Annotated in this window: 49 protein-coding genes (2 of these 49 only partly in view); 20 read left to right on the top strand and 29 right to left on the bottom strand. The window is 43.8% G+C overall.

From position 1 onward, the window contains the following. The 5 genes from gmd to KYK27_RS16320 all read right to left on the bottom strand — a co-directional run. Nucleotides 1–240 carry the start of a GDP-mannose 4,6-dehydratase gene (gene gmd, locus KYK27_RS16340; protein ID WP_199111378.1) on the bottom strand. It extends 873 nt beyond the left edge of the window, so only the first 240 of its 1113 coding nucleotides appear in the window; it begins with the start codon at nt 238–240; the stop codon falls past the left edge of the window. A 77-nt stretch (nt 241–317) separates the two neighbouring features. Further along, complete coding sequence (locus KYK27_RS16335) at nt 318–1277, bottom strand: GDP-L-fucose synthase family protein (RefSeq protein WP_199111377.1); 960 nt, start codon at nt 1275–1277, stop codon at nt 318–320. A 113-nt stretch (nt 1278–1390) separates the two neighbouring features. Continuing rightward, entirely contained in the window at nt 1391–3769 is a 2379-nt protein-coding gene (locus KYK27_RS16330; protein WP_199111376.1) for a GumC family protein, read from the bottom strand. A 27-nt stretch (nt 3770–3796) separates the two neighbouring features. After that, the gene (locus tag KYK27_RS16325; RefSeq protein WP_199111375.1) at nt 3797–4576 is read right to left on the bottom strand and encodes a polysaccharide biosynthesis/export family protein; all 780 of its coding nucleotides are present in this window, start codon (nt 4574–4576) and stop codon (nt 3797–3799) included. Nucleotides 4577–4710: 134 nt separating this feature from the next. Continuing rightward, a complete protein-coding gene (locus KYK27_RS16320; RefSeq protein ID WP_199111374.1) occupies nt 4711–5601 on the bottom strand; it encodes a DUF481 domain-containing protein in 891 nt (296 codons plus the stop codon). 105 nt (nt 5602–5706) lie between these two features. Between KYK27_RS16320 and KYK27_RS16315 the strand changes: the two genes are divergently transcribed. Then, complete coding sequence (locus KYK27_RS16315; protein WP_233150489.1) at nt 5707–6381, top strand: HD domain-containing protein; 675 nt, start codon at nt 5707–5709, stop codon at nt 6379–6381. Nucleotides 6382–6459: 78 nt separating this feature from the next. Continuing rightward, nucleotides 6460–8454, top strand: a complete 1995-nt coding sequence (locus tag KYK27_RS16310) for a cation:proton antiporter (RefSeq protein ID WP_199111373.1) — start codon at nt 6460–6462, stop codon at nt 8452–8454. A gap of 24 nt (nt 8455–8478) precedes the next feature. Here KYK27_RS16310 and KYK27_RS16305 read toward each other — a convergent pair whose 3' ends face one another. Further along, nucleotides 8479–9063 (bottom strand): DUF4136 domain-containing protein, encoded by a 585-nt coding sequence (locus KYK27_RS16305; protein WP_199111372.1) that lies wholly within the window; start codon nt 9061–9063, stop codon nt 8479–8481. Between the two features lie 195 nt (nt 9064–9258). Between KYK27_RS16305 and KYK27_RS16300 the strand changes: the two genes are divergently transcribed. From KYK27_RS16300 to KYK27_RS16285, 4 genes are all read left to right on the top strand, one after another. Further along, nucleotides 9259–10548, top strand: coding sequence for an acetyl-CoA hydrolase/transferase family protein (locus KYK27_RS16300; protein WP_199111371.1), 1290 nt, complete (start codon nt 9259–9261; stop codon nt 10546–10548). A gap of 55 nt (nt 10549–10603) precedes the next feature. Continuing rightward, nucleotides 10604–11437 (top strand): DUF1206 domain-containing protein, encoded by an 834-nt coding sequence (locus KYK27_RS16295; protein ID WP_199111370.1) that lies wholly within the window; start codon nt 10604–10606, stop codon nt 11435–11437. A 221-nt stretch (nt 11438–11658) separates the two neighbouring features. After that, the gene (locus KYK27_RS16290) at nt 11659–13017 is read left to right on the top strand and encodes a sigma-54-dependent transcriptional regulator (RefSeq protein ID WP_199111369.1); all 1359 of its coding nucleotides are present in this window, start codon (nt 11659–11661) and stop codon (nt 13015–13017) included. A 259-nt stretch (nt 13018–13276) separates the two neighbouring features. Then, nucleotides 13277–17578 carry a PAS domain-containing hybrid sensor histidine kinase/response regulator gene (locus tag KYK27_RS16285; protein WP_199111368.1) on the top strand — a complete coding sequence of 1434 codons (4302 nt, stop codon included), beginning with the start codon at nt 13277–13279 and terminating at the stop codon, nt 17576–17578. 128 nt (nt 17579–17706) lie between these two features. Here KYK27_RS16285 and KYK27_RS16280 read toward each other — a convergent pair whose 3' ends face one another. From KYK27_RS16280 to KYK27_RS16220, 13 genes are all read right to left on the bottom strand, one after another. Continuing rightward, nucleotides 17707–18072, bottom strand: coding sequence for a Crp/Fnr family transcriptional regulator (locus KYK27_RS16280; RefSeq protein ID WP_199111367.1), 366 nt, complete (start codon nt 18070–18072; stop codon nt 17707–17709). A 335-nt stretch (nt 18073–18407) separates the two neighbouring features. Further along, on the bottom strand, nt 18408–19139 hold the full coding sequence (locus KYK27_RS16275) for a sulfite exporter TauE/SafE family protein (protein ID WP_199111366.1): 732 nt from the start codon (nt 19137–19139) through the stop codon (nt 18408–18410). A 2-nt stretch (nt 19140–19141) separates the two neighbouring features. Next, nucleotides 19142–19612 (bottom strand): FixH family protein, encoded by a 471-nt coding sequence (locus KYK27_RS16270; protein WP_199111365.1) that lies wholly within the window; start codon nt 19610–19612, stop codon nt 19142–19144. Nucleotides 19613–19632: 20 nt separating this feature from the next. Then, nucleotides 19633–21036 (bottom strand): cytochrome c oxidase accessory protein CcoG, encoded by a 1404-nt coding sequence (ccoG, locus tag KYK27_RS16265; RefSeq protein WP_199111364.1) that lies wholly within the window; start codon nt 21034–21036, stop codon nt 19633–19635. Nucleotides 21037–21301: 265 nt separating this feature from the next. Beyond that, nucleotides 21302–22507, bottom strand: coding sequence for a c-type cytochrome (locus tag KYK27_RS16260; RefSeq protein WP_199111363.1), 1206 nt, complete (start codon nt 22505–22507; stop codon nt 21302–21304). Beyond that, a complete protein-coding gene (locus KYK27_RS16255; RefSeq protein WP_199111362.1) occupies nt 22504–22698 on the bottom strand; it encodes a hypothetical protein in 195 nt (64 codons plus the stop codon). Before KYK27_RS16255 ends, KYK27_RS16260 begins: the two co-directional genes overlap by 4 nt. Nucleotides 22699–22788: 90 nt before the next feature. After that, complete coding sequence (ccoN, locus tag KYK27_RS16250; RefSeq protein ID WP_233150488.1) at nt 22789–24981, bottom strand: cytochrome-c oxidase, cbb3-type subunit I; 2193 nt, start codon at nt 24979–24981, stop codon at nt 22789–22791. 238 nt (nt 24982–25219) lie between these two features. Beyond that, nucleotides 25220–25423 carry a cbb3-type cytochrome oxidase assembly protein CcoS gene (gene ccoS, locus KYK27_RS16245; RefSeq protein WP_199111361.1) on the bottom strand — a complete coding sequence of 68 codons (204 nt, stop codon included), beginning with the start codon at nt 25421–25423 and terminating at the stop codon, nt 25220–25222. Between the two features lie 134 nt (nt 25424–25557). Further along, nucleotides 25558–27963 (bottom strand): heavy metal translocating P-type ATPase, encoded by a 2406-nt coding sequence (locus tag KYK27_RS16240; protein WP_199111360.1) that lies wholly within the window; start codon nt 27961–27963, stop codon nt 25558–25560. A gap of 359 nt (nt 27964–28322) precedes the next feature. After that, nucleotides 28323–29006 carry a Crp/Fnr family transcriptional regulator gene (locus KYK27_RS16235; RefSeq protein ID WP_199111413.1) on the bottom strand — a complete coding sequence of 228 codons (684 nt, stop codon included), beginning with the start codon at nt 29004–29006 and terminating at the stop codon, nt 28323–28325. A 183-nt stretch (nt 29007–29189) separates the two neighbouring features. Next, nucleotides 29190–29615 carry a helix-turn-helix domain-containing protein gene (locus KYK27_RS16230; protein WP_199111359.1) on the bottom strand — a complete coding sequence of 142 codons (426 nt, stop codon included), beginning with the start codon at nt 29613–29615 and terminating at the stop codon, nt 29190–29192. Between the two features lie 605 nt (nt 29616–30220). Continuing rightward, on the bottom strand, nt 30221–30751 hold the full coding sequence (locus KYK27_RS16225) for a plastocyanin/azurin family copper-binding protein (protein ID WP_199111358.1): 531 nt from the start codon (nt 30749–30751) through the stop codon (nt 30221–30223). A 24-nt stretch (nt 30752–30775) separates the two neighbouring features. Beyond that, complete coding sequence (locus KYK27_RS16220; RefSeq protein WP_233150486.1) at nt 30776–32470, bottom strand: murein L,D-transpeptidase; 1695 nt, start codon at nt 32468–32470, stop codon at nt 30776–30778. A 325-nt stretch (nt 32471–32795) separates the two neighbouring features. Here KYK27_RS16220 and KYK27_RS16215 point away from each other — a divergent pair, with 325 nt between their 5' ends. After that, entirely contained in the window at nt 32796–34694 is a 1899-nt protein-coding gene (locus tag KYK27_RS16215) for a M1 family metallopeptidase (protein ID WP_233150485.1), read from the top strand. Nucleotides 34695–34826: 132 nt separating this feature from the next. Here the strand turns inward: KYK27_RS16215 and KYK27_RS16210 are convergent, their stop codons facing one another. Continuing rightward, a complete protein-coding gene (locus KYK27_RS16210) occupies nt 34827–35318 on the bottom strand; it encodes a ferritin-like domain-containing protein (protein WP_199111356.1) in 492 nt (163 codons plus the stop codon). A gap of 336 nt (nt 35319–35654) precedes the next feature. Here KYK27_RS16210 and KYK27_RS16205 point away from each other — a divergent pair, with 336 nt between their 5' ends. After that, nucleotides 35655–36548, top strand: coding sequence for a cyanophycinase (locus KYK27_RS16205; RefSeq protein ID WP_199111355.1), 894 nt, complete (start codon nt 35655–35657; stop codon nt 36546–36548). A gap of 1 nt (nt 36549) precedes the next feature. On the opposite strand, the gene KYK27_RS16200 is transcribed toward KYK27_RS16205, so the two are convergent. Continuing rightward, on the bottom strand, nt 36550–37503 hold the full coding sequence (locus tag KYK27_RS16200; RefSeq protein WP_199111354.1) for an isoaspartyl peptidase/L-asparaginase family protein: 954 nt from the start codon (nt 37501–37503) through the stop codon (nt 36550–36552). A gap of 168 nt (nt 37504–37671) precedes the next feature. On the opposite strand from KYK27_RS16200, the gene KYK27_RS16195 reads away from it, so the two are divergent. Further along, entirely contained in the window at nt 37672–38052 is a 381-nt protein-coding gene (locus tag KYK27_RS16195) for a DUF3127 domain-containing protein (RefSeq protein ID WP_199111353.1), read from the top strand. Between the two features lie 124 nt (nt 38053–38176). Further along, nucleotides 38177–38821 (top strand): helix-turn-helix domain-containing protein, encoded by a 645-nt coding sequence (locus tag KYK27_RS16190; RefSeq protein WP_233150484.1) that lies wholly within the window; start codon nt 38177–38179, stop codon nt 38819–38821. A 3-nt stretch (nt 38822–38824) separates the two neighbouring features. Here KYK27_RS16190 and KYK27_RS16185 read toward each other — a convergent pair whose 3' ends face one another. Continuing rightward, a complete protein-coding gene (locus tag KYK27_RS16185; protein ID WP_199111352.1) occupies nt 38825–39292 on the bottom strand; it encodes a toxin-antitoxin system YwqK family antitoxin in 468 nt (155 codons plus the stop codon). 286 nt (nt 39293–39578) lie between these two features. On the opposite strand from KYK27_RS16185, the gene KYK27_RS16180 reads away from it, so the two are divergent. Further along, nucleotides 39579–41009, top strand: a complete 1431-nt coding sequence (locus tag KYK27_RS16180; RefSeq protein WP_199111351.1) for a PhoH family protein — start codon at nt 39579–39581, stop codon at nt 41007–41009. Between the two features lie 110 nt (nt 41010–41119). On the opposite strand, the gene KYK27_RS16175 is transcribed toward KYK27_RS16180, so the two are convergent. Together KYK27_RS16175 and KYK27_RS16170 are read right to left on the bottom strand one after the other, a co-directional pair. Beyond that, entirely contained in the window at nt 41120–41656 is a 537-nt protein-coding gene (locus KYK27_RS16175) for a DinB family protein (RefSeq protein WP_233150483.1), read from the bottom strand. A gap of 4 nt (nt 41657–41660) precedes the next feature. Next, on the bottom strand, nt 41661–42215 hold the full coding sequence (locus KYK27_RS16170) for an SRPBCC family protein (protein WP_199111350.1): 555 nt from the start codon (nt 42213–42215) through the stop codon (nt 41661–41663). Between the two features lie 201 nt (nt 42216–42416). On the opposite strand from KYK27_RS16170, the gene KYK27_RS16165 reads away from it, so the two are divergent. The 3 genes from KYK27_RS16165 (at nt 42417) to KYK27_RS16155 (ending at nt 46671) form a co-directional block, all read left to right on the top strand. Beyond that, nucleotides 42417–42866, top strand: a complete 450-nt coding sequence (locus KYK27_RS16165) for a YkvA family protein (RefSeq protein ID WP_199111349.1) — start codon at nt 42417–42419, stop codon at nt 42864–42866. Nucleotides 42867–43179: 313 nt separating this feature from the next. Further along, nucleotides 43180–45483 carry a S46 family peptidase gene (locus KYK27_RS16160; RefSeq protein ID WP_199111348.1) on the top strand — a complete coding sequence of 768 codons (2304 nt, stop codon included), beginning with the start codon at nt 43180–43182 and terminating at the stop codon, nt 45481–45483. A 426-nt stretch (nt 45484–45909) separates the two neighbouring features. Then, nucleotides 45910–46671, top strand: coding sequence for a DUF1835 domain-containing protein (locus KYK27_RS16155; RefSeq protein ID WP_199111347.1), 762 nt, complete (start codon nt 45910–45912; stop codon nt 46669–46671). A 143-nt stretch (nt 46672–46814) separates the two neighbouring features. Here KYK27_RS16155 and KYK27_RS16150 read toward each other — a convergent pair whose 3' ends face one another. Beyond that, on the bottom strand, nt 46815–47957 hold the full coding sequence (locus tag KYK27_RS16150) for a DEAD/DEAH box helicase (protein WP_199111346.1): 1143 nt from the start codon (nt 47955–47957) through the stop codon (nt 46815–46817). A 328-nt stretch (nt 47958–48285) separates the two neighbouring features. Here KYK27_RS16150 and KYK27_RS16145 point away from each other — a divergent pair, with 328 nt between their 5' ends. Continuing rightward, nucleotides 48286–49434 (top strand): acyltransferase family protein, encoded by a 1149-nt coding sequence (locus KYK27_RS16145; RefSeq protein ID WP_199111345.1) that lies wholly within the window; start codon nt 48286–48288, stop codon nt 49432–49434. Nucleotides 49435–49577: 143 nt separating this feature from the next. After that, complete coding sequence (locus tag KYK27_RS16140; protein WP_199111344.1) at nt 49578–50267, top strand: hypothetical protein; 690 nt, start codon at nt 49578–49580, stop codon at nt 50265–50267. Nucleotides 50268–50344: 77 nt separating this feature from the next. Here the strand turns inward: KYK27_RS16140 and KYK27_RS16135 are convergent, their stop codons facing one another. Then, on the bottom strand, nt 50345–51217 hold the full coding sequence (locus KYK27_RS16135) for an SDR family oxidoreductase (protein ID WP_199111343.1): 873 nt from the start codon (nt 51215–51217) through the stop codon (nt 50345–50347). Between the two features lie 128 nt (nt 51218–51345). Between KYK27_RS16135 and KYK27_RS16130 the strand changes: the two genes are divergently transcribed. Beyond that, nucleotides 51346–51750 (top strand): nuclease A inhibitor family protein, encoded by a 405-nt coding sequence (locus tag KYK27_RS16130; RefSeq protein WP_199111342.1) that lies wholly within the window; start codon nt 51346–51348, stop codon nt 51748–51750. 62 nt (nt 51751–51812) lie between these two features. Here the strand turns inward: KYK27_RS16130 and KYK27_RS16125 are convergent, their stop codons facing one another. Continuing rightward, nucleotides 51813–52700 carry a DNA/RNA non-specific endonuclease gene (locus tag KYK27_RS16125; RefSeq protein ID WP_199111341.1) on the bottom strand — a complete coding sequence of 296 codons (888 nt, stop codon included), beginning with the start codon at nt 52698–52700 and terminating at the stop codon, nt 51813–51815. Nucleotides 52701–52997: 297 nt separating this feature from the next. Continuing rightward, on the bottom strand, nt 52998–54461 hold the full coding sequence (locus KYK27_RS16120) for a phytoene desaturase family protein (protein ID WP_199111340.1): 1464 nt from the start codon (nt 54459–54461) through the stop codon (nt 52998–53000). A gap of 100 nt (nt 54462–54561) precedes the next feature. Between KYK27_RS16120 and KYK27_RS16115 the strand changes: the two genes are divergently transcribed. The 3 genes from KYK27_RS16115 to KYK27_RS16105 all read left to right on the top strand — a co-directional run bounded on the left by KYK27_RS16115 (nt 54562) and on the right by KYK27_RS16105 (nt 57244). Next, on the top strand, nt 54562–55389 hold the full coding sequence (locus KYK27_RS16115; protein ID WP_199111339.1) for an SDR family oxidoreductase: 828 nt from the start codon (nt 54562–54564) through the stop codon (nt 55387–55389). 90 nt (nt 55390–55479) lie between these two features. After that, a complete protein-coding gene (locus KYK27_RS16110; protein ID WP_199111338.1) occupies nt 55480–56721 on the top strand; it encodes an NAD(P)/FAD-dependent oxidoreductase in 1242 nt (413 codons plus the stop codon). Between the two features lie 67 nt (nt 56722–56788). After that, nucleotides 56789–57244 carry a ferritin-like domain-containing protein gene (locus KYK27_RS16105; protein ID WP_199111337.1) on the top strand — a complete coding sequence of 152 codons (456 nt, stop codon included), beginning with the start codon at nt 56789–56791 and terminating at the stop codon, nt 57242–57244. A 156-nt stretch (nt 57245–57400) separates the two neighbouring features. Here KYK27_RS16105 and KYK27_RS16100 read toward each other — a convergent pair whose 3' ends face one another. Beyond that, nucleotides 57401–57671 carry the 3' portion of a hypothetical protein gene (locus KYK27_RS16100; protein ID WP_199111336.1) on the bottom strand. 146 nt of this gene lie beyond the right edge of the window, so 271 of the gene's 417 nt are visible here — the last part of the coding sequence; its start codon lies beyond the right edge, outside the window; its stop codon occupies nt 57401–57403.

The following is a 57671-nucleotide window of genomic DNA, read 5'->3' as shown; positions in this document are numbered from 1 at the left end:
GTCGGGCTGCGTTTCCTGAATAATACGGATGATGTTTGTAGAGTCCGTCAGGTCGCCGTAATGCAACTTAAAGTTAATGTTCTTTTCATGCGGATCCTGGTACAGGTGATCGATACGGTCGGTATTAAAAAGGGAGCTACGACGCTTTAAACCATGTACTTTATATCCTTTGCTTAAAAGTAGTTCTGCTAAATACGCACCGTCTTGTCCGGTAACGCCGGTTATAAGGGCTGTCTTCATTATATTCGATTATGTAAAAGGGATAAGTATATTCCAGTTGCTCTATACTTATACTCCACGGAAAAGTTACTAATTATTTATACTTTCTGAGCTTCAGAAACATTTTCACTGACATGCTTTTTCTTAAAGTCTTCGTAAGCAAGGGCTATTCCTTCGCGCAACTCTACTTTATGTTTAAACCCTGTGTTATGTAACTTACTTACATCCATTAATTTACGAGGTGTTCCATCAGGTTTTGTGCTATCAAATACAAGACCTCCTTCAAATCCGATTACTTCTTTTACAAGTAATGCCAAGTCTTTTATAGAGATGTCTTCACCAGTTCCTATATTTACTAGTTCTCGCTCATTATAGTTCTCCATCAGGTATAGGCAGGCTTCAGCTAAGTCGTCAGCGAACAAGAATTCACGCATCGGACTGCCTGTACCCCAAACTATAACCTCAGAGAAACTATTTACTTTTGCTTCATGAAACTTACGAATCAGTGCTGGCAGAACATGTGAATTATTCAGATCATAGTTATCGTTGTAGCCATACAGGTTGGTAGGCATTACACTAATAAAATTACATCCGTATTGGTCACGATAAGCTTCACAAAGCTTAATTCCGGCAATTTTAGCTATAGCATACGGCTCATTTGTATGCTCTAATGGTCCTGTTAAAAGATACTCTTCTTTCAAAGGCTGTGTGGCCATTTTTGGATAGATGCAGGAGGAGCCTAAAAACATCAGTTTTGTGACTTTATTCAAGTAAGCTGCATGTATGATGTTTGATTCAATCATCAGGTTTTCATACAAAAAATCAGCCCGGTACGTATTGTTGGCCTGTATACCGCCCACTTTAGCAGCCGCCAGGAAAATATAATCCGGCTTTTCTTCAGCCATGAAATCAAAAACAGCTTGTTGGTTTCTTAGATCAAGCTCTGACGAAGTACGGGTAATAAGATTATGATAACCATTTTCTTTAAGCTTGCGACAAATAGCAGAGCCGACCATACCCCGGTGACCTGCTACATATATTTTGGCATTCTTTTCCATAGTAAGGGTGAAATGGACCTTTGAAAAGGCCTTATTTAAATCTAACAAAATTAAAACTCAGTTTGACCTCCCTTACGGGAAGCGGGGATTTTAGGTACAACTAATTTGAAACACTAAAACTTAAATTTCTTCCACCAAGGCTGATTTTCCAAATCATCAGAATAGTAACCGTAGCCATAACCATAACCATAGCCATAACCATAGTTTAACTTACGGTAATCCACATCGTTAAAGAGAATGGCGGTGTTTCTAATTTTACCACTTTCATACTGCTGTTGGATGTTATTCAGGAAAGATTTTAGCGTATAATCCTGGCGAACCATAAAGATATTCGCATCAGCAATTTGCATTAGTTCTAGCCCATCTGATAATATACCAACGGGTGGTGTGTCCAGAATAATATAATCGTAAGAGTTTCTTAGCAATTTAACCAACTCATCCATCCGCTTGTTCAATAACAATTCAGAAGGGTTTGGCGGGATATCTCCGGATGGTAGAATAAACAGACTCTCTTGTAAGGTCTGATGAATGACATCTTCCAAAGAAGCATAGCCTGCCAGGTAATTACTAAGTCCTAAGCTACTTACCACGCCAAAATCTGTATTGTTATTAGGCTTGCGCATATCTGCATTAATCAAGAGAGTACGTTCACCAGATATTGAAAATATGTATGCCAGATTCTTAGCAGAAAATGTTTTCCCCTCTCCACTTACAGAGGAGGTGACAACTATAAGCTTCCCTTCCTGCGTATCCTGATTCACCATGAATCGCAGATTGGACCTAACTGTTCTGAATGCTTCAGCCAGCGCAGATTTAGGATTTTGGTCTATTAGGCTGGCACTTTCCTTTTTATTATGACCAACCAAACCTAGAATAGGTAAAGTAGTATACTTTAATATGTCTTCCTGACTGGATACCCTGTTATTAAAGTAATCTTTTAAGAAGATTAGGCCAACAGGCAGGGCTAACCCAAGTAACAAGGCAGTGATATAATTTTTAGACGTATTAGGAGCAGTTTGAGCGGAAACATGAGCTTCGCTAAGGATTGTAACATCAGAAGTGTTGGCTGCTTTAGCTATACCTGCTTCTGTTCGTTTCTCCATCAGGAAAACGTAAAGATTTTCACTTAGACTATATAAGCGCTGGATATTGATCAGTTTCCGTTCAGCAGCCGGCAAGCGTTGAAGTTGAGCAGATGCTACGTTGATCCTTTTATTAAGCTCATTGATCGCAATGGAGTTTGCCGCTTCAATATTACGTAGGTTTTCAAGTATATTACTGCTCAATTCAGCGACCTGCTGTCGTTTGATTTTAAGCTCATTTGTAACAATCGGATTTGCGTTGATATCCTGCCGACTGATCGTTTCAACCTCACCTTGCAAAGTTACCAAGTTTCCGATTAAGCCATTCAGAACAGGATCCTGAATACCAAGGTTGGAAGGTATTACCAGTTGATCCAGTGCTTTCCCTTTTCTCAGGTAATCCTTTAAGTAATCATAATACTTTTGGTTTAGAAGCAGGGACGCCTTTTGTTCTTCCAGTGATTGTACCTGCTGGGCGAACTTATTTCCTTCACTACTGATATCAAGTCTTGAGTTTCCTCGTTTGAATTCCTCTAATCTGCTCTCTATAAAGTACAAAGAATCACTTATCTGCTGAAGCTGATCATCTATAAAACCTAAGGTATTTATCGCATTAGAGTTTTTAATGTCCAGGTTATTCTGCTTATATGTTTCCATATGAGCATTAAGGAATTCTTTTTCCTTTTCTGGTGTGTTCCCTCCTATTTTTAGGACCAATGCGGACGCCCCCCCAGCCATAGAAGATACCTCTAACCTACCAGCATAAGACCCGGCAAGATCTTCAGGGCGGGAAATCCTGAACAGTAATTCATTTGGTGTATCAACACCATCTTTAAATTTAAAAGTAATTATGAATCTGAAGTCACTTATGTTATAGGGCTTCTCCGACTCAAATTCTTTGTTCGCAAATAATCTGTTCCAGTGAAGGTTTTCAGAGCTAAGCGTGTAAGTTTTGTTGCTTGTCGGAGTTACTTTGATCAATACACCGTAAGGTGTGTTTGTAGCTGAAGAATCAAAAGTAACAATGAAAGGTGAAAGTGACTTATAAACTTCTGTAAGTTTAACATTCCCTTGCTGATAGTAACTGACCTGGAAATCGAGTTTTCGTAATGTTTGAGCTACGAGCGATTTTGTTTTAATCAAAACAGACTCGTTTGTCAATCCTCGAGAGCCTTGGAATGGCTCTTCACCATATAATAATGCGGATGCTGAAGCACCCTGTTCTACCGGTTTAATGATCATAACCGAAGAACTTACCTCGAAGGCAGGAATGGTATAGCGATTTACAAAAAATGCGGCTGCTAGTGCAATCAGTAAAGAAGCTAAAACCCAATACCAATTTCTCAGAACCTTGAGTAACAGGTTCTGGATATCAAATGTATTAGTCTGTCTGAGGGATTTGTTTTCCAAAATAAGTTTCTTACCTAAGAATGGGTATTATAAAAACCTGGATATTAAGACGCTAATTGTGGCTATTAAAGAGAGTGTTAAGCTAACATTCGCAATTAAATTCTCTCTTATATTTTTAGCTGGCAATGGATCAACTACAATCATATCATTAGGTTGCAGGTAAAAGTTTGCTTGAGCAATTGTGTTATCATCTAACAAACTGAACGTGTATAATTTTGCCTGACCAGCTTCGTAGCGAATAAGTTTGATGTTGCCCCGATTAGCATAAGGTGAAAAACCACCGGCATTTGCAATCGCTTCCATCAGGTTTATGTCATCCTGGTAAGTGGTAAATTGCCCCTGTGATCCTACTTCTCCTATTACAGAGAAACGGAAAGTAAGAAAGCGCATATTCACAGTAGGATCAGTTAAATATGGTTTTAAGGCCTCTGTAACTTTAAGCCGGGCTTCAGCTAATGTTAACCCCTGCAGATTTACTTTGCCAACAGTCGGGATAAGAATATTACCTTCTGCATCTATAGTATAGCCTTCTAATACAGGATCAGAGCTGGTTGTAGCAGTTGTGGCCTGACCTAAGAAGTTATACTCCGCTGGTGTGGTAGTCTGTACTTTAAGTGACAGCACATCGCCTGGCTTTAGTGTATAGATCGGGCGTTGTAAATCAAATGCCTTTAAAAGGGCATCTGCATTTGCCTGATCTGCTTTATCAGGTTTATCCTGCAGCAGCACCAGCTTTTTTTGCGGTACACAGGAAGCCGCCAGCATAAGGCAGAGCAAGGCATAAACTATAGTTAGGGTGTTTCGCATTATAAGTGCTTATACACTAATGGTTTTGGAACAGAAATGCATTTAACGCAAGATAACAGGTTAAATTACAGTTTGTGAAATTACTAAAAAATCTCTTTTAATTATGCTATCCATATTTAAATATAATAGCAGCATTAAAAATTAACTTGGATTCCATTTGTAATTGCATAAACGAAGCGTGTAACCGGAACTATAGGTTTGTCTTCAAAGGTACAGTTAAAGCCAGTTCTAAAAGAAAGCGTATTATTTAGCTTAAATAAAAGGTTGGCGTCCCCGCTCAAACGGTTTCTAAAAGCATTAATTTTATCATCGTATCCGGTTTGGTAATAAACTATGGCTTCTGTTGAAACATGACTGTTGAATACCGATTTGTTGCTGATATAGTTTGTTAACTTAGGCAAGTTGGATGTTAATATACCTTCACCCTCTTCCGGTGATTCCCACTTTTCATATTCTTGCATCAAACCTGAACCAATATATAAGTTAGCTTTTTCTTCCCGGAGAATTGCATATCGTAGTCCAGCTCCTGCCAGGCCTCTCACTTCAAGTCCGCGCGCTCTGTCTGCCTGGGCCTGGGCAAATAACTCATAAGACAAGCGCTTTCGCCGCTGTAGATTTACACGAAAATGGGCATAACCGTTACTTGCAACAGTGTTACGCTGTTCCCTGCTATCATAGTTTACTAACAGGTAATTATAATAATTAAGGAGCAAATAGCTGTGTTTGGCCGAAATATAGGCCACATCGCTGTTAAATGTTAATTGCAGAAAATTGTTCGGGTTATTTTTACCGGCATTTCGGTTGAACATGGAGAAATTGAACCCAGCCTTACCAGTAATATAGTTGATGGAATCGCGATCAATTCGGGCTCGTTCAATATTGAGTATCTGCGCATTTACTTCTGTTGCACTCAGCATGGATAAGAAGAAAATAACAACTAAAATAAGAGCGGCAGTTTTGCCGGTTTTCTGAACAATAAGACTTGCTAAATATAATTTGTTTGAATGCGGACTACTTGTAAACATGTTCCAAGTCTACTGCATATTTCAGAAATCACCAAAACCAATCTTCGTGAAACGAATACACAACTATAGTTTTGCACTTGTAGGTTAAACTATAAATCGGCAGTTTTGGAAAATTCTAAATCGATGCATTTACAACAGGAAATAATAGACAAAACAGCAGCACATGTTCAGGAATTGCTTTCCGGCGAAGGATCGGGCCATGACTGGTGGCATATTTTACGGGTTTGGAACAATGCTAAAACGATAGCTGCCTCCGAAAATGCCGACCTTTTTATAGTTGAACTCGCAGCACTTTTACATGACATCGGAGATCATAAATTCCATAACGGAGATGAAACGGTAGGACCGCGCATGGCCGCCGAATGGCTTAAACAACTACAAGTACAAGATGAAGTCATACATCATATCACAACTATAATTAAGGAGTTATCATTTAAAGGAGCAGGAACTACATCAGAGATGCAAACTATAGAAGGACGTATAGTGCAGGATGCTGACCGACTGGATGCCATAGGCGCTATTGGCATTGCACGTACCTTTGCTTATGGTGGCCACAAGAACCGGGAAATGTATAATCCAACTATCACTCCTGAAATGCACGACAGTTTTGAAGCTTACAAAAACAGCACCGCCCCAACTATAAATCACTTTTACGAAAAGCTATTATTACTTAAAGACCGTATGCATACCCAAACTGCTAAAAGGATGGCCCAACAACGGCATGCATACATGGAAACTTACCTGGAGCAATTTTTTTCAGAATGGAAAGGTCTTAAATAAAACCCATACACAAGCACCACTATTGTACTTATAATCACCCAGTTACACTATAAACAACCACATAACTTTGTTTAAACTATGGAGATGCCTTTACTTGATGATGTAGTGATCATACTCGGATTGGCCGTGGTTGTAATCCTGCTGTTTCAGCGATTTAAACTACCCACCATTCTTGGCTTTTTAATTACCGGTGTAATTGCCGGTCCGCATGGCCTGAGCCTTGTTCAGAATATTCATAACATTGAGATGCTGGCTGAGATCGGTGTCATTATGCTGCTGTTTATCATTGGTATGGAGTTCTCGCTGAAAAAGCTGGCGTTAATAAAACGAACCATACTCTTAGGCGGAGCGATGCAGGTCTTTGGATCAATATTCCTGGCAGCGGCAGTAATGCAGCTGTTCAACTATAGTTTAGGACAGTCTATTTTTATCGGCTTTCTTATTGCTCTGAGCAGTACAGCTATAGTTCTGAAGCTATTACAGGATAAAGGTGAAATAAACAGCCCACACGGAAAAGTAGTACTTGGTATTCTTATTTTTCAGGATATTATAGTGGTTCCTATGATGCTGCTTACCCCGCTACTGACGGGCGAAGTAGAAAATATTGGCCTTAAGTTGCTGCTGATGTTGCTGAAAGGTGCGCTGGTTATAGTGGTGGTACTTCTTAGCGCCCGCTATCTGGTGCCAAGGTTACTTTATTCTGTTGTCCGTACAAGGAGCAAAGAACTTTTCATCCTGTCTATAGTTGCTATCTGCTTTATGGTAGCGTGGTTTACCTCTATGTTAGGGCTTTCGCTGGCGCTTGGTGCGTTTATGGCAGGTCTTATTATCTCCGAATCAGAATACAGTCACCAGGCAACCAGCAACGTTTTACCTTTCCGTGAGATTTTCACCAGTTTCTTTTTTGTCTCCATCGGCATGTTGCTTGACATCGAATTTTTGCTGGAGCATTTGCCTGTTGTAATCCTGCTAACAATTGGCACCTTTCTGGTAAATACGATTGTAGCAACGTTGGCTGCCAGACTCCTGCAATACCCTATACGCACTGCTATTATGGCCGGGATTGCTTTATTTCAGGTAGGTGAGTTTGCGTTCATACTTTCTAAATCTGGTATTTCCTACGGCCTGCTTACTCCTGTTACTTACCAATATTTTCTGTCTGTGTCGTTGCTTAGCATGGCCCTCACCCCTTTTGCGGTACAGTACTCACATCAGATAGCTAATTTTATCAGTAAAAAGCTGACAGGCAATTCTGAACCGAAGCCGGTTATTTCTGCAAATCAGGCAGGCCTTGAGGAAGTACCTGAAATGGAGGATCACATTGTGATTATCGGGTACGGCATAAACGGCCGAAACGTCGCCAAAGCTGCTCGTTACGCACACATACCCTATACTATAGTAGAGATGAACGCTGTAACCGTAAGAAGAGAAAGAGAAAACGGAGAGCATATACTTTTCGGGGATGCCGTTCATGGGAACATTTTAGCCCATGTTAACATACATAAAGCGCGGGTAGCTGTCGTTGCCATTTCAGACCCGGACTCAACCAAACGAATTATTGCCGCAATCAGAGAAATCAGCAAAAAAGTGCATGTCATCGTTCGTACCCGTTTTGTAGAGGAAATGCAGGATAACTATAGTCTTGGTGCAAACGAGGTGATACCTGAAGAATTCGAAACATCCATCGAAATATTTACCAGAGTACTTAATAAATACCTGCTCCCGCAAGACGATATAGAAATATTTACGCGCCAGATACGCTCTGATAATTATGACATGCTGCGTAGCATGCAGTCTACGGGGAGCAACATACACAACCTGAGTTCGGAATTACCTGATATAGAAGTTGCCAGCTTACGTATTTATACAGCAGATGAAACTATAGTTGACCAACCATTAGAAAAAGCGAACCTGCGTGTCAGATTTAACATAACTATAGTTGCCATTAAGCGCCAAGCGCAGACGATACTGGATATCAATGGTCATACAACATTACAGCAAGGCGATGTAGTGTATGTGGTAGGTTTACCTGACGATGTTTACAATTTCGAAAACGCGCTGAAACTAGTCTGATCCCATAAGGTATTCAATACTAAATTAACGCTTCTGCAGTGGCTCCAATACTTTTTCTACTTCGCTGCGAACCGAACTATAGCCAGCTTTAAAATTTGAGATAGCACCTTCTTTCCAGCCACGCCACATTAGCTCATTTGTTTTCGGATTTACCAGATCTATGATCAGGGTCCCGCTTTTGTAAAGGTCAACGGCGCGATAACCTGGTAACTCCTCATTCCCATAATTATACCTATAACCGGACATATAAGCATAACTATAGCCAAACCCTTTTATATAGTTGGTATCGATGTCTTTCTCTACCGGCACCGATACGCTTACATCATAAGCCACTAAAATATCCGGATTGGCACCCGTTGCTTTTGTAAAACCTTTTTTTTGTAACTCCTCTTCTACCGCTTGTCTGATATGTTTATTCAGGCTACCGGTATACCTTTCTCCGTAAGCAATAGGCGCAGCAGGTTGATCCTGAAACCAGGCGTACGTTTTAAAGTTCAGCGTTTTCACACCAGTAGCAGCGACACTATTCGGTCTGCTCGATACCGAACTAGCTACACAGCCACTCAGTAACAACAGGCACAAAAACAGCAGGGGGAAATGATTTTTCATAGGTTTATAGTTTTAGACTAGTACGCGGATAACTGTATTATAAGTTTTGCACGCGTATTTGGTTGGCAATTTAGCAATCAAAACGGATTGGTGACGATTATCATTTTAAAAACAGGAAGGCGGGGGTAGCTTGCAGTCATATTTAAAACCACAAACGCAGCTATAAAGTATAGTTAGTTTAAATCAAAAAGAGACATGGCCCCTACTACACCAACTTATACCTCCGCAGAAGAAGCATTATCAGTAATTAAATCCGGCGACAGAGTTTTTTTACATGGCAGCGCAGCAACCCCGCAATACATGATCCGAAAATTGGTTGAGCGTGCCGACGAACTCCGTAATGTGGAACTGGTAAGTATAAGCACTTTTGGCGAGATGCCCTGCGCCGAAGAGAAATATGCAGACTCCTTTTACATCAACTCCCTGTTTGTGTCGGCTAACGTACGCGATGCCGTAAACAGCGGACGTGGTGATTATGTACCAATTTTCCTGAGCGAGATTCCGCAATTATTCAGGCTAGGTATTATGCCCCTTGATGTAGCTATCGTTCACGTATCTCCACCAGACAGGCATGGCTACTGTTCATTAGGCGTATCGGTAGATATTGCCCGAGAGGCCGTAATCAATGCTAAGTATGTAATTGCGCAGGTAAACCCGCAGATGCCTCGAACACACGGCGATGCGCTTATCCATATCCGTAGGTTTCATGCCCTGGTAGAAGTAAACGAAGCGCTTCCGGAAGTTGACTATAGTTCCCGCATCACGGAGGTTGAAAGAAAAATAGGTCAGAACGTGGCCGAACTTGTAGAAGATAGAGCAACGTTACAAATGGGTATTGGTGCTATACCTGATGCTGTATTGCAAAGCCTTACGAACCACAAAGGCCTTGGCATACATACCGAAATGTTTTCCAATGGGGTGTTGCCTCTTATTGAAAGCGGGGTAATCACGAACGAGCATAAAAAAGTGCTCCGCGGACGAATTGCTACTGCCTTTATAGCAGGTAACCGCGCCCTCTACGACTATGTGGATGACAATCCGCTGATTACCATGCACAGCACAGATTTCGTGAATGATGTAACCGTTATTAAATCAAACAATAATGTTACAGCTATTAACAGCGCCATCGAAATAGACCTCACCGGCCAGGTAGTATCTGACTCCATCGGTACTTACCAGTTCTCTGGCGTTGGCGGTCAAATGGACTTTATTCGCGGTGCTGCTTTGTCTAAAGGTGGAAAGCCAATTATCGCGTTGCCATCAGTTACACACAGAGGAGTATCGCGCATTACACCTTTCCTTAATCCTGGCGGTGGTGTGGTTACCACAAGAGCCCACGTGCATTATGTAGTTACCGAATATGGCGTGGCTTATCTGTATGGTAAAAACCTGCGTCAGCGAGCAAAAGCACTAATAGATATTGCACATCCGGATCACAGAGAAAGGTTAATGCAGGAAGCCCTGATTCGTTTTAAAAACATGTAACGGCTAAACATAAAAGCGAGGCTTACGTGTATGCTATAAACAAACAACTATATATATGATTGATATAGCACAACACGTTCCTACTCCCCCGCCGGCCTGGGTTAAAAACATGGCCAGGTTCGGGCTTACAGCAAAAGGAGTGGTTTATTGCCTGGTAGGTATTCTTGCTTTTATGGCGGCGTTTGAGATCGGAGGAAAATCAGAGCAGGGTTCCGACAAATCCGGAGTTTTCCAGTTTATATTGGAACAGTCTTATGGCTGGATTTTACTGGCTATTATAGCCCTTGGCCTTCTATGCTATACCATTTGGCGCATTATTCAGGCATTTAAAGACACCGAAAATAAAGGCGATAATGCCAAAGGTATTGGTGTTAGGATACGTTACGCTTTCAGTGGAGTGGTGTATGGGGCGTTAGCTTTCTATGCAGCACAGCTTGTACTCGGCAATGGTGGCGGCAGTAACGGAGACTCCCGACAGTCACTAGCCCGTGAGCTTTTGCAACAACCGTTTGGCCAGTGGCTGGTGGGTATAGTTGCTGTGGGTACAGCCATTGCAGGCTTTCACCAGATCTACCTGGCCATTTCAGACAAATACAAAAAGAAAGTTCAGGGTTCCGGATTAAAACATGAGGCAGAAGCGATGATGATCAGAGCTGGAAAGATCGGGTATATTGCCCGTGGCATCGTGTGGCTCATAATTGCTTACTTGTTCCTGAAAGCTGCTATGAATGCAAATCCGAATGAAGCCGGAGGCAGCGGCAGTGCGTTTCAGTTTCTGGAGAACTCCTCGTACGGTTCTTACCTGCTGGGCGCTGTTGCCATTGGCCTGATCTTTTATGGAGTTTTCATGTTCATGCGTGCAAGGTATCAGGTTATTAATGTAAGCTGATAGTATAAGTTTTAAACCATAACACCGTTATACTGTTACCCATTTATAGTCTGGCTGATGTGCAGAATTGGCATCAGTCAGACTATAATCCTTTTACTTAACGCCACTTAAAATCACTAATAAAGTATACACGCAACGCCATACAGGTAACAAATTATTTTTTTGCAGAACGATCTGTATAGTATATTTGACGATGATGTATACCTGTATCTGAGCAATACATGAAGAACACCCCTTTTAAAATCTTCATTCTGGATGATGATGTGTGGTACAGCGAGTTGCTGGAATATCATCTTTCTCTGAACCCCGACTATGAAATCAAGAAATTTCACTCTGCAAAAGACTTTTTTGCCAGTTTACACGAGAACCCTGATGTAGTTACTGTAGATTATTCACTACCCGACAAAAATGGCGGCGAGGTGCTGGCCAAGGTGAAAGAGCTAAACCCGGATATACAGGTAATCATAATCTCAGGTCAGGAAGATGTGGCCACTGCGGTAGCCTTGCTTAAACAAGGGGCATACGACTACATTGTAAAAGACGAAGAGACTGCCGATAAGCTTTGGAATACGATCAATAAGGTTCGCGAAAACCTTTCGCTCCGTAAAGAAATAAGTAACCTGCGCGAAGAGATCGGCCAGAAATATGATTTCAGTAAAGTAATCATCGGCAACAGCGAAGCCATCAAAAGAGTGTTTTCGCTGATGGACAAGGCTACTAAAACCAATATAACAGTATCTATAAACGGGGAAACAGGTACCGGTAAGGAATTGGTAGCTAAAGCTATTCACTATAATGGTATCCGGAAAAAATACCCGTATGTTGCCGTAAACGTTGCTGCAATCCCGAAAGAGCTCATCGAAAGTGAATTGTTCGGGCATGAAAAAGGGGCATTTACAGGAGCATCAGCACGGCGCATTGGTAGGTTTGAGGAGGCAAATAAAGGCACCATTTTTCTAGATGAGATCGGTGAGCTTGACATTAGCCTGCAGGCTAAATTACTGCGCGTACTTCAGGAGAAAGAAATAACCCGGGTTGGTGGCAATGCTGTTGTTCCGGTAGATGTCAGGATTATAGTTGCAACTCACAAAAACCTGGCAGAGGAAGTAAGTAATGGGACCTTCCGTGAAGACCTGTATTACCGCCTGCTTGGTTTGCCAGTGCTCTTACCGCCTCTGCGTGATCGAGGTACAGACATTTTGATATTGGCCCGCCATTTTATGGATGATTTTGCCAAAGAGAACAACATACCGCGGAAAAGCCTGTCTGCAAAAGCACAGGAAAAAATACTTTCCTATACCTACCCGGGTAACGTGCGCGAGTTAAAAGCTATAGTTGAACTAGCCATGGTGCTCTCTGATGATGAAGAGATACAGGATCAGGACATCAACCTGGCAGTCAGTAATTCAAACAAGGATTTCCTGGCAAAAGAACAGTCGCTTAAAGTTTATACGACCCGCATCATTCAATACTTTCTGGACAAGAATGACTACAACGTACTGTTGGTAGCGGATAAACTTGACATCGGGAAATCCACCATATACCGCATGATACAGAGCAACGAACTGAAAGTAAAATAAACTATAAACAGGAATCATTTCACAAGCCAACAATAGAATTATATTAATATTACCTATAGTTAAAAATGCATATTACCATCTAATAGCACTAACTTTAAATAATTAATTTACCGGTCCAAAACTATAACAGTAGGCTTTAAATCAACAATTAAATTTTGAACCAACAGCAGGATAAGCTACTAAATTTAATTAAAGCCAATCTTAATAAACATAATAATAAGCTGTTGGAAATCCGTAACTTGCAGGCAAATATTTTTAGATGGAAGGTGTAAACGACGTAGCTACGCTGCTCGGGTTGTTAGAGAAAGAACGTAAGGCACGGCAGGCGGCTGAAGAGATAGCTGAGAAAAATTTAGCAGCGCTTAATAATTTAAAACTAAAACTTGCATCAGCCGAAGATAACAAAGCATTTACCGCAGCACAGCAAAAATACGAACTGGAGGAAGAATATCCCGACCCGATTCTTCGTGTAAATGACCAGGGTAAAATCTATTACGCTAATGCTGCCGGTTTCCACTTTCTGCAAACTATAGATGAAAGGCGCATACCAGCCCTGAATCGTTTATTTGTCAGTAAAGTTAATATTGCCCTTAAAGCAGGTAAACCTGTAACCCTGCAATCGCATCTGCTGGGCAAGCACTTTCTTCTGTTTATAGTTCCTCTTAAAAGCAAGGAGTATGCAAACATATATCTGAACGACATTACAGAGCGGCGCGAAGCAGAACTGGCACTCGAAGAAAGTCAGTACTTTGTCCGCAACATCACCCATACAATCCCCAATATAATATATGTCTACGATCTTGAGCAGGATCGCTTTGTTTACCTGAACGATCACATTGAATCTGTACTGGGCTATAATCAGCAGGACATAGCCTCTATGCACGGGCATGTGTTTATGTCGTTGTTGGTGCCTGAAGAGTTGTCAAAAATGTATGCACATACCTATGGCATGCTACAGGCGCAGGATGGCGAAGTGCGGGAAGTGGAGTACGTGGTATTGTCTAAAAATGGTGAAAAGAAAAACCTGTATTGCCGGGAAAGTGTCTTTAAGCGCAAAGATGACGGCCAGGTAACGAAAGTTATAGGCTCAGCCCAGGACGTAACGCAGCTACGGGAGCAAACTAAAGCACTGCTGGAGCAAAAAGAATTCTATGAAGGTATCCTGAACCATATACCGTCGGATATAGCGGTTTATAATAATCAACTCCAATACCTTTTTGTAAACCCTGTAGCAGTCTCTGACCCGACATTGCGTAAATGGATAGTAGGTAAAACCAATGAAGAATACTGTACCTACAGAAATGTCCCGCCGGAGCGTATAAAAACAAGAAGTTTTAATTTAGAACTTGCCCGGTCCAGTAAAGAGTATGTTTCTTTTGAAGAGCAGATGACCACACCCAAGGGTGACACTTCTTACCATATCCGCAAGCTGAACCCGGTAGTAGACCAGAGCGGAGATTTGAAAATGATCATTGGGCACGGTCTGAATATTACCGATCTTAAAACTGCACAGGAAAAAATAATAAAGAGCGAAGAGAAGAACAGGGCTATTCTGGCGGTAATACCTGACCTTATGTTTATTATAGATAAGGACGGTATTTACCAGGACATGAAAAATGTGGAGCAGGAACATTTACTTGTGCCGAAAGAAAGCGTAATTGGCTCGCACATCCACACCCTCCTACCCGAATCGGTTCATAAACAGATTCTTTTCCTCATTAAAAAGGTCATCAAAACCGGCCACCCGGAACGTACCGAATATGAACTGGATCTGAAAGATGGCCTGCACTATTATGAGGGCAGGATAATTAAGTATAACTCTGAACAGGTACTGGCAATTATTCGTGATACCACCGAAGAGCGTAAGGCAGCCCTGGCCGCCAAAGAGCAGAATGATTTTATCAGGCTTGTAATGGACTCCAGTCCAAGCCTGATTTATGTTAAGGATGGTGAAAGCAGATTTAAGTTAGCTAACAAAGGTGTTGCTGATCTCTTTGAATTACCTTTAAAGGATTTACTGGAAAAAGATAGCGCGCAACTTTTCCCTAAACCAGCTGATAGAGACCACTTTGAAAAGGATGACCGCATAGTAATAGCTGAAAATCGCGAAATTATAGTAGAAGAGCGCTTTACCAGGCGGGATGGAAGCGATGTATGGTTTAAAACTATAAAACGACCGCTTGTTACCAGCGATGGCCAGTTGCATGTACTCGGTATTTCTACGGATATAACCGCGCAGCGCAAGGCTACAAAACAGCTCGAGGAAAGCGAAGAACTATACCGCCTGCTATCTGAAAACTCAAAAGATGTGATTAGCCTGCATGAGTTAGATGGACGCTACATCTTTATCTCAAAAGCTGTGGAAGAGATGCTGGGCTATACTGCTTCAGAGGTTATCGGGCACATGCCTAAGCTACTAATTCACCCTGATGATTATCAGCAGCTGCATATCAGCTTCAGGAATGTGCAGGCCAAAAAAGTAAATACAAACGTTGAGCACAGGCTGGTTCGTAAAGACGGGAGTATTCTATGGGTTGAGACAAACCTTAAACCATTACTTGATGCCGAAGGCAATATTTTAAAGATCCAATCTTCGGCACGTGATATTAGCCTGCGCCGCGTAAATGCTGAAGCCCTCAAACGCAGTGAGCGGAAGTACCGTGACCTTATAACCTATAGCCAGGCGTTTATTTGCGCACACGATATGGACGGCACTATTCTGTCTGCAAACCCATATCTTTTAAACATGCTGGGCTACAAAGAGGAAGAGATGGTTGGCCAACAGCTCACCTCCTTCTTTCCGGCAAAACACCGGAAGAATTTTTCAAGCTATATAGATAAATTCCAGGACTCAAACTTTGTAGAAGGAGTCCTTTGTATCTTAAACAAAGATAACCAGGAGCGCTTCCTGTATTACCAGAACTATAAAGCCGAAGAGCCGGATGTGCCAGCTTATATAATTGGCCTGGCACAGGATATTACAGACCGCCTGCAAACCGAACAGGAGCTTAAGCGAGCCAAAGAAGCTGCTGAAGAATCTGCAAAAGTTAAAGAAAATTTTCTGGCCAACATGAGCCACGAAATCCGGACGCCGATGAACGGTATTCTGGGTATGGCCGGGCTTATGCAGAAAACAAACCTCGACGATGCCCAAAACAACTATCTGAAGATCATAAAACAATCTGCGGAGAATCTGCTGGTTGTTATAAACGATATTCTGGATGTTGCTAAAATTGAAGCTGGTAAACTGGAACTGGAGCAAATCCCGTTTAACCTGGGTGATTCTATCCGGAGTGCATTCCAGACGCTGATCTATAAAGCAGAAGAAAAAGAGATCGCCTATAGTTTAGACTGCCAGCAGGAGCAATATCCACTTGTTGTCGGGGACCCTTACCGGTTAAACCAGGTTTTGCTGAACCTACTAAACAACGCCATTAAATTTACTGACGAAGGCAGCGTCACCCTTAAGTGCGAACTCATCAGCGAGAATTCAGAAGAGCTGACATTGGAAGTTGAAGTTGCGGACACAGGGATTGGTATACCAGCTGAAAAACATGAGATCATTTTTGATGGTTTTACACAAGCCTACTCCAGCATAACCCGTAAATATGGTGGCTCAGGGCTTGGGCTAAGTATCTGCAAAAACCTGGTAGAAATGCAGGGAGGCAGCATCTGGTTATCTAGTGAAGAAGGCAAAGGAAGTATCTTTAAATTTAAGCTTACCTACGCTAAGGCAACTGAAACGCAGCAGACCGAAAACACCAACTTCGAAGTTGACTTTGATAGCCTGGAGCCACTGCACGTTTTAATTGCAGAAGATAACGAGATCAACGTCTTTCTGGCACAGTCTATTCTGGAGGGTTGGAACTTTAAAATAGATGTGGCTCAAAATGGTAGAAGGGCGGTTGAAATGGCCTTGAAAAACAGGTATGATGTTATTTTAATGGACATCCAAATGCCTGAAATGAGCGGTATTGATGCAACATTGAAAATACGGACTAACGCAGACATAACTATAGCCAATGTGCCCATAATAGCACTTACAGCCAATGCTTTTAAAGGTGATGCGGAGAAATACCTGGCTGTTGGCATGAATGATTATATTTCCAAACCGTTTCAGGACGAGGCATTGTATCTAAAGATTTTTGCGCTGGTTCCTCATAAAGTTAAGAAAAGACCATTAAGAGCTATTACTAAAAAAATAGTCCCAGCTATAGTTGAACAGCCACTTTATGATCTGCAAACACTGCACAAAATGGCCCGTGGGAATCAGGCATTCATTAACAGAACCATACAGCTTTTTATAGAAACGGTGCCTGAAACAGTAACAGAACTAAAGGACTGTGAACAGCAACAGAACTGGGAGGGTGTTAGTGCAGCCGCTCATAAATTAAAATCAACAGTTGATACATTGCGCATCGAGCAGTTACGGCCTGTCGTAAGACAAATTGAACAGGATGCTAGAAAGCAAATCAACTTAAAGCAGGTGTCTGCGCATATCGCCTTTGTGGAAGATCATATAACGCTCATTATTAAGGAAATAACCAAAGAGATTATCTAAGCCCCGTAACTATAGTTCCGTATACCGGACTGGCAATTGCAGGCTATAGTTTGAAAAAATGAGCATTGCACCAAACACAAAGCCGCTGAAATCTCAGCGGCTTTGTGCTTTGTATAGCTTATTGGCAATCATTCATAAGAGGCTGAGGTGAGCATTACATGTCTGCTCATTTGCTGGATCAGGTAGAGGCGTAGCGCAGCATCTTGCTGTAACATGTGTTGCAATTCATCTTTAGAGATACATAGAACTTCGGCCGCTTCCGTGGCAACCGCTGTTTGGCTATAGTTATCCTGCATCAGATCTGGCAAACCCAACAGGGTTCCGGCCTGCACTTTTCTGGGAGCGCCCCCTACAGGAGTAACCTGCGCACTTCCTTTTATCAGATAATAAAGCTCCTTGTTGGGGTTCCCTGATTTAAACAAGCAAGTATCAGAAGATACCTTTTTAAGGTTACCTTTAACCTGCCCCTCCTCTATCATCTTCCTGAACAACATATATACAGCTTAGTTAAGTATGTGCGAAAACAATTGGCTTTGCCTGTACAAAAATAAAAATGGAGCAGCAACAACTATAGTTTTTGAATCAACTTTATTCTATGTCTGCTTCGAATTTACTGACCAAGTGGGCTATTTAGCTTGCTGTAGAGTAGTTTAAAACTGTATACCGCCTGGCAGCTAATCTTTATTCCTGTAATTAACCAATTATTATATGATAAAGGTACAAGGGATGCATAAGCCATGCACTGAGTAACGTCACCGGCAGTAATGACTTATGTCAGTTTAGAAACTATAGTTTGGAGGACGCGACTGAGGAGTAATCTGTTTACTTTTTAGTTGGTAGTGGCTGCTACAGGCTTGGTACAGCAGCTCATCTCGGTTTTATGTGTAGCTGTTTCAACTACTTTCGGGCTCAGATACGGGATGCCTAAGCCTAAACCGCGAACTATAAAAAGGATGGCCAGCGTCATACCGATATAGGGTACGGCACGGTTAAACATACCTCGCACTTTCAGGCTTATCAGTTTGCCAGATAAAGATACCAGAAACATTAATGGAAAAGTGCCGAGGCCAAACAAGGCCATGTAAAGCATAGCTCCGGTAACGCCAGGTGCGCTGATCGCCCCGGCTAAGGCAATATACACAAAACCGCAAGGCAGCAATCCATTTAACAGGCCAACCATAAACAAGGCACTCAGCGAATTCTGCTGGAAATAATAGCCCAGTTTCCGCCTTACCCAGCTCATAAGTTTATCAGTACCTAGTATACTGGCAGATTTGCCTTTTATGGCGGCAGGAAGTACGAGCAGCAATAAAATAAGGATACCGGAAACGATAGATACGGTTTGCTGTAAACCTGCCATCTGCAACGACTCGCCAAATGCGCCAGCCAGAGCTCCTAGCAGAGCATACGTAACTATACGACCACTATTGTACAGGAGCCGGCCGGCATAATATCGCCAGCCGGAACTCCCGACAAAGGGTAGCGCCATCGCTATCGGGCCGCACATCCCTACACAATGGAAACTACCTACAATTCCGAAAATAAAACCTGCCCAGATCATGGCTATTTTATTTGTATGGTTTTTTCTGAATAATATGTCTCTTCACCGTCGCTGAAGTTCACCCGAACTTTCCAGATACCGCTGTCAAGGTCTTTGGCATCCAGTAACTGACTCTGATCACGGCCAAGTTGCAGTGGTAACTGCTCGTCAAGCTTATCATTCGACGGACGGAAAAGTGTAATGGTACCCGTCAGATTTTTCTCTTTATAAGTAGCGGGCATCTGCAATAAAATTGTTTTATCGTCAGCGCTATAGTTCAGCATAACATCGCCGAGCGCCTGCGTGCGTCTTACCTTTTCTATCTGGTCCTGGAATTTGATCTCCTGCTCGTAATAATCTTTGCTAACAAGGTCTACATCCTGGTTCATGGCTTTGTAAACAAACATAGCGATGTAGCTCATAAACAAGATCATACAAACTACAATGGCATATGGCCAGAGGGTAAAGCTTTTATTTTTATCTGTATTTTTCATTTTGATGTCTCCTTTTACAATTAATTAGCCGGTCCCAGGAACTTGGTTTCGGTTGTGGTGATTAGCTCATCGCCATGATACACACCGATCTCAATTTCTGAATTCATGCCAGTCAGGTCTTCTTTTGCTATTTCTGCGAAGAAAACTCCTTCGGCAATGCCTTGCGCAGGCAGAACCAGTTTGCTGCCAACAATGTCTATTGCACCATTTTTATCCAGCAGCTTTAAAGTAAGCGGCATGTCATGGTTGGTTTTGTTGATGACAGAGATGTTGTACAGGTTCTTAATATGCCCCTGCTCCGTTTTCTGATATAATTGGCCCGGCGTGCGCAGTATAGTTGCCTCTGCTTCGTCGCGGGTTAAGAGTAAAGTAGTAAGTGCAGTCATCAGAATAACCAGGATGGTAGTATACCCCATGACACGATTCGTAAAGAATGTCCACTTTTTACCTGTCTCTATTGCCTCCTCCGATTCATAGCGGATCAAGCCTTCTGGCTTATCGATCATGCGCATAATATCGTTACAGGCATCTATACAGGCAGTGCAGTTAATGCATTCCAGCTGCTGTGCCCCGTTACGGATATCGATACCCGTCGGGCAAACCTGCACGCACTGGTTACAGTCAATACAGTCGCCTTCGGTACGCTCCTGCCCTTTTCTTAATTTACCGCGTGGTTCGCCACGGCCATAATCATAAGCCACTACCAGGGTTTTCTTATCCTGCATCACGCCCTGTAAGCGGCCATAAGGGCAAACTATAGTACAAACCTGCTCACGGAAAGAAGCAAACACCCAGTAAAAGACTCCTGTAAAAGCGAGCAAAGTGCCAAAGCCAACCATGTGGTTTATAGGTCCCTCGGTAATTACTTTCTGCAACTCATCTACTCCTATAACATAAGCCAGGAACAGGTTGGATATTACAAATGAGATCAGCAAGAAAATGGCAGTTTTAGCGCCTTTCTTTAGGATTTTCTCTGTGTTCCAAGGCATTTTATTAAGTGCCTTCTGCTTTGTAAAGTCTCCTTCTATGGCATATTCTATCCTACGGAAAACCATTTCCAGGAAGATTGTTTGCGGGCAGACCCAGCCACAGAAAATGCGGCCATATACAACCGTAAACAGAATAATAAAAACCACTAGCGCCAGGAAAGCCAGTACCAGTATAAAGAAATCCTGCGGCCAGAAAAGAACGCCGAATATTACAAACTTACGCTCCACCACGTTAAGCATGAGAAGCGGCAAGCCGTTTATTTTTATGAAAGGACCAGCAAATAAAAGTGCCAGCAACAGGTAGCTAACATACTTGCGGTAATTATATAGTTTGCCTTTCGGCTTTCTGGGATACACCCAGATACGTTTTCCCTGTTCATCTACAGTCGAGATGTGGTCCCGAAACTCGTCGGTCGGTTTTGCTTTAGTTGCCATGGCAGTGGTAATTTGTGCGGAGATTAGTCCTGCCTGTTAGTATAAATAAAAAGAGTCTGTTGTTAGAGATCTGTAAAATCTGCTTTCACAAAATTCTGAAAACAAGGGCTTCTAAATGATGACTTAAATCATAAACCCTGGTGATTGAAATCAACTATAGCTGTTTGTTTTTGCTAAAGATTGAAAGCAGGTACAAAAACAAAAAGCCGCCTACACTATAATTAATGTGCCTGCGACTTTCTGCTTCTCGTTTTCAAATCAATATTTACATCTTTTCACCCTGCGGTTCTTTCGCACCGGCTGGGTTTGTTCCCTGCAAGCTCAGGATATAGCTGGAAACTTCCAGCATCTGATCTTTTGTAAGCTTGCCCTGCCAAGGAACCATCCCTTTAGCCGGCACACCATATTTTACAGTTTTAAAGATGGCATTTACATCACCACCGTGCAGCCAGTATTCATCTGTCAGGTTAGGTCCTACTGTTCCTTGTCCTTCCTGGCCGTGGCAGGCCGCGCAGTTTGTGTTAAATAATGCCTTTCCGGATTCCAAAGCTGCGGCTTCTGTCAGTACCTCATAGTTGGTCACTGCATTCGGGTCGTCTACATTCTTAGACGCGATCAGGGCAGCTTCTTCCATCTCCATTTCATACTCTTCGGTCTGGAGTGCGCCTGTTTTAAACACGTGGAAGTGCAGCATATATCCTATTGCGAAAACTATAGACACATAGAACATAGCTTTCCACCAGGGCGGTAGATCGTTGTCGTATTCCTGGATACCGTCAAAGTCATGGTTTGAATGTATCTCGTTCTTAGCCTTACCAGTAACCAATGTAGCATCGCCGCGCACTAAAAACAGCACTCTTCCTGCAAACGAAGACCTGAAATCTTCATCATAAATCGAGTCGCCTAGCATCGGCACGAACAGTCGGAACATCATTACCAGCACCAGTATAGTTAACAGGATAATGACTGCCGCCAGTGCGAATGTGAAAAGTAACACCGGTGGAAGATCCATAAAAGCAACCTCCGCTTCAGCAGCAGTGGCTGTAGCGCCGGCATCTGTTGCCGGTGTGGCTGGTGCTTCGGCTACTACTTCAGCTGGCTTCTCGCTCTCGGCTTTAATAAAAGCAATTACGTTTGCTACATCGTCGTCAGAAAGTGAGGTGCCAAAAGCTGGCATCGGCACTTTATTAAACTTCTCGTAAACTGCTACGGCGTCTTTATCTCCTGCCTGCACCAGTTCCTGCGAATTCTTGATAAACTTAGTCAGCCATTCATCTCCCCGGCGCTTATGCACATCTTTTAGAGCCGGACCAACTACGTCCGCATCCAAGCTGTGGCAGGCTGTACAGTTACCTTCAAAAATGGCCTTGCCTGCAACTGCATCCTGCGCCTGTGCTGTGCTGCCCATCAACAGTAACCCGGCTACCAGCGCCAGACTGCTGTTCTTGATCAATTTCTTTAAAGCGATCATTGTCTTACTCCTTCAAAAGTAGTGTCTTCGTTTTCATCGTCGCACGCTATGTTGCTCATGGTCTGTGCATAGTTCTTGTCCATCAGGGCAACATAAACTATAAGGCCCAGAAAGAACACAAAAAAGATGCTGAACGAGATAAGCGGGTATATTTCGATGCCGTCTATGGCTTGCAATACGTTCTTATACATTTCTTTAGAATTTTTGACTCCTTAACTTTGTGACAAAGGACATCCAGATATCTCTTTTGTCCTTTGTCATGTAGTCTTTTGTCAGGTTAATTATTCTACTTCTTCCGTTTTCACCTTAATATCAGTACCCAGGCGCTGCAGGTAAGCGATCAAAGCAACAATCTCTTTCTCTGGCTTCACTTCAATACCTTCTTTTGCCAGGTCAGCTGAGATGCCTTTTGCCTGCTTCATTAACTCTTCGTTGGAGTTAGCGATATAGTCATCTTCGTAAGGAACCCCAAGTGTTTTAAGTACTCTGAGTTTATCCTCGGTTGTGCTCTGGTCTATCTCCTGCTCAAACAACCATGGGTATGCTGGCATAATAGAGCCCGGCGACATAGAGGTTGGATCCATCATATGGTGATAGTGCCAGCTGTGCGGATACTTGCCCCCCACTCTGTGAAGATCCGGACCGGTACGCTTAGAGCCCCACAGGAAGTTGTGATCATACACGAATTCACCTGCTTTAGAATACTCCCCGTAACGCTCTGTTTCAGAACGGAATGGACGAACCATCTGGGTGTGGCAGTTAACGCAACCTTCTTTGATATATAAGTCACGGCCCTGTAACTCCAGCGAAGTGTAAGGTTTCACGCTGGCTATAGTTGGCACGTTTGACTTGATAACAAATGCCGGGATAAACTCTACCAGTCCACCGATAAGGATCGCAACTGTAGCCCAGATAGCCATTTGAGTCGGACGCTTCTCGATCCATGAGTGCCAGTGACCAGCGTTACTGGATGCAGACTGCACAACTATAGGAGCTTCTGATCTTTCGTTCGCTTCCAGCTTGCCTGACTTGGCAGTTTTGTACAGGTTGTACATCATCAGGAATACACCGCTCAGATAGAAGATACCACCTATACCACGCAGGTAATACATCGGCACGATCTGAAGAACTGTTTCCAGGAAGTTAGAATACTGTAGCGTACCTTCTGCAGTGAATTGTTTCCACATTAAACCTTGTGTGAAACCTGCCCAGTACATTGGAATGGCATAGAAAAGAATACCAAGCGTACCTAACCAGAAGTGGGCATTTGCCATCTTCTTAGAGAAAAGTTCTGTTTTGTAAAGGCGTGGGAACAACCAGTACAGCATGGCAAATGTCAGGAAGCCATTCCAGCCAAGTGCTCCCACGTGTACGTGTGCTACTATCCAGTCAGTAAAGTGAGCAATAGCGTTCACGTTCTTTAAAGAAAGCATAGGGCCTTCGAACGTAGCCATACCGTATGCTGTAATAGCCACCACCATAAACTTCAGGATAGGCTCTTCGCGAACTTTATCCCAGGCGCCACGCAGTGTAAGCAAACCGTTGATCATACCACCCCAGCTCGGAGCAAGCAGCATTACCGAGAACACAACACCCAGCGACTGAGCCCAGTCAGGTAATGAAGTGTAAAGCAAGTGGTGCGGACCAGCCCAGATATAGATAAATATCAGCGACCAGAAGTGGATAATAGATAATCTGTAAGAGTAAACCGGACGATTCGCAGCTTTAGGCAGGAAGTAGTACATCAGGCCCAGGAACGGCGTTGTCAGGAAGAATGCAACCGCGTTGTGGCCATACCACCACTGTACCAGCGCATCCTGCACACCTGCATAACCAGAATAACTCTTGAAAAGGTTAACCGGCATTGCGTATGAGTTCACGATGTGAAGTACAGCAACTGTCAGGAACGTAGCGATGTAGAACCAGATAGCCACGTACATGTGTTTCTCGCGGCGTCTGGCAAGGGTACCAAACATGTTCCAGCCAAAAACAACCCATATTAGTGTAATTGCAATATCAATCGGCCACTCCAGCTCAGCATACTCTTTAGAGGATGTCATACCCAGCGGAAGTGTGATAACTGCAGCAACTATAATTAACTGCCAGCCCCAGAAGTTGATCTTGCTGAGAAGATCAGAATACATCCTGGTTTTGCAAAGGCGCTGCAGCGAGTAATAAACCCCCATAAAGATGGCATTACCCACGAAAGCGAATATAACAGCGTTGGTGTGCAAGGGTCTTACACGGCCAAAAGTGGTATACTGTGTACCCATGTTCATGTCCGGGTTTGCCAGCTGGAAGGCGATGATCACCCCTATCAGCATACCGGCAATACCCCAGAATACAGTGGCTATACCAAAATCCCGTACGATCTTATTATCATAAAAGAACGTTTCGGTTTCTCCCGTACCTCTGCCTTTCGGCTTCAGCTTATCGGGCGCATTTTCTAAGACTTCAGCTACATTAGTTGACATGTGCGGTGTCCTCCATTTTGTTTAAGTGTTGTATGTGTTTGATTTGATGTTTTCGGCATTGAACTATGGGTACAAATTTCCGCAGCCATACGTCAGGAAAAGATGATTAATGTCATTTCAGTTGGTGATAGATATCAGCCACTATAGTTAATGGGGTTTGAGTTCAGGAGTTTAAGAATGAGCTGATTTATAGTTTAAGCTCAACTATACTACATGTAACTAACTCTTAACTATAGCTTTATGACTGAAGGCTCTTTTCTATGCTTTGCTCTTCCTTAGTTTTTTTGTTGCTTTTAGTAGTTACCTCGTTATCGAAGAGCATGCGCACAGCTGGGGTATAGTCGTCGTCGTACTGGCCGGAGCGAACTGCCCATAAAAACGCCAGCAGAAACGCTGTAGCCACTGTTACACTCACTGCGATCATTAAAAAGATGATATACATAGTAGTTAAGAGTTAAAGAGTTTGGGAGTAAGAGAGTGACACAATGATTAATTAGTAATGAATAAAGAGTAATATCTTTCGCTCACTCTTATTCACTTATTAAACATTAGTCATTCCTCACTATTCATTATTCATTATAAACCTGCTCTTCTGGCAGCGAACTTTACTGAGAGTGTTGCAAAAGTCATCACACTGAGTGTACTGATCGGCATCAGGATTGCAGAAACGATCGGGGTAAACAGTCCCATTACCGCCATGGTAAGGCCAATCACGTTATAGACCAGCGACACCGCGAAGGTCAGCAGGATCAGTGTCATGGTTGTTTTAGAGAATTTCAGGAACTTGCTTAGCTTCTCGAAAGCAGTTGCATCCAGAATGGCGTCGCAGGATGGCGAGAAGTTGGTAATGCTGTTTGTCAGCGCTATACCCGCGTCACTTTGACGCAGCGCTCCGGCATCGTTCAATCCATCACCCACCATCATTACCTGGTGCTGCTGTTTTTTCAGTTGCTGTATGTATTCCAGTTTCTGAACCGGGCTTTGGTTAAAGTTGAGTTCTGCCTCTTTGCCCAGCAGTTCTTTAAGACGCGCTTCCTCGTGGTCATTGTCTCCGGATAGTACCGCCAGCTTTTTATCTTTCAGATCATTCAGGATATCCTTCAGTCCCTGGCGATAAACGTTGAAGAAGGTATAGTATCCCAGAATAACTCCATCAAAGGAAACGTAAACAGTCGTTTTAAGTGTATCTTTAACTGCATCTGCTTTAACACCTATGTATGAAGCAGATCCGATTCGAACTATACTTCCGTTAATCTCTCCAACTAGTCCTTTACCAGCAAACTCCTGGAAGTTTTCGACAGCTATAGTTTCGCCGTTCAAACTCTGGAAAATGCGCTGGCTTAGCGGGTGTGTGGAGTGGCTTAATACTGATTTTATAGTTTGCTCCTGCTCCGCTGTAAGCGCTTTGCCGGTATAGTTCAGTTCTGCTGCGCTAGGCTCCGTAAGCGTACCTGTCTTATCAAAAACAACCGCATCTATTTTAGCCAGCGTTTCAACTACAGCTGTATTCTTGAGGTAAAACTTGTTTCTGCCGAAAACACGTAGCGTGTGGCCGTGCACAAATGGTGTAGCCAGCGAAAGCGCACAAGGGCAGGCAATGATCAGGACCGAAGTAAAGGCACGCATGGCCATTTCCATGTCGCGGGGAACCCAGTAGATGAGTGAGCCGGCAGCAACCAGCATCGTAACTATAATAAACCATTTACCGGCAATGTTGGCATAGGTATTTACACTTGTATTCTCTTCTTTCGAGAAAAAACTGTCGTTCCAGAGCTGAGTCAGGTACCCTTGGGATACTTCCTTCACTACTTCCAGTTCTATGCTTTCGCCAACCTGTCGGCCGCCGGCATAGATCACCTCTCCCATTACTTTCTCAACCGGCTCCGATTCACCGCTCACAAAACTATAGTCGATCAGGGCTGTGCCACGCAGCAAAATAGCATCGGCAGGAATAAGCTCCTGGTTACGGATGCGGATGCGGTCACCCACTGTCAGGTTGCGTACAGCAACTGCTTCCTCGTCGCCATTCTCTTTAAGTACTGTTACAGAAACCGGGAAATAAGAAGTGTAATCCCTGTCGAAAGAAAGCGTATCGTATGTCTTCTGCTGGAAATATTTACCGATCAGCATAAAGAACACAAGGCCGGTAAACGAGTCGAAATAGCCTGGACCTGTGCCTGTAACTACCTGGTAAATGCTGGTAAAGAACAAGGCCAGTAGGCCTGTGGCTATAGGCAGGTCGATGTTTACCATACGCTGCCTGATACCTTCCCAGGCAGATGTGAAGAAACCACGCGCACTGTAAAAGAACACCGGTATAGCCAGTAAAAAACTCAGGTAGCCAAAGAAAGAACCAAAAGTGCGTTGCAGTCCTTCCGTAAAGGCAAGGTAATCCGGGAAAGCAAGCAGCATAACGTTACCAAAGCTAAAACCTGCAATACCCAGCTTATAGATGATCGTGCGGCTTGGTTTGATCGTTTTCTTTCCATCGGTATCAGCCAGCGTAATTTCCGGCTCATAGCCAATGCGGGAAAGAAGGGTTACCACTTCGCGCAGGGATACTTTCTGATGGAAGTAAGTAAGGGAAACTTCTTTGCGCAGGAAATTAACAGTAGATTCCGAGACGCCAGAATTTAACTTGAAAAGGTTTTCGAGCAGCCAGATACACGAACTACAGTGCATCTGCGGTGTGTAAAACGTGATCTTACAGATGTTATCATCTTTGAAGCTGATCAGCTGGGCTTCTACACCGGCATCGTCCAGGTAAGCAAACCGGCTTTCTATGACAGGCTTTTTGCCCGTAATACCCGGATTTTCCTCCAGGTTATAGTAGCTACAGAGATTGTTCTCTTCTAAAAGTTCGTAAACGTTCTTGCAGCCCGTGCAGCAAAATGCTTTTTCGTCTGCTAGTATCAGCTCATCCACGCAGGAATCTCCGCAATGGTAGCATGTCTGAACATTGGTTTGGAGTGCGGCTTCCATCTCAATTTTCTTTTTATGGTCTTTTGCAAAGGTAGAGGGAAGCCCTCCCTCAAATGATGATAAGGGTCATTTTTATGGGTGATTGATGTCACTGGATATAAGCTGAAATGACAGGACATTTGTAATGTAAATGCTGAGGGAAATTGCTTAGGCAGTAAAGTATGAGAAGCTACAGTTGCAAAGAGGGAAAGGCAGTTTACATCGCAACCATACTATAGTTGCATATTTTAGGAAATGTTAGGTGTTTTGTTTTAAAGTTTAGTATAGGTGAAAAGTAGTATCTGTAGTGGGATACTAAAACAGAAAAGGCAGGCTTTTATGAGCCTGCCTTTTGTTTTTATATTCAAACTATAGTTTGCTTAATCGTAAAGGTGACAGATCTTGTAGAGCTTTTCAGGATCCAGAATGGTAATGCTGCTGCCTTTGGTGGTAATAATGCTTTCGTCTTTAAATTCTGATAACAGGCGGATTGTGGTCTCTTTAGCGGTACCAACTATAGATGCCAGGTCTTCTCTGGAAATAGAGATCGTAAATTTGTCCTCTACTTCGGGCTGCTGCTGATAGGTTTTCTGTAAAAGCAACAAGGCTTCTGCCAAGCGTTCCCTTACAGGCTTATAGGCCATCTGCACCATCCGTTCTTCTGCTTCACCAAGTGCTTTCGAGAATAGCTTCATCAACCCACCGGAAAACTCCACATTTGATGAAATAAGATCCAGGAACTGCGATTTAGGAATAAAACAAACCACTGCATCATCCAGCGCCACTGCCGACGCCGAATAGTTAGAATCAGCCATTAACGCCCGGTAGCCTACCACATCGCCTGGCTTAGCCAAACGTATGATCTGCTCTTTGCCATCGCTACCCATTTTGGTAACTTTTACCTTACCCGAGTTAATGCAATGCAAGCCCGAAGGCCTGGTACCCTCATGGAAAATAACCTGTCCTTTTTTAAAGGTAAAGCAAGATTTAGTAGCACTTACATCTTCTAACTCATTGCCTTTACAGCAACCCAGCAGCGAGTGCTTGCGGGAGGCGCAGTTCATACAATCTGGCGCTGAGAATTTCATCATACAATTTCGAATGGTGCTGTAAAAGTAAGCATTAGCACCATATATCCTAAGCCAAGCAACAGCCTTTTTTTAGTAAACGTTCCGGGAGAGCTTCTGCTTAGGTTTAAAAACATTAACAGAACTATAGTTTCTGGCAGCACTGGCACCTGCTACTTCTTAGCTTTCGGGCCCATAAACCGAAAATGTATTATCTGTATAAAAGAACACGATCTGCTTTACTGTCTTTTCAGGGTTTGAGTCAGCCAAGGCTATTGTTTCATGAGTGATGCTATTTTGCACTTTATCGCGTAAGGCCTCAGCAGCCTGGTCAGGTGCTTCATGGATTGGCTCAACTATAGTGACAGGTGATTCCGGTGCAACCGGAGCTGCTACTTTATTTAGCATTTCACCTTCTCCGAGCAGTAACCAGTCCGGGTTTATAGTTCTATAGTTGCTTATCACTTTGAGGATTACATCCAGGCTGGGTTTGTTCCTGCCACTCAGTATATGGCTCAGGATGGCACGCGGCACTTCAATCCGGTCAGCGAACTGAGACGCTGAAAGCCCTGTATATTCTATTAATTGCCTGATCCTCTCAACCATAAATTGCTATAGTTACCATGTTTAACAAATGTAACACGACAACAACAGATTACCAAGGCGACCTGTGATTAAAAGCTAATTCACATTTAAACAATTAGTTCGCAGATAACACATATGCACCTTATTAACAACAGGTTAGAATCTAATTAAGCAATTCAACAATCTATAATTTACATTTGTATATACATTTGTAAACTTCAGATAATAGGTAGATTTTCTGCTAACCACGATGATCCTAATAGATGGGGGCTTTTGTTAAGTGATTGACAGGCAACAACTATAGCTTTTAGGGTGTCTGCCACTATGTCACCTACCATAAAGCACTATTGTGGATAAAGCGAGTTATCCACAATACGCTAAAACACTCAACTATAAAGCATTATCACTATGTTTCAAACTATAGCTTTAGCCTTTGCCACCTGACATATTAGCTGCTATAATTCATGCAAATATAAAACCAGACTATAAACTATAAACAGCAACTTATATCAGGATTCACTTTTTGCATTTTTGGTATACACCCTAAACTATAGTGCATAAAAAAACTGCAGTAACTCCGGGCTATTCTCCGAAAGCACTGCAGTTTTTAAAAATATACTTATCCCTTATTTCACAATAAATTTGCCATGCATCTTTTGCCAGTGATTAGGGTAGGTGCAGACAAAATCGTAGGTGCCGGGGAGCGGAGCTTTAAATTCATGTACTATAGTTTGGCCGGGCAAAGCCAGCGGAGTTGCAGCCAATACATGTTTGCTATCCGGGATGTAATTTCCCGGCGGACCGATCTCCGCTCCTATTTTTGCAACCGATTCCGACATTCCTTCTGTAACTACTACAAAATTATGGATAGCATTCAGGTCTGTCCCCTCATTTATCAAAGTCAACTTTACAAGCGCATCGGCTTCCACTTCCAGCGTGTCCTGATCAAAAACCATATCCTTAACTTCTTCCCCGGTTGCCCGCAGCACAATTTCTACAGTTGGTTGTAAGGTCGTATCGGCTACTACCCTCTTAACGGGTGCAGCTGCGCTGTCTTTCATTTTCTCTTTCAGTACACCCACTTCACTGGTATCACTGCCGCACGACGCTAAAGCAAAAACAAATGTTACAGTTACTATTTGAGCTATTCTTTTCATGATCTGCTCCTTTCTTACTCCGGCTTAGCCAAAGTACTCTTTTGCCAGCTTCTTGTCGTGTCCATAAATATCATCCCGGAAGTGTACCTTGCCGTCTTCATCAACCCAGCTGGTGAAATAAACCAGGTATACCTGCAGCTTTTTAGGCAACGTGATCCAGGTCTCTTCCCCATCTTCTATAGTCTGGCGTATGCGTTGTGCATTCCACTCCGGCATATCCTTCAGCAGGTACTCGCCCAGTTCAATCGGCTTTTCCAAACGCACACAACCATGGCTGAACCCGCGCTCTGTCTGGTTAAACAGCGCATCGGCTGGCGTGTCGTGCAGGTACACATTATAAGAGTTCGGGAACAGGAATTTGATATTACCCAGTGAGTTTGTTGGCCCCGGACGCTGACGCACCATATATGGGAAGTTCTTCTCGGTAACACTTGCCCAGTCTATACTCGAGGCTGAAATAGGCTTTGGATCTTTTTCTTTCGTAACGATCTCCATGTCAGCGCCCTCCAGGTAATTCGGATTACGCAGCATGGCCGGCTTTATTTCTTTCTCAACAATACTGTTTGGTACGTTCCAGTAAGGCGCAAGCACTATAAATTCCATCTTGTCACTGAAGATCGGGGTCGAGTTAAGTTCTTTCCCCACGATCACTTTCATCTCAAAGGTCTTTTTATATTCTCTTTCGGCTTCCGGATCGTTATCCGGGTCCTCGTACATGTATAGCTTGAACTCCGGAATATTTACCCAGATGTATTTCTGGTCAAGGCTTTTCGGCACCAGTCGCTTAGGTATCCAGCGCCAGCGCTCCATGTTCATCATTATCTGTTGGATTCGGTCCTCTATCGGCACATTCATCATGCGCAGGGTATTTCCACCTACTTTTCCGTCCTCGGCAAGGCCATGCAGCCGTTGAAACTCTTTTACCTGGGCAAGCAGGGCATCATCAAATAAACGCATCTTCGGGTCGTTCACGTTTATAACTCCACCCGGGTTCAGGCGCTTCCGAAGCTGGATAACTGCTGCAGCTGTGTCTCCTTTCTCCAGCACTTTTGCTTTACCAAGCTCCACTTTAGCCCAGCCACCTTTTTCCTGAAGGTCTCTGTACTTCTGCAATGTTTCGCGGAGATCTATGTAGCCTTTGTGCAGCGCTTCAAACTCATAATATGGGTAAGTACTTTCACGCTCTTTTAAGATGGTCTGCAGTGCTTTATGCAGCTTTATCTTGTTCTTCTTTACGTTCCAATCAATTGAGCCTACTTCACCCGGATTTACACGGCCGCGGTAAAAGTCTGATGCATAGTTAAAATAAGATGCCGTAAGCCCAACATCGATCTGCTGCTGCAGTTCCAAGCGTGCAGAGTCCTGTCCGCTCATGTCTTCGTACTTTTTAAACAGCGTTTTAAAATCTACCAGCTTATATTTTTTTGGGTCCAAACCTTCTTTGGAGGCATCATCCAGAGTAGTTAAGAATTTCTGCGCTTCCGGAATCAGTTCATTATCCCGGAACCAGGCCAATGAGTAATCTCTTTCGCCATAAAAGAGGTACATCAGGTCGTCATACGCTTTAAAGGCAGGTTTTTTACTGATATACTCTTTAATATAAAGGCTGTCGGTGGTGGCTTGGGGCAGTTCTTTGATGCCCAGCATCTCTCCTATTTTGTTACCATCTTTCTTATCACCTGACTTATTGCAGGCAGAGAAAACGAAAATCAGTAGCAAAACTATAAAAGGATAGAAAATTTTTGATTTAATATGATAAGGGTTCATGCGATTCAGATTTGGTGCTATACGGTTGCAATTATTGTATATAGTTCAAGGGCAATCTGTTTTTAATACAATTTAATATCCAGTTTGAGTTGAATATCACGTAGTTTAGCTTTATGTACTTCAATTTTAGTTAAAAAGTTATAAGCGAAGGTTCATTCCGGCTTGCCAACTATAGTTATGGCAGGCGTGCTCCCTGAACATGTATACGCAGCAATTGGTAAGGTTTTTATGGTAAACATGAAATCCTTAACTTACCCGTTTAAGCAACCAGATACGTATGAAGCCTTATCAGAAATATTTACTTGGATTAGGAATGGCCGGAAGCCTCAGCCTAACCGCCTGCACCACGCAAAACACGACAAACACCGAAACTATGACCACAGCACAACAGGCACAGCAACAGGTATCAGAAGATGTGCACAGCTACGCAGAGCCAACCAAGGCAGTAGCCCGCCACCTTGACCTGGACATTGCCGTTAACTTCGATTCTAAAACGATAAGCGGAACTGCCAGCTACAACATAGACAACCTGGCGAAAGGCAACGAGATCATTTTTGATACGCGCGGCCTTCAGATTGAAAAAGTTTACCTGGGCGATAACAGGGAAGAAACCACCTTCAGGTTAGGCGAAACGGATAAAGTTTTAGGACAGCCGCTTTATGTAACCATAAAGCCCGATACCAAACGCGTAACGATACAGTATAAAACATCTCCGGATGCAGCAGCCCTGCAATGGCTAAACCCGCAACAGACTGCCGGTAAAAAGTATCCTTTCCTGTTCACGCAGTCGCAGGCGATACTAGCCCGCACCTGGATACCGATCCAGGACAGTCCTGGCATACGCATTACCTACAATGCAAAGGTGCAGGTGCCTAAAGAATTAATGGCTGTGATGAGCGCCGAGAATCCGATGCAGAAAAATGCTACCGGTGTTTACAATTTCGAGATGAAACAGCAGATACCATCTTACCTGATGGCCTTATCTGTGGGAGACATGGTTTTCAGGGAGGTTGGCCCGCAGACCGGTATTTACGCGGAGCCTGCAACTATAGAAGCCGCTGCTTATGAATTTGCCGAAATGGACAAGATGCTGGTTGCTGCTGAAAAGATCTATGGTAAATACCGTTGGGACCGTTACGACCTGCTGGTACTTCCGCCATCGTTCCCGTTTGGTGGCATGGAAAACCCAAGGCTAACGTTTGTAACTCCTACCGTTTTAGCGAAAGACAGGTCGCTGACCAGCCTTATTGCGCACGAACTGGCGCACAGCTGGAGCGGCAACCTGGTTACCAACGCGACCTGGAACGACTTCTGGCTGAACGAAGGGTTTACCGTTTATTTCGAGCGCCGCATTATGGAGGAACTATACGGCAAGCCTTACGCCGATATGCTGGCGGTACTAGGCTACCAGGACCTGACCAATACAATAGAAGAACTTGGCGCTGATAGCGAAGACACCAGACTTAAACTGGACCTGGAAGGCCGCGACCCGGACGAAGGTCTAACGGACATTGCCTACGAAAAAGGAAACCTGTTTTTGCGCCACATCGAGATGGCCGTTGGCCGTGAGCGTTTTGATGAGTTCGTGAACAAGTATTTTAACACTTTCGCATTCCAGAGCACCGACACCGATAAATTCCTCGATTTCCTGCGTAAGGAACTGATCAAAGGGGACGAAGAACTGGCTGAAAAAATAAATATTGAGGGCTGGGTATTTTCGCCGGGCTTACCTGAAAATCACGTAAAGCCAACTTCGGAACGCTTTGCGCAGGTGGAGGAAACTTACAAAGCCTGGAAAAATGGCAAGCCTGCTGCACAGCTAAACACCAAAGACTGGTCGAGCCACGAATGGCTGCACTTTATACGCATGCTGCCTGAGCAAATGAGCCAGCAGCAGATGCAGGACCTGGACAAAGCCTTTAACTTCACCAACTCCGGCAACTCAGAGGTTTTAGCGGCCTGGTTTATTCATGCCATTAACAACAACTATAGAACCGCCGATAAAGCCCTGGAAACTTTCCTGACTAATGTGGGTCGTCGTAAGTTCCTGGTGCCAATTTATAAAGCACTGGCTGCAACTCCGGAAGGTAAAAAGAAAGCCCTGGCTATTTATGCCAAAGCCCGACCTAATTACCATGCTGTATCTACTGTTACGCTGGATGAAATGCTGAAATAATAACTATAAACTATAGTCTAAAAGAAGAAGCCCGACCAGTTGTATGGTCGGGCTTCTTTTATGTGTACTCTGTGGCTTTCTGACCTGCTTGGGGAGCCCGGCGAAACAACAGAGCTTTGTGTTTTAAGTAACTTATCTCTCCGCCTTAATATTAACCGAGCTCTCGGCTATAGTTGTCAGCAGTTCGTCTGTTTTCTTTTCTTCATCTAACGTTTTTAAGAGCAGTTTCAGGACATCGTTCATGCCCAGCTGCTTTGCATACGTACAAACAGTGCCGTAAGCAGCTATTTCGTAATGCTCTACACGCTGTGCAGAAGCAATAAGTGCTGCATCCATTACACTGGCATCCGCTCTCTCCTCCATCATCGATTCAGCTTCACGGATAATGCCTTCCATGGCTTTACATTTCTCACCTTTTGCTTTTTCGCCCATCAGTTCAAACACTTTTTCTAAGCGCTCAATCTGCTGTTCGGTTACCATCAGGTGATCTTCAAAAGCCTTCTTCAGCTGGTTAGAAGATGTTGCCTTCATCATTTTTGGCAACGCCTTCGTAATTTGCTGTTCAGCGTTGTAAATATCCTTTAGTTCATGGATCAGGAGATCATTTAAGTTGTTTAGTTTCATAGCTTGGAAAGGTTTAGCGTCTTACAAATTCTTTTACGAGCTTGTGGAGATACTATACGCGGTGCCGGGCCGAGGGTTAAGTAATTTATAATTAAATTTAGTAAATAATCATATTCTACACCCCTGCGAAATAATATATATAACTTTACATATATCCACGAAATTTAAGACTACTTTAAAACGTTAGGCAACTACAGAAATACTTTTTCAGACCCTATTTGCAACGAAAAAACGGCAGAACGGTAAAGTCTGATAGCTAAAAGGTTGTTGTGGCACGTAAACTGTAACGTTACCGTATTAGAAATATCATTAGAATAAAAGCATAAAAGAGTAACTGTGGAGAAACCTAAAGGAAAGCTGATTGCAGTTGGCGGAAATGAAGACAAAGGAACCTACCCTAATCCTAAGTCGAAGAAGAAATATTACCTCGATTTTTTTGAATTGGGCATTCTGAAGCGCTTGATTCAGGAAATTCCGACAAAGAACCCGCATATAGAAGTAATTACAACTGCTTCGCTGATACCGGAAGAAGTTGGTGACAGGTATATGAGCGCCTTTGGTATTTTAGGTGCCGAGAACGCTAGGTTGATGCACATCCGAACCGAAGAAGACGCCCTTTTACCTGAATATCTGGAGCGCATCAGTAAAGCCGATGGAGTAATGATGAGCGGCGGGAACCAGCAACGTTTAACCCAGATATTTGGCGGTACTGAGTTTCTTGAAATCATGCGAAAAAGGTACCATGAAGAGCCGTTTGTAGTTGCCGGAACAAGCGCCGGTGCAATGGCCATGTCCAAGATCATGATTAAAGGGGGCAGTGCCCCGGAATCTTTACTGAGAGGCTCCGTTAAAATGTCGCATGGACTGGGTTTTATAGATGGCGTGATCATCGACTCCCACTTTGTAGTGCGTGGCCGCTTCGGAAGGTTAATTGAAGCTGTCGTGACACACCCGAAAACGATCGGTATCGGCCTCGGGGAAGACACCGGCGTGCTGATCACGGAAGGTGACCTGATAGAAACAATAGGCTCAAACCTGGTGGTTGTAGTGGATGGCCATAGTGTGGGCTATACCAACGTGCACGATGTTGCCCCGGGCCGACCGATCTCCATAGAAAAACTGACGATGCATGTGCTGGCGAAAGGCAATGTGTATAATATTGAAAACAGGGAGTTCTTTAAAGACGAAGAAACCCTTCAACAGAGCATGGTACAGGCCGCACAACGCTAAACTATAGTTCGCTCACAGCTTTTATTTCATCTTTATAGATGGCAACTATAGGTGGTTTATTACTCATCTGGCAGGCGCGGTACATTCCTTCGGAGTTGAACGGCATGGCAATATTACCCAGCGCATCAACAGCTATTAAGCCACCTTCACCACCAAAACGCACCAGTTTATCCATTACTACCTTTTCGCAGGCCTGCTGCAAACTATAGCCTTTGTATTCCATTAAGCACGAAATATCGTAGGCCACTACGGCCCTCAAAAAGTATTCGCCATGGCCGGTACAAGAAATGGCGCAGGTATCGTTGTTGGCGTAAGTTCCTGCCCCGATTACAGGTGTATCGCCTATGCGGTTATAGTTTTTGTTGGTCATGCCGCCGGTTGAGGTAGCTGCCGCAAGGTTTCCGTCCATATCCAGCGCTACAGCACCCACGGTACCAAACTTCTCATCGCCCACTGTATGGTCCAGCATAAATATGTCAGAGTCCCTTACTTCGCACCATTGCTTATACCGGAACATATCAAAAAAATAGTCTTCGGGAGCAAATTCTATATGCTGTTTACGGGCGAAATCTTCTGCGCCATAGCCGCTCATAAACACATGGTCCGAATGTTCCAGGATTTCTCTTGCCAACGAAACCGGGTTTTTAATGCTATACACTCCTGCTGCTGCACCGGCCTGCAGGGTTTTACCACACATAATAGCGGCATCCATCTCATGCATGCCATGTTTTGTAAATACAGAACCTTTACCTGCATTAAACAGCGGGGTATTTTCCAGCACTTCTACGGTTTTCTGCACGGCATCAAGGGCTTTCCCTCCTGAGGCCAGTATTTTGCTTCCCCGTTCTATAGCTTGATGTAAGGCTTCTTTGTATTTTACTTCCAGGGCGGGTGTCATGGAAGACGGCGTTATAGTGCCTGCCCCACCATGAATGGCGATAGAGAATTTACCCATTTATAGTTTATTTTGGTACAATTTATCTTAGTTTACGATGCAAGCCGGTCACAGTTAAGGGTGTAGTGCAGTTTACAAAAAAAGTACACCTAAACCGCGAAAAAACACTTAACTCATATCGGAATTTAGTATCTTTGTTTTTAGTTACTAAATAAAAATACAGAAATTATGTCGTTTGATATCCAAGGAAAACTGCACGAAATTTTCGCGGAAAACCAGGTTAGTGATAAATTCAGAAAGCGCGAGTTTGTACTCGAGATTCCGGATGGTTCTTATACCCAGTACGCTAAGTTCCAGCTAACTCAGGATAAGTGCAGCCTACTAGACCAGTTCCAGAAAGGACAGGAAGTAAAGGTTTCTTTCAACTTATCAGGTAAGCCTTTTGTAAAAAATGGTGAGACCTTATACTTTACTAACCTACAGGCCTGGAGACTTGAGGCTGCTAATGCCGGTGGTGGTAACTTCGGCGGTGCACCTGCTTCGGCTCCTGCACAAAATCAGGCTCCTACGTTCTACTCATCTGATGCAGATAACGACCTGCCTTTCTAAGTAAAGACAACTATAGCATAGAGGAAAGCGGGCCGAAAGCCCGCTTTTTTTATAAGTCCCCCGCCAAACCTTTCACGTAAAGTATAGTACAACACACGCGCACCCGAACTATAGTTTTTGCATCATGCCAAAGCCAAAATTCATTGTTATGGATGAACTCCAGCGCCTTATCTGGCAGGGCGAAAACGACCAGGTAGATTTTAAACAGCGTGTCACCCAACCCGAGAAGATTGCCCGTACTATGGTTTCGTTTGCCAATACCCGCGGCGGCATGATCCTGATCGGTATTAAGGATAACGGCGTTGTTTGTGGCGTAGACCCGGAAGAAGAAAAACATACCCTGCAGCGGGCAGCCAGCTTTTACTGCGACCCTCCTGTTGAATTAAGCTACGAGGAGATAGAAGTAGAACACCACATCGTATTAAAGGTAACAATACACGAAAGCAAGCAAAAGCCACATTTTGCCAAAGTAAAGGAAGACGACTGGCGCGGCTATGTGCGGGTAAAAGATACGAGCGTGCAGACCAGTAAAATGGTAAATAAAGTGCTGGAACACGAAGAGCCGAAGTTTGAACAACTGCCACTTGACCGGCACGAGAACACAGCCCTAGAGCTACTGCAAAAACAGCCCCGGCTTACCCTGAAGCAATACATGAAAGCTGCCAACCTTTCTGAAAGACGTGCTTACCGCATCCTTGTAAAACTGGTTATTCACGGCTATCTGCGTCTCCACGACAAAGAAAAAGAAGACTACTATACTTTGAGCTAGACTTTATTTATCATACCGCAACAAGTTGCCTTTCAGGTAGGTTTCGGTGTGTGAAAAGTTTCCTTGTTCATCATACACCTTCCAGTCGCCTTCCCAGTAATAATGGGCCATAGTTGCGTCCCGGTATAGTTTGGCTGTTCCTGCTTTTGCCAGATTTCCATTTTCATGAAAGCGCCATACCTGAATTACCGGAGAGTTGCGAGTGTACTTCTCTTTCATGTATAGTTTACCGCCTGGGTTATAGTAGCGCCAGATACCCACCTCCCTGCCGTGCTTAAATCGCCCGTTCCGGATCAGGTCTTTGTTATCGTTGATGTAAACTTTCCAGCGGCCATGGTATTCCTGGTTCTTATCAAACGCATTTACCTGAAAAGGCAGATACCAGCGTTTTACTCTAGAAGATTTCGGTCTCTGGGCAAGTCCTGCCAGTGGCAATGCTGTTATCATCAGTAAAACTATAGCCCTTTTCATAGTCTGATGTTCTGTTACTTATTAAAGCTAGGATATTCTGTTTTACTAATCAACTAAGATTTTAGTTTTCAAATAACTCCCTAAGTTAAAACAACATACAAACGCCTTCTTTTTAGGTTAAAATTTATTTATCAAACTATAGCAGAAATACTATAAAAGGCATTACCAGCAGGCAAGGTTTGACGTACACTACATAAAAAATGCTCAGATTTTAAAAATGCGCCTGAGCGAAGCACACTGCCAACAATGCGCAGCTTATTTGGTTTTAACCCTTAACCAAGACCTTATGCCGAAAGCAACCACAGCAACCGCAAAAGAAAAAACTACCAAGACTACTCATACTACCAAAACAGCCAGCCGCGTACGCCCGACAAGTGATAACGGCAAAGCAATTAAGCCAACTGATCGCAAAGTTTTTGTACTGGATACCTCGGTTATACTTTATGACCACAGCGCTATCCAGAACTTTCAGGAACATGATGTAGCCATACCCATTACCGTTCTCGAAGAACTGGATAACTTTAAGAAGGGCAACGATATCAAAAATTTTGAAGCCCGCGAATTTATCCGTTTTATTGATAAACTATCCTCTGAACACAAACTGCAGGAATGGATACCTTTGAACGGGAAGACCAAAGGCAGCTTCAGAGTGGTAATGAACGGAAGTGTGAACCTGGATGCCGTAAAAGTGTTCGGCGACAAGAACGATCATCATATCCTGAACTCTGCGCTGCAGATACAACAGGAACAGCCGGACCGCAAAGTTGTACTGGTAACGAAAGATATAAACCTGCGCCTGAAGGCCCGCGCGCTTAACCTGATATCGGAAGACTATGAAACCGGTAAGATACAGGATGTGGCGGGATTATATACTGGTAACGATACCCTGGAGGATGTACCGCCTAACCTGGTGAATGACCTATATGAGAAAGGCGTTTGTGAAGTTGATAAGATAATGCCGGCGCCCCCGGCAGATAACCACTTCTTTATCCTGAAAAGCTTTAAGAATTCGATCCTCTCGTTTTACAATGCCTCAGAAAAGCTGCTGGAACGGGTAGACAAACAGGCAGCTTTTGGAGTGAAGCCCCGCAATGCCGAGCAAACCTTTGCCCTGCACGCCCTTTTAAACCCGAACATCAAGCTGGTTTCGATACAAGGGGTGGCCGGTACTGGTAAAACGTTACTTGCACTGGCAAGTGCCCTGGAGCAACGCCGCGACTATAAGCAGATCTACCTGGCCCGGCCTATTGTGCCACTCAGCAACAAAGACATTGGTTACCTGCCCGGAGATATTAAATCCAAGCTTAACCCCTACATGGAGCCGCTCTGGGATAACCTGAAATACATACAAAACCAGTTTGCCGAGAATAGTAAGGAATACCAGAAGATACGTGACATGGTAGAACTGGAAAAGCTGATGATCACGCCGCTGGCGTATATCCGTGGCCGCAGTTTGTCCAACATCTTTTTTATAGTTGATGAAGCCCAGAACCTGACACCACACGAGGTGAAAACGGTTATCTCCAGGGCTGGCGAAAACACCAAGATCATCTTCACCGGAGACATTTACCAGATCGACACGCCTTACCTGGACTCTCAAAGTAATGGTTTATCTTACCTGATAGATCGAGCTAAGAATCACCCGCTTTATGCCCACGTAACCTTAACGAAAGGCGAACGCTCTGAACTTGCAAACCTGGCCAATGAACTTTTATAGTTAGAAAGTTAAAAAGTCTGGAAGTTAGAAAAGCAGAAGCCGCAGCTAATTATAGTTGCGGCTTCTGCTTTTTATAGTTTATCAGATTCTATAGTTATAGTTTCTACAAATTATGCGGTGAGCTTCAGGTAACGCTCTTTCAGGATATTAATGTGGTGGCGTTCGTGTCCGGCTATGACATAAATTAGTCCTCGCAGGGTTATCTGCTTGTTATTGGCAGTACCAATATTGTCCAGTGTGCTGAAATCAAAGCCACGGAACATGCACAGGTTAGATCTCCGAACCAGCTCATACTCCTCCAGGATATCCTTCATTTGCCGCTCATTTGCCATGGAATTCTCTGCATACATATTCTCATCAAAACCAGGCAATGAAGTTTGTTCACCCCGGGCAATACAAAGGGCACGGTAGGCAAATATCCTTTCAGAATCGATCATGTGCTGCAACAGCTCTTTTATAGTCCACTTGCCTTCTGCATAAGCCTCTTCTGACCTGGCATCATCAATAGTAGCTAACAGTTCCGGTAATTCCCTCGACTGTACTTCCAGTGTCTGCATGATCTCCGCATTTTCCGGTACCTGATTTACATAAGGCAGATAATAAGCCGGATATTCATTCTGGAGCGGTCTTTTGATTGTCAATGTCATAGTTTTATTTTTTAGCGGTGTTCAGTTGGGTATTGGTGACAAGTGATTGCAGGTTGGTCAGGCTTTCCAGTATTTCCTTTTCGGTTTTATAGTTCTGCCAGGCACCTCTGTACAAAGCTACAGCGTTATCTTCAAGCGGCGTTCTTTGGATCCATGTAACCAAAGTGCCGTCCTCAGTTTTCTGTAATACAAAACTGCCGGTCGACTTTATAGTTTGTCCTTCCTGTTTCAGTTCATAGTTAAGGCTATCCGGTGCAGTGCTTTGGGTAAATAACATGTGCCAGTTACCAACTTTGTCGCCATTCCAGTTCTGACGAGCACCGGCCCCGCTAACCGGACCACCATACAGGTAAATCAGGCTAGGGTCGTTGGTTATGTTCCAGGCGCTCCAGCGTTTCCAGTTGCTGGTATTATTCAGGTAAGGGAAAACCTGGTCCGGAGTGGCCTTTACAACTATAGTTTGCTTTACTTCAATCTGGTCAGGCAGCAGCGTAGCCCCTCCGAAAAAAACAGCAGCCAGCACCACCAGTACAACAGCAAAACGTAACAATAGCTTCATAAGAATAATAGAATTAATAAATTATATGGTTGTACTATTGTTTGATTTTATACACCAAGTTAAAACAAGTATCTGATGCAAATCAATAGCCAAGGCATATATATTTTATAATTTCTGTTGAGTAGCCTCAAAACCCGTTAAAGCAGCTTTTGCGACCATAAATCCGTAGAGTAAAGCATTTAACAGAAACAACAAAGAATTATGATACAGGATTTAATACAAAAAGGACTACGCCTCTCGCAACATGCCATATTCCGGCGATTTGTTACCAAAGCAGGCGGGTTTCTGGGCAAGCCTGCAAAACTGGCTATGCTCCTCACATCGGCTTATGATAAACTGATAGATACCGGTAGTTCACAAAGTGGATTTGCTCAGGTAAAAGACGTTATGCAAACGTTTATCAGACTGGTAAAAGCTTACATCAATGGAAGCTACCGCGCAGTATCGAATAAGTCGTTGCTAGTGGGAATTGGTGTGCTTCTTTACCTGGTTACCCCATTGGATGTCATCCCTGACTTTATCCCGGTACTAGGCTTGCTGGATGATATCAGTCTGATGGCCTGGTTCGTAGACGCCTTCCACAAAGAAATCAGCAACTTCAGAGCCTGGGAAGCAAATGGCACTTTAGAGCCAACCTTGGGGAGTTTATGAGTTAAAGAGTTTAAAGAGTTGGGAAGTTAGAAAGTTAGAAAGTTTAAGAGTTGGGGAATTAGGGACAATCCGGATAATCAGTTCTTCAACTTTTAACTATAACTGCTTCTCGATTTAACTACACAGGATATAAGAGCCGTTGCATAATTTGCAACGGCTCTTATGGTATAACTACAGCCACAACAACTTTCTAACTTTCTAACCTTCTAACTTCATTAACTCCCAAACTCTCTAACTCTTTAACTTCTTTGCTTCCTTTGGCATTTTAGAGTAATTTCAGGCAATCAAACTTTTAACAACTATACATTCACTCATGATCAGCAAACGCATTTTTGCTTTTATAGCAGCTGTCTGGTTGAGTATTGGTATCAGCTCTGCACGCCCCGACGAAGGCATGTGGCTACCAATGCTCCTGAAGCAGCTCAACGAGTCTGATATGCAGAAGAAGGGCCTGAAGCTCTCTGCCGACGACATTTATAGTGTAAACCAGTCCAGCCTGAAAGATGCCATCGTATCGTTCGGCGGATTTTGTACCGGCGAAATGATCTCATCGGAAGGTCTTTTGCTTACCAACCACCATTGCGGTTACGGCCAGATACAGCAGCACAGCTCTGTAGAAAATGACTACCTGACCAAAGGCTTCTGGGCGATGACGAAAGAGCAGGAACTGCCTAACCCGGGCCTGACTGCCACTTTTATAGTTCGCATGGAAGACGTGACCAAGCAGATATTAGCAGGTGCAAATGCCGCTAAGTCAGAAGCTGAGCGCGAAGCCATCATCCAGAAAAACATTGCTAAAGTTGCTAAAGAATCTACGGCAGGTACGCATTACGATGCTGTTATCAAGCCTTACTTCTATGGCAACGAGTACTATATGTATATCACCGAAACGTACAAGGATATCCGTATGGTTGGTGCACCGCCTTCATCAATAGGTAAATTTGGTGGCGATACTGATAACTGGATGTGGCCACGCCATACCGGCGACTTCTCGCTTTTCCGTATTTATGCCGGCCCAAATAACGAGCCTGCTGAGTACTCGCCAAACAACAAACCTTACAAGCCGAAGCACCATCTTCCGATCTCGCTTAGCGGCGTAAAAGAGAATGACTTTACGCTGGTGTTTGGTTTCCCAGGCCGTACAAACGAGTACCTGACTTCGCATGCTATTGAAGATATCTACGAGGTATCTAACCCTGCCAAGATCAATATCCGCGATACGAAGCTGCAGATACTTGACAAAGACATGAAAGCTTCTGATGCCGTGCGTATTCAGTATGCAGCCAAGTATGCGAGCATTGCCAACTACTGGAAAAAATGGACCGGTGAGAACCGCGGTCTAAAAAAAGCAAACGCCATCGAGAAAAAGCAGGAACTGGAGCGCCAGTTTATGAGCTGGGTAAATGCTGATCCGACACGCAAGCAGGAATATGGCAACCTGATGACTGAGTTTGAGAAGAACTATAAAGCTCTGGATGGTATCACCATTTCCCGCGATTACATTATGGAAGCTGCAAACGGTGTAGAGTTGATCCGTTATGCCAGCGGCTTCGGAAAACTGCAGGAAATGATTGCGGCAAAAGCACCACAGGCAGAAATTAATGCGCAGGTGGAAAGACTCGAAAACGGCGCTGCCGGTTTCTTTAAGAACTATAATGCCCCTACCGACAAGAAAGTTTTTGTCGCTCTGATGGGCATGTATTACAACGACCTTGACAAGAAATTACTGCCGGAAGCGGTGAGAACTGCAGGCGCTAAAACCAAAGGCGACTTCACTAAACTGGCCGATGAGATTTACAGCAAATCCAGGTTAACTTCTGAGGCCGGTGTTAAAAAACTGTTAGCTGATGTAAAAGCTGGCAAAACCGATGTGCTTCAGAAAGATCCGGCCTTTGCCCTTTCCAACGCCATCGACATGCATTACCGCACACAGGTATTGCCAACCTATACAGCAGTTAACGATAACCTGAACCTGCTTTACAGAAAGTATATTACAGGTCTGCGAGCTATGCAGCAGGATAAGAAATTCTACCCGGATGCTAACTCTACGCTACGCGTTGCTTACGGTAAGGTAGAGCCTTACGAGCCGCTAGATGGCGTAACGTATAACTACTATACTACCCTGGAAGGCATTATGGAAAAAGCTGCCATGACCGGCGTAGAAGATTACGTGATACCTGAAAAACTGCGCGAACTATACGAGAAGAAGGATTACGGCCCGTATGGCATGAATGGCGAAATGCCGGTAGGCTTTATAGCCTCTAACCATACAACAGGCGGTAACTCTGGTTCACCGGTTATTAACGCCAATGGCCAGCTGATAGGCACTAACTTCGACCGTAACTGGGAAGGCACTATGAGCGACATCGCTTACAACCCGGACCAGGTGCGTAACATTGCTGTTGATGCCCGCTACATGCTGTTTATAGTGGATAAGTTTGCCGGTGCCGGCCATCTTGTAAAAGAGATGACACTGGTTACTGACAACACATCGGGTTTACCGCAGGTAGATGCACGCAAAACAGCCGAACCAACTAAAGAGCTTTCTAAAAAAGAGAAACGCAAACTAGAGAAGGCCGCCAAAAAGAAGAAAAAAGAAGCTGCTGAAGTAAACTAAGCACTTCTATAGTTTATAGTTACCAAAAGCCCCGTCTATAGTTTAGGCGGGGCTTTTTTATGGTTGAACATTTAGTTATTCTCACTTTATGCTGTTAGTAGCTAAATATTATATAACTATTCGAAAGCTCTAAACTTTAAAATACTGTTATAAAGTACTCCGTATATAGATTAGATAAGCGTATGCTTTAGTTTATACAGTAGTTGGCAAATATTTGTAATCATGCATAAAAATGAGAATGATATAGCTATAACTTCAGCAGGAAAGCTTTATAATATCGTCTACTACTTGTCACAGACTGGCAAGCACAAAATGTTTGCAGATATATCACCGTCTTTATACATTTAAAAACGAATAGCAGCCTATCTACCCCGAACAAATTCAGTAAGTAAAATAAGCAATAACTAAATACCTATTCACACCAGCATGATATTTCAGATTCTAAATGGGGATGCTTTAACTGACAGGTTTCTAGCCCTGGGGTTGAAAGGTGAAGTAATTGTGATGCGTGAATGTTTAATTGAAGGTGGACTTTCAGGAAATTCGCTTGATGAGTTCATTAAAACCAGGGCTACCTATCTATCAGAAACCTATCCCAGTACTTCAGATACTTATCATCAAAAAGTAGTAACAGAATTTGAAAAGCTGCTACAGGCACCCGATCATTCAGAATTTAATTTGTGGTTCGGATATGATTTGTTTTGCATGGCCAACATGTGGTTTATAATTTCCTTGCTTCACCAGCTCTCCATCGAAAAAAAGGTATTTATTGTTTACCCATCCTACCTGAAAAAGACAGATATCTGGCAAGACTTCGGCTCAGCAGGCTCTGAAGAATTGTACTACAGCTTTAACAACAGGCTATCGCTAACCGAGAAGGACCTACAGCTATCACAAAGTATCTGGAATGCTTACAAAGAACATGATCTTATTAAGCTCAGAAAGTTGTCTGAACAACAATTTTTAAGCTTCCCTTACCTAAGAGAAGTTTGTCAGGCCCATATAGCACGCTTCCCGGCACCGGGTAAACTAGGGCGTCCCGAAAAAGTAATTGCAGAATTGATTTCAGATAAGAATGTGAATTTTACTTCCATTTTCGAGGAGTTCACGAAGCGGGAAGGAGTTTATGGTTTCGGCGACCTGCAGGTGAAAAAAATCTATGATAAAGTCTTACAAAGCCGCTCTTAATTAAGCTTCTATAGGCTCATCTACAAAATTCATAGCTTTCGCTCTTACTAAAATCAAACTATAACATTTGACAATAAAAGTATATCGTTCTACTTAATAAAACTACTTCAGACTAACGGCTTTATAGGTTATCGTTCAACAAGTTACACTCCCTTTAAATCCAGGTCATCTGTCTGAACTATAGGTACCTGCTTGCCCATTTTTTTCTGGATGATCTTGAAATGGTGTGCATCTTCAGGGGTAATCAGAGAAATAGCTTTGCCAGAAGCTTCAGCACGACCAGTACGACCAATACGGTGCACATAATCTTTGGGTGAGCGCGGCAATTCATAGTTAATAACAAAGGGCAAAAACTTGATATCGATACCGCGCGAAGCCAGGTCAGTGGCTACCAGCACGCGTATTTTACCGGCTTTAAATTGCTTCAGTGCTTCAGTGCGGGCTCCCTGGCTTTTATCGCCGTGCAAGGCTGCTGCTTCTACCCCATTCTTCTTAAGTTTACCAACTATGTTATCTGCCGTCCGGATGGAGGATGCGAAGACCAGCACCTGCTCCATGTTTTCCTGTTTGATGAGATAACGCAGCAATGGGCCTTTCTTTTCAGGAGATATCTGGTAAGCCACCTGGTCTATCAGTTCGGGTACAGAGGCTTCGGCTTCAACAGCTATAGTTACCGGGTTACGCAACTGTGACTCAACTATAGTCTGGATATCCCCGCCCAGCGTAGCCGAAAATAACAGGTTCTGACGCTGTGCCGGTAACAAGCCGAATATCCGGTCCATTTCTTCCTTAAAGCCCAGATTAAGCATCTTATCGGCTTCGTCCAGCACCAGTATCTCTACTTCCGAAAGCTTGACAGCATTATGGTCTATTAAGTCCAGCAAACGACCAGGAGTAGCAACCAGCACATCTGTTCCGCTCAGCTTCATCATCTGCGGATTAATAGAAACACCACCATAAACAGCCAGCGTCTTTATTTTCTGGGGCAAATGCAGGCTCAAACTATAGAACGTTTCTTCCACCTGGATGGCAAGTTCGCGGGTTGGCACCAGTACCAGGCATTTTACAAAACGATTGTGGGAGGTTGTCTTTTTTTGCAATAACTCTAGTATAGGCAACGCAAAAGCTGCCGTTTTTCCGGAACCAGTCTGTGCAATGCCGAGCACATCTTTCCCTTTAAGAATGGCAGGTATTGCCTGCTCCTGTATCGGGTACAAGGCAGTGTATCCTTGTTCTTTAATAGCTTTTTGCAACGCCTGAGACAGACCTAAAGCAGCAATTGACATACTGTATAGTTTGGTTTATACCTGCAAAGATACTACGGTTAAAAATGAGAGAGGTAATTATTTAAGGCAACCGCCCAATTCAGGTTGATATGCTACACTTTTTAAAACATGCCGAAGGAATAGTTCAGGTACCTTTTTATGATAATCCTATCCTGCGCAAACATATTTTACAGCATTTTTACTCTACACCACAATATATAACAGTGTTGACCTTTCTATAATGCAACTTTTAAATAAATATTAAGTATTGTTAATTTATAGTGGATAGTCCGGTAAATGCACTCCCCATAAGTAATATCATCAGCTACAGTAACTGCATAGTTTAGCCATGGAACAAATCGATAAACAGTTAAGCTTTAAAATAAGGTTGTTATCGTTGGTTTCGATGATACTGGTAGTTTATGTGCACGCGTATACCCTGGATCTGAATGGTTTTGCGGGAGCGTTAACAGAACATAAGAACTATAATACTTTTATTCAGGATTTTATCTCACATGGCATTGCCCGCGTGGCTACTCCATTGTTCTTTACCGTTTCAGGATTTCTTTTCTTTATCGGGTTTAAACCAAAAGCGGCAGTTATCCTACAGAAATTACATAAACGGATTCCATCTTTGCTAATCCCTTTCCTGCTTTGGTCGGCATTTGGTATTGGTCTGTATTATGTATTGCAGCTTTTTCCTTCCATTACACCGTACTTCCCGAACAGAATCATCCGGGATATGAGTTCGGAGCAACTGCTTACCACGCTTATTTTGCACCCTATCCCCTATCAGTTATGGTTCCTGCGCGACCTGATGATGCTTGCCCTGGTGGCTACGGCAGTCTGGCTCCTTGTAAAATACCTGCAGGAGAACTTCCTGGCACTTTTGGCTATTGCATGGTTCGCTGACCTGGATTTTGGAATATTCGTATCCGAATCGCTGCTGTTCTTTTCAGTGGGTTGTTATCTTAAAACCAACCCCGTGCTACTAGCAAAAATAAAGGCCAACTATAACTTTTTACCGGTGCTGTTTGCTTGGGTGGGATTGCTTGTTTTTAAAACGGAGTTAAGCTTCCTAGGCTACGAAAACCAAGTGGTATTAATGCTGCTGCACAAACTGGCTATAGTTATAGGGTTCGTAGCTACATGGCGCTGTATAAATACAGTAGCGGATAAGACCCGGATCATTAACCGTAAGTGGCTATTCAGTGCTGTTTCCCCCTTCTTTATTTACGCCTTTCATGAGCCGCTGCTAACCATTATAAAGAAAGGGCTTTTAATAATGCTCTACTCCGGCACTGAGATCACTTCGCTTTTGGTGTACCTGTTCGCTCCTATAGTTGTGATACTGGCAAGCATAGTAGCAGGCGAAGTACTGCGGAGAACAACACCTTGTTTGTTCCAGGTAATAACAGGCAACCGTGATAAACCTACTACTAAACAAGAACACATAAGCCCAAAGCAAGAACCAATTTTGGTTAAAACACAGGTATAATTCTGCAACTATAAAGATCGGCAACTCACGAAGTGCATCCTGTGTTAACTATAAATATAGACATATAAATATTTGACTATATCCTTTTAGTCTGGTAGTTTTGGTAATAGATTTCAATATTGAAAACAAACTATTATCAACTTATGATGAAACATTTACTTTCTTTTATCCTGCTGGCTTTTGTAGCTACCACAAGCTTTGCACAGGATGTTATTACCAAGAAAAACGGTGAGGGCGTGCAGGCAAAAGTGTTGGAGATCACTCCTACCGAAATCAAATACAAACGCTTCGAGAATCCTGATGGGCCGACTTACACCCTGGCTAAGGCTGATGTGCTGCTTGTAAAGTACGCAAACAACACTGAAGAAATATTTACAGGTACAGATAGCTTTATACAGGGTAATGCTAAACCTACTAACGATTCGCAAAAACCAGGTGCACTTACTGCCAGCACCACAGAACCTGTCGCTTCTGTAGAAACAACGCCGGTTGTTACTTATAATACAACTACTTTAAGTCCGGCTGAACTATATAATAAAGGCCAACAGGATGCTAAGGTTCATTACAAGGGTTATAAAGGTGCAGGAACAGGCACACTGGTTACTACTTTACTTTTGTCTCCTTTAGTTGGACTTGTGCCAGCTATTGTTACATCGTCTGTAAAACCACAAGACCAAAACCTGGACTATCCTAATCATGAACTAATGAAAAATGAGGATTATAGTACAGGCTACAAATACGAGGCAAGAAAGACCAAAAACAGAAAAGTCTGGACTAACTGGGGAATAGGTTTCGGAGTAATTTTAACATATGTTTTGGTAGCCGGACAATAAGGTTTACAAACTATAAAACGAAAAAGCAGCGCCGGCTAGGGCGCTGCTTTTTCGTTTGCTCAACTATAGAACTATCGTTATTGGCCTTTGCCGCGCATCTGCTTTTCCATAGCATCCCACATTTCCTGCGGTATCATATCAAACGAATTAAACTCGCCGGCTCCATACAACCATTCGCCGCCATCTATAGTTACCACTTCACCATTCACAAACGAGGCATAATCAGACACCAGGTAAGCTGCTAAATTTGCCAGTTCCTGGTGCTCTCCAAAACGGCCAACCGGTATACGTTTTATGGGATCCAGTTTATCGGCCAGTTGTTTCGGGAACAAGCGGGTCCAGGCTCCTTCTGTCGGGAACGGTCCCGGGGCAATAGCGTTGGAACGGATGCCATATTTCGCCCACTCCGATGCCAGCGAGCGCGTCATGGCCAGTACGCCTGCCTTGGCGCAGGCTGATGGTACTACGTAACCGGAACCTGTCCAGGCATATGTGGTTACAATGTTCAGTATAGTGGCGGGTTGTTTCTTTTCTATCCAATGTTTGCCTAGGGCCAGCGTGCAGTTGTAGCTTCCTTTCAGTACGATGTCGGTTATCACATCAAAAGCTTTATGGCTCAGGCGCTCTGTCGGGCTTACAAAGTTTCCGGCTGCATTGTTTACCAACACATCTACTCCACCAAAGGTATCTATAGTTGCCTGCAGCATGGCTTCTATTTCATTGTATTTGCGCACATCACAGGCAATTGGCAAAACCTTTCCACCGGTTTCCTGCATCAGCTCTTCAGCAGCCTTTTCCAGTACATCCAGCTTACGGCTGCATATCACGGCGTTGGCGCCCAGCTCAAGAAAATATTTAACCATAGAGCGACCCAGACCGGTGCCGCCACCTGTAACTATAATTGTTTTGCCTTGCAGGGCACCTTCTTTCAGCATTGGTTCTGCCTTCATAACAAATTTTCAGTTTAAAGTTAAATCAGCTCCGTATAATAGCTGCACCATTGGTGTTTGCTAAATATAAGCAAGCATATTGGTAATTGCTTAAAAAGTACGTTCCTTTTGAAAACTATGACCTCCTTATGAGCAAAGATCAACTAGAAAAAGAACTGAAGCCACTTTACGACGGGCTCCTGATGCGTAGCGAAACCGATAACCCCTTTGAGTTCTATTACTTTGAAAACACCCAGCACCTGCCTTTAAATGCGAACACCGTGGCATCGCTGGCAGGTAAATCTAACGGTGCCGAAATCAAGACCGAGGAACTCGACCACTTTTTCAGGAACATGGTGCACCTGTACCCCGAAGATGGCGAGGAGCGGAAACAGGAAGTGGAACGCTACAAACAACTGCAACAGAAACTACACGACCTGCTGCAGGATGTGCAGGTTTTTAAGGCCGATGAAATAAGTATTACCGCCTACATATTAGGCAAAACCCCCGAAGGTGACTTTGCCGGATTAAGAACAATAGTTGTAGAGACCTGATAACAAAACAGCCCGGCAAATAACCGGGCTGTTTTCGTGTAACTGGAATCGTGGGTTTGGGTTTATTGAGTCGGGCCGGCATCTACGCGGGCTTCTATAACGCTCTGCACAGTGCTCGAAACATTCGATAAAATATTGTAGCCGGTTTTAGTTTCAATGGCATCTACAGTGGTGCGGTAGCCACCCCAGCTGCTGCTGATGGAAGTTGAGTTAGGCGTATCGATAGCAATAACGCGTGTGCTGGATGTAACACGGGAAACGTCGCCGGTGCCTACAGGCAATACAACTATAACTTTCCAGATGCGGTTTGGCACAGTTACTTTTCCGCCGGCCAGTGTAGTTTTATAACCAGCACTTCCTGTTCCGCCAGTACCGTAGCTACCCATAATAATGTATAGTTCGTTGCCCTGGTTTACCAGCGTACGGCAGTAGTTCTCCAGGTTTGCCCATGTCTGCTGGTTATTGGTAGGTGCCTGCGGAATCATGTTGCTCATCAGGAAAGTCGCTGAATTGTCAGTAACTGTAAGCGTACGGTCAGCAGATGGCGTATTATGACCACGGTCGAAACCACTGCCGGTGTAATCAGCAGGCGTAACACGGTAAAAAGCAGTCGGCAGCGAATTATCTGCTCTGAAATCATCCTGGCGCGGTGTACTGCCCAGCCAGGCGCTGCTCAAATGCCAGCTTACCCAGTTTGGCGTACCACGGTAGCTGTTATACGACATAGAATACTGGCTTTTGTTGATCAGGTAATTAGAGTAACTGGTGCCGGCCCCGCTAGGGTTACCCATAGCCATGTTTCCGTCTTTTGTGGCGGTTGCATTCGCTACCTTCGAAACGCCGTCGAGGTCTTTTACAACTCCGTCAGGTTGCACATTGTCCCTTGAACAGGATACTAGCATCAGGCCAGCCAGGGCCAGATACAATACACGATGTAAAGATTTTTTCATTTAGATATAGGGTTGATTTATCTAATAAAGATGGCAGGTTGCCACGGAATCATACTTATCTGAATATTAATTTTTTGTTATATGATCATAAGTTCTTTCTTTCATCATATGCCATTTCGTTAATATTCTAAAATACCAACTATAGTCTTGATAATCAACGACAAACAATGTTACAACATTAAAGATAAGTATTGATTCTGCGAGTAAATTTTCCGAAACTTCAGAACAGCAGTTTGCAGGAATTATAGTTCTTCAGAACTTCAGGGAACTTGACTCTGAATTAGGATAGTAGAAATGTTAGGCCCGATAATGATCCTGCATGAGTTTACGGAAGGCGATGATACCGCTCAGGCATACACCAACTATACCCTGCCCCGGATAGACTGTATCGCCACACACATAAGCTCCTTTATGATCCAGGCGGGCATCTTTCATTTGCCAAGGTTTAATGTGTTTGTACTGCGGGTAGCCACCAACTGCTCCGTACGCTCTGCCTGTCCAGAACAGCCAGGCACCCGGTGTGGCAGACTGATAAGAAATGATATCTTCTGGCAATACAAGTCCGGCTTCTTCCAGCCTGGCGAGTATGGCTTTTTCGATGATCTGCTTATCGTAGATGATCATATTTTGCGGGTGGGCAATATGCGTGCTGATACTGGCTAACTGCTCTCCTTCCGGTGCTCGAAGCGCATCTGAAGGGTGACTGAAACTGATAAAAATGCTTTTGCTACCAATAAGTGGCAACCCTCTCGGAACATGAAGCTGATGATGAAGCACAGGTAGTTCCATCTTTCTTTTCAGCACGAGGCTCATGGTAAAAGCTCCGTTCAGTTTCTCAGATGTTAAAATGTATTGTTGTAGCTTCTTTTTTATAGTTGGGTTTTCGAACAAGTTTTGTGTGTTGTTCAGTGGCACGCCACTTAGCACAAAGCGGCTGGTAAATTCTCCTTTTGCGGTTATAGTTGTATAGTTGCCATTACCAGGAATAATACGTGTTACTTCATGCCCGTATTTTATAGTTGCCCCATTCGCCAGGCAGTAATCAAGCACAGGTTTTACCAGGTTTATCAAGCCGCCATCCAGGTAATAGTTACCATACAAGGTGTAGCAAAGGGCCGTTGCCCCGAAAAGCTCATTCACTTCTGCCAAATAATTCTGGGCTGTGATCAGGAGCTGCTCATTTACAAAATCTACAAACAACCGGTTATCCAACAGATCAAAGCGCCTCAAAACATTTTCCATTGTCCGGAACGCGCCGGGAATGAGTTGCAACTGGGCTGGGCGGAAGGAAGCTGCTGCCTGTAAAAGATCTTTATAGTTGGAAAACGGAAAACTTTGTTGCTGCAACGAAACACGCCATACCTGTTGACTGATTTTATAACAATGCTCCCAGAATGCACGCTGACCAGGCTTGCCAAAAACCCGTTCTGCCTCAGCTATCCATTGCTCCAGGTCAGGGTACCGGGTAATAATTTCGCCGTTGCTTAACCAGACCTGCATGGGCACTTCCAGTTTGCGCAAGTTTGGTAGTTGAATACCGGTTTCATCAAGCAGGTAGCGCAGCGGCATGTTTTCGTCTAAGCCAACCAAAGTGGTAGCACCCGTCTCAAACCAGTATCCTTTTCGCTTATAAGTTGTCGCGCAGCCACCCGGGTATTTGGCCTGTTCCAAGATACAGACACTTAGCCCGCGTCTGCACAACAAAGCTGCCGCCGACAGTGCGCCAAAACCAGAACCGATTACCACTACATCGTACTGCATTTAAGTGAATTTTGCTTTGGATGGCTTTATAGTGCAACTTTACTTCCCGGAAGCTGTAACAGGATGCCTGTGCTTTTGTTATAAACTATAAACTAACTACATGAGCGAAAAAGCTGATATCAGCATATTAGGTTGTGGATGGCTGGGCCTGCCGTTAGCGGAGACACTGGTAAATTCAGGAAAACGCGTAAAAGGCGCTACCACCTCGCCTGCCAAACTGGATATGCTGGCGCAGAAAGGCATACAACCTTACCTGGTAAACCTGCAACCCGAAGCACTGGACGAAGCATCCCTGGCCGATTTCCTGGAGGCAGATGTGCTGGTGCTGAACATACCGCCTAAACTGCGCTCCGATGCCGGAAGCAGTTACCTGGAACAGTTGAACCTGCTTTTAAGGGCTATGCTGGATTCGCCAGTTAAGAAAGTATTGTTCGCCTCCTCTACTTCCGTGTATAACGACTTGAACCGTATCGTTACCGAAGAAGATACTGCCCTTACAAAAGAAAGTGATCCCGGCTATGCCCTGCTCCGTGCTGAAAAACTATTTATGGATCGCGAAGAGTGGCTGACAACTATAGTTCGGTTTGCCGGACTGGTTGGCGAAGACCGTAGACCAGGTAGATTTATGGCAGGCAAGAAAGATGTACCGGGAGGCGATGCGCCTGTTAACCTGATCCACCGCGATGATTGTGTGTTGATACTAAAGCGCATTATAGAACAGGAAAAGTGGGGCGAAATTTACAATGCCTGCTCCGATGTGCACCCGATGCGCAAAGACTTTTACCCTGCTGCTACCATGGCCCTTGACCTGGAGCCTCCAACTTTCCTGGAGATGGCAGAAACCAACTTTAAGCTCATCAGCAACCAAAAACTGAAAGATGATCTGCCATACGTGTTTCAGTACCCCGACCCCATGCACTTCTTTTAGTATCTTTGCTTTTTGATTGCTGGTTGTTGATTGCTGATTGTTTAAATATCTGCGATAGCTGCTTAAGCAATCATCAATTAACAATCAACAATGAGTTATAAAGTAGTAGTGATTGGTGGTGGGGCTGCCGGTTTTTTTGGGGCGATAACGTGTGCACAGGTTAACCCTGATGTAGATGTAGTGTTGCTCGAGAAAACAAATAAGTTGTTGGCTAAGGTACTGGTTTCAGGTGGTGGGCGATGCAACGTAACACATAACTGCTTCTCTCCTGGCCCATTGTCGCAACATTACCCGCGCGGAGCAAAACCACTGAAAGATGCTTTTAAAACATTTGGCGCACAGGAAACGGTTGCCTGGTTTGAGCAGCGCGGTGTAAAACTTAAAACCGAAGCAGATGGACGTATGTTTCCCGTTACCGACAGCTCCCAAACTATAGCGGATTGCTTGTTGCAGGAAGCACGCAAAGCTGGCGTAAATATAAAAACGGGTGTTGGAGTTTCCCTCATCACTCCCCCTGACGCAACTATAAACCAGCTCAACTATATAGTTCAATTAAGCAACGGTACCGAAATAAAAGCTGATAAAGTGCTGATATGCACCGGAGGGAATCCTAAAGCCACCGGTTACGATTGGTTGCGTGAGCTTGGCCACCCGATACAGGAGCCTGTACCGTCGTTGTTTACGTTTAATGTACCGGGCAACCCGCTGAAGGAGCTGATGGGTGTTTCGGTTCCTCATGCCAGAGTACGCATTGCCGGGCAGAAACTGGAGTACGAAGGTCCGTTGCTTATAACCCATTGGGGTTATAGTGGCCCGGCTGTACTGAAGTTATCTGCCTGGGGAGCTCGAATATTCCATGACCAGAACTATACCTTTACAGCACTGATAAACTGGATACCGACTTACACGGAAGAAAGCCTACGAACTGAATTACAGAACTATAGACAAAGTCATCCAAAAAAAGTAGTAATTACAAACGCACTATTTGGCCTGCCGCAACGCCTTTGGAAAGCTTTAACCACACTGGCCGAAATCCAACCTGAAACGAAATGGGCCGAGCTACCAGCTAAAAACACCAATAAACTGGTTGAAGCGCTGCTCCGGATGGCTGTGGAAGTGAAGGGCAAAAGCACATTTAAAGAAGAGTTTGTGACCTGTGGCGGAATAGACCTGAGCCAGGTGAACATGAAGAATATGGAAAGCCGCCTGCATACCGGTTTATATTTTGCAGGCGAAGTGCTGGATATTGACGGTATAACCGGTGGCTTTAATTTCCAAGCTGCCTGGACAACGGGTTTCCTGGCGGGTAGTGCCATGGCAGCCAAACTATAACCGCCCTGAGTAACTTTACGTTACGTATATGAGTAATATCGCATATAGTAACTAAACCTTCAAAACTATGGAAATCAATAAAGAAGTATTCTCGACAGTGCACCATCTGATAGAAAGATGTAAGGATGGCGCCAAAGGATACAAAACTGCCGCTGAAGATGTGGAAGACAGAGACCTGAAAGAACTTTTTATGAAATACGCTGTGCAGCGCGATAGCATGATAACAGAACTACAGGCAGAACTTCATAAAATGGGTAAAACCGACGATGAGTCCAGCTCACTTGAAGGTACTGTTCACCGAATCTGGATCGATATTAAATCTGCTATCAGTTCAAAGGACAGAACAAGAATTCTGGAAGAGTGCGAGCGTGGCGAGGACTATGCCGTTAAAGCGTTTGAGGAAGCCCGCAAGGCAGATTTACCAGGTAACCTGAAGCAGATAGTTGAGCAGCAGTACATGGATGTAAAACATGCACATGACCACATCCGTGCCCTGCGCGATAAGGCAAGAAGCGAAGCATAAACTATAACTATAGTTTAAGAAATATGAAAAGGAGCTTAAAGCTCCTTTTTTTGTGGGCTATGGATTTATTCATAATATGAGTTCGGCTTAGTCGAAGTCGAAATTATGTGCCCTTGTTTGCTAAGTATGCTATTGGATTAGAGTTATAATCACCGTTTAGCAGCCACAATACCCGATATACTTTTTCTCAAGTTTGTCTTTGCCTTTAGTAATAGTAAGTACTCCTTCAACATCCACTGTTTCCTCCATCTCTGTACTTTCAATCGCTTTTGCATGAACTCTCTCCACTTTTATTGAATCATTAGAATAAGTAGTAACACCATTGAGTTCGCCTTTATATTCCATCCTATGAATTTTTCCGTTCAGTACTATCATGGCAATATCACCGGCGTCTCGATAGATATGGATATCTGCTTTCTCATCCTGT

It is taken from the genome of Pontibacter populi (assembly GCF_019336435.1).
GTDB lineage: Bacteria > Bacteroidota > Bacteroidia > Cytophagales > Hymenobacteraceae > Pontibacter > Pontibacter humidus.
This window is presented reverse-complemented; position numbering and strand designations above follow the sequence as displayed.

What these genes read in the sequence shown, in the direction of transcription:
- KYK27_RS16335 (WP_199111377.1), bottom strand. Translation starts at nt 1,277, where the DNA reads ATGGAAAAGAATGCCAAAATATATGTAGCAGGTCACCGGGGTATGGTC.
- KYK27_RS16325 (WP_199111375.1), bottom strand. Translation starts at nt 4,576, where the DNA reads ATGCGAAACACCCTAACTATAGTTTATGCCTTGCTCTGCCTTATGCTG.
- KYK27_RS16320 (WP_199111374.1), bottom strand. Translation starts at nt 5,601, where the DNA reads ATGTTTACAAGTAGTCCGCATTCAAACAAATTATATTTAGCAAGTCTT.
- KYK27_RS16310 (WP_199111373.1), top strand. Translation starts at nt 6,460, where the DNA reads ATGGAGATGCCTTTACTTGATGATGTAGTGATCATACTCGGATTGGCC.
- KYK27_RS16305 (WP_199111372.1), bottom strand. Translation starts at nt 9,063, where the DNA reads ATGAAAAATCATTTCCCCCTGCTGTTTTTGTGCCTGTTGTTACTGAGT.
- KYK27_RS16300 (WP_199111371.1), top strand. Translation starts at nt 9,259, where the DNA reads ATGGCCCCTACTACACCAACTTATACCTCCGCAGAAGAAGCATTATCA.
- KYK27_RS16295 (WP_199111370.1), top strand. Translation starts at nt 10,604, where the DNA reads ATGATTGATATAGCACAACACGTTCCTACTCCCCCGCCGGCCTGGGTT.
- KYK27_RS16290 (WP_199111369.1), top strand. Translation starts at nt 11,659, where the DNA reads ATGAAGAACACCCCTTTTAAAATCTTCATTCTGGATGATGATGTGTGG.
- KYK27_RS16285 (WP_199111368.1), top strand. Translation starts at nt 13,277, where the DNA reads ATGGAAGGTGTAAACGACGTAGCTACGCTGCTCGGGTTGTTAGAGAAA.
- KYK27_RS16280 (WP_199111367.1), bottom strand. Translation starts at nt 18,072, where the DNA reads ATGTTGTTCAGGAAGATGATAGAGGAGGGGCAGGTTAAAGGTAACCTT.
- KYK27_RS16275 (WP_199111366.1), bottom strand. Translation starts at nt 19,139, where the DNA reads ATGATCTGGGCAGGTTTTATTTTCGGAATTGTAGGTAGTTTCCATTGT.
- KYK27_RS16270 (WP_199111365.1), bottom strand. Translation starts at nt 19,612, where the DNA reads ATGAAAAATACAGATAAAAATAAAAGCTTTACCCTCTGGCCATATGCC.
- ccoG (WP_199111364.1), bottom strand. Translation starts at nt 21,036, where the DNA reads ATGGCAACTAAAGCAAAACCGACCGACGAGTTTCGGGACCACATCTCG.
- KYK27_RS16260 (WP_199111363.1), bottom strand. Translation starts at nt 22,507, where the DNA reads ATGATCGCTTTAAAGAAATTGATCAAGAACAGCAGTCTGGCGCTGGTA.
- KYK27_RS16255 (WP_199111362.1), bottom strand. Translation starts at nt 22,698, where the DNA reads ATGTATAAGAACGTATTGCAAGCCATAGACGGCATCGAAATATACCCG.
- ccoN (WP_233150488.1), bottom strand. Translation starts at nt 24,981, where the DNA reads ATGTCAACTAATGTAGCTGAAGTCTTAGAAAATGCGCCCGATAAGCTG.
- ccoS (WP_199111361.1), bottom strand. Translation starts at nt 25,423, where the DNA reads ATGTATATCATCTTTTTAATGATCGCAGTGAGTGTAACAGTGGCTACA.
- KYK27_RS16240 (WP_199111360.1), bottom strand. Translation starts at nt 27,963, where the DNA reads ATGGAAGCCGCACTCCAAACCAATGTTCAGACATGCTACCATTGCGGA.
- KYK27_RS16235 (WP_199111413.1), bottom strand. Translation starts at nt 29,006, where the DNA reads ATGAACTGCGCCTCCCGCAAGCACTCGCTGCTGGGTTGCTGTAAAGGC.
- KYK27_RS16230 (WP_199111359.1), bottom strand. Translation starts at nt 29,615, where the DNA reads ATGGTTGAGAGGATCAGGCAATTAATAGAATATACAGGGCTTTCAGCG.
- KYK27_RS16225 (WP_199111358.1), bottom strand. Translation starts at nt 30,751, where the DNA reads ATGAAAAGAATAGCTCAAATAGTAACTGTAACATTTGTTTTTGCTTTA.
- KYK27_RS16215 (WP_233150485.1), top strand. Translation starts at nt 32,796, where the DNA reads ATGAAGCCTTATCAGAAATATTTACTTGGATTAGGAATGGCCGGAAGC.
- KYK27_RS16210 (WP_199111356.1), bottom strand. Translation starts at nt 35,318, where the DNA reads ATGAAACTAAACAACTTAAATGATCTCCTGATCCATGAACTAAAGGAT.
- KYK27_RS16200 (WP_199111354.1), bottom strand. Translation starts at nt 37,503, where the DNA reads ATGGGTAAATTCTCTATCGCCATTCATGGTGGGGCAGGCACTATAACG.
- KYK27_RS16195 (WP_199111353.1), top strand. Translation starts at nt 37,672, where the DNA reads ATGTCGTTTGATATCCAAGGAAAACTGCACGAAATTTTCGCGGAAAAC.
- KYK27_RS16190 (WP_233150484.1), top strand. Translation starts at nt 38,177, where the DNA reads ATGCCAAAGCCAAAATTCATTGTTATGGATGAACTCCAGCGCCTTATC.
- KYK27_RS16185 (WP_199111352.1), bottom strand. Translation starts at nt 39,292, where the DNA reads ATGAAAAGGGCTATAGTTTTACTGATGATAACAGCATTGCCACTGGCA.
- KYK27_RS16180 (WP_199111351.1), top strand. Translation starts at nt 39,579, where the DNA reads ATGCCGAAAGCAACCACAGCAACCGCAAAAGAAAAAACTACCAAGACT.
- KYK27_RS16175 (WP_233150483.1), bottom strand. Translation starts at nt 41,656, where the DNA reads ATGACATTGACAATCAAAAGACCGCTCCAGAATGAATATCCGGCTTAT.
- KYK27_RS16170 (WP_199111350.1), bottom strand. Translation starts at nt 42,215, where the DNA reads ATGAAGCTATTGTTACGTTTTGCTGTTGTACTGGTGGTGCTGGCTGCT.
- KYK27_RS16165 (WP_199111349.1), top strand. Translation starts at nt 42,417, where the DNA reads ATGATACAGGATTTAATACAAAAAGGACTACGCCTCTCGCAACATGCC.
- KYK27_RS16160 (WP_199111348.1), top strand. Translation starts at nt 43,180, where the DNA reads ATGATCAGCAAACGCATTTTTGCTTTTATAGCAGCTGTCTGGTTGAGT.
- KYK27_RS16155 (WP_199111347.1), top strand. Translation starts at nt 45,910, where the DNA reads ATGATATTTCAGATTCTAAATGGGGATGCTTTAACTGACAGGTTTCTA.
- KYK27_RS16150 (WP_199111346.1), bottom strand. Translation starts at nt 47,957, where the DNA reads ATGTCAATTGCTGCTTTAGGTCTGTCTCAGGCGTTGCAAAAAGCTATT.
- KYK27_RS16145 (WP_199111345.1), top strand. Translation starts at nt 48,286, where the DNA reads ATGGAACAAATCGATAAACAGTTAAGCTTTAAAATAAGGTTGTTATCG.
- KYK27_RS16140 (WP_199111344.1), top strand. Translation starts at nt 49,578, where the DNA reads ATGATGAAACATTTACTTTCTTTTATCCTGCTGGCTTTTGTAGCTACC.
- KYK27_RS16135 (WP_199111343.1), bottom strand. Translation starts at nt 51,217, where the DNA reads ATGAAGGCAGAACCAATGCTGAAAGAAGGTGCCCTGCAAGGCAAAACA.
- KYK27_RS16130 (WP_199111342.1), top strand. Translation starts at nt 51,346, where the DNA reads ATGAGCAAAGATCAACTAGAAAAAGAACTGAAGCCACTTTACGACGGG.
- KYK27_RS16125 (WP_199111341.1), bottom strand. Translation starts at nt 52,700, where the DNA reads ATGAAAAAATCTTTACATCGTGTATTGTATCTGGCCCTGGCTGGCCTG.
- KYK27_RS16120 (WP_199111340.1), bottom strand. Translation starts at nt 54,461, where the DNA reads ATGCAGTACGATGTAGTGGTAATCGGTTCTGGTTTTGGCGCACTGTCG.
- KYK27_RS16115 (WP_199111339.1), top strand. Translation starts at nt 54,562, where the DNA reads ATGAGCGAAAAAGCTGATATCAGCATATTAGGTTGTGGATGGCTGGGC.
- KYK27_RS16110 (WP_199111338.1), top strand. Translation starts at nt 55,480, where the DNA reads ATGAGTTATAAAGTAGTAGTGATTGGTGGTGGGGCTGCCGGTTTTTTT.
- KYK27_RS16105 (WP_199111337.1), top strand. Translation starts at nt 56,789, where the DNA reads ATGGAAATCAATAAAGAAGTATTCTCGACAGTGCACCATCTGATAGAA.